Here is a 56,497-nt window from a genome sequence, read left to right as displayed (position 1 = left end):
CTGATGCTGCCGGTGAACCTCATGCGCGCGTGTTCGGAGAGCCTGGGCGCGCTGCGCCGCGTGAAGCCGGACGTCGTGCTCGGCATGGGCGGCTACATCACGTTTCCCGCCGGTTTGATGACGAAGCTCGGCGGCTATCCGCTCGTGCTGCACGAACAGAATTCGATCGCCGGTCTCGCGAACAAGGTGCTCGCGCATCTGGCGAAGCGCGTGCTGGTCGCGTTTCCAAATGCCTTGCCGAACGCCGAATGGACCGGCAATCCGATTCGTGCGGAACTTGCGCGCGCATTGCCACCCAAAGAACGCTACGCCGCTCGCAACGGCAAGCTCAATGTGCTGGTCGTCGGCGGCAGCTTGGGCGCGGCGGCATTGAACGAAACGGTACCGAAAGCGATGGCGCTGCTCGATCCCGCGCTGCGTCCGCGCATCGTGCATCAGGCGGGCGCGAAGCATATCGAAGCACTCGAAGCGAACTATGCCGCAGCGGGCTTGCAGCGTGGCGAAGACCTGCAACTCGTGCCCTTCATCGAGGACATGGCGAGCGCCTACGCCGCCGCCGATCTCGTGATCTGCCGCTCGGGCGCGATGACGGTGTCGGAGATCGCGGCGGTCGGCGTGGCGGCGCTCTTCGTGCCGTTCCCGTTCGCCGTCGACGATCACCAGACGACCAACGCCGCGTTCCTCGAAAAGAACGGCGCGGCGCAACTGATACAGCAACGCGACCTGTCGGCGGAAAAGCTCGCCGGCTGGTTGCGCAGCCAGACGCGTGAGTTGCTCGCCGGCATGGCCGAGCGCTCCCGCGAACTGGCGAAGCCCGACGCGACGGAACGCGTCGCCAGGATATGCGCCGACGTGGCCGGCATGGGCACGGGCGAAAGCGCCGAAGCGCTGAAGGATTTGAAATGAAACACATCGTCAAACACATTCATTTTGTCGGCATCGGCGGCGTGGGGATGAGCGGCATCGCGGAGGTGCTGGTCAACCTCGGCTATCAGGTGAGCGGCTCGGACCTGTCGAAGAACGCGGTGACCGACCGCTTGAGCGCGCTCGGCGCGCGTGTCGCGATCGGGCATGACGCGCAGAACATCGAAGGGGCGAATGCAGTGGTCGTGTCGACCGCCGTGCGCTCCGACAATCCGGAAGTGCTGGCCGCGCGCCATCGCCGCATTCCGATCGTGCCGCGCGCCGTGATGCTCGCGGAACTCATGCGCCTGAAGCAGGGCATCGCGATTGCCGGCACGCACGGCAAGACCACGACGACCTCGCTCGTCGCGAGCGTGCTGGCCGCGGGCGGGCTCGATCCGACCTTCGTGATCGGCGGGCGTCTGAACAGCGCGGGCGCGAACGCGCGGCTCGGCACGGGCGACTTCATCGTCGCGGAAGCGGACGAGTCGGACGCGTCGTTCCTGAATCTCTTTCCGGTGATCGAAGTCATCACGAATATCGACGCCGATCACATGGACACCTACGGCCACGATTTCGCGCGGCTCAAGCAGGCGTTCATCGAATTCACGCACCGGCTGCCGTTCTACGGCATCGCCGTGCTGTGCGTCGACGATCCGAACGTGCGCGAGATCCTGCCGTTCGTGTCGAAGCCGATCATCCGCTACGGCCTCGGCGCCGAGGCGCAAGTGCGCGCGGTGAACGTCGAGGCACGCGAAGGCCTCATGCATTTCACGACGCTGCGCGAAGACGCGCCGCCGCTCGATGTCACGTTGAACCTGCCGGGCACGCACAACGTGCAGAACGCGCTCGCGGCCATCGCCATCGCGACTGAACTCGAGGTGTCCGATGCCGATATCCAGCGAGCGCTCAGTGAATTCAACGGCGTGGGCCGGCGCTTTCAGCGCTACGGCGAAGTGAAGGCGGGGGATGGCGCGTACACGCTGATCGACGACTACGGCCATCACCCGGTCGAGATGGCCGCGACCATCGCGGCGGCGCGCGGCGCGTTCCCGGGCCGGCGCCTGGTGCTTGCGTTCCAGCCGCATCGCTTCACGCGCACCCGCGATTGCTTCGAAGACTTCGTGAAAGTGCTCTCCACCGTCGATGCCCTCGTGCTTACCGAAGTCTATTCGGCGGGCGAAGCGCCGATCGTCGCTGCCGACGGCCGCGCGCTCGCACGCGCAATCCGGGTCGCGGGCAAGGTCGAGCCGGTGTTCGTGGAAACGGTCGACGAAATGCCGGACGCGCTGACGACCATCGCGCGCAACCGCGACGTGGTGATCACGATGGGCGCCGGTTCCATCGGCGGAGTGTGCGGGCGCATCACGCAAGAATCATCGCAAGAACTGAAATGAATAGCGCAATGGGAAATGAAGCGGGAAATGAAGCGAGCAAGAACGTGAACGTGAACGAGATCGATCCGAAAGCATTCGGCAAAGTGGCAGTACTCCTCGGCGGCAATTCGGCCGAGCGCGAGGTATCGCTGAATTCCGGGCGCCTCGTGCTGCAGGGCCTGCGCGATGCGGGCATCGACGCGCATCCGTTCGATCCGGCCGAGCGTCCGCTGTCCGAACTCAAGGACGAAGGCTTCGTGCGCGCGTTCATCGCGCTGCATGGCGGCTATGGCGAGAACGGCCAGTTGCAGGGCGCGCTCGATTTCTACGGCATCCGCTATACGGGCAGCGGCGTACTCGGCTCGGCGCTCGGCATGGACAAACTGCGCACCAAGCTCGTGTGGCAGCAGACCGGCGTGCCGACGCCGCCGTTCGAAACCGTCATGCGTGGCGACGACTACGACGCGCGCTCGTTGGAGATCGTCGCGAAGCTCGGCTTGCCGCTCTTCGTGAAGCCGGCGACGGAAGGATCGAGCGTCGCGGTCATCAAGGTGAAGAGCGCCGATGCATTGGTACCGGCGCTGGTCGAAGCGGCGAAGTTCGACAAGATCGTGATCGTCGAGAAGAGCATCGAAGGCGGCGGTGAATTCACGTGCTGCATCGCGGGCGACCTCGACCTGCCGGTCATCAAGATCGTGCCCGCGGGCGAGTTCTACGACTACCACGCGAAGTACATCGCCAACGACACGCAGTACCTGATTCCGTGCGGCCTCACGCCCGCCGAAGAAACGCGCATGAAGCAACTGACGCAGCGCGCCTTCGACATGCTCGGCTGCACCGACTGGGGCCGCGCCGATTTCATGCTCGATGCGGACGGCAATCCGTATTTCCTCGAAGTGAACACGGCGCCCGGCATGACCGATCACTCGCTGCCGCCGAAGGCGGCGCGCGCGGTCGGGATCAGCTACCAGGATCTCGTCGTGAAGGTGTTGTCGCTGACGCTCAAGAACTGAAGGACTGAAGCCGAAACATGTGGAATAACGCTCGCCAGCTCAACCTCGCCGCCAATGCACTGCACGGGCTGCTCGTGCTCGTGCTTCTGGCCGCCGCGGGTTACTGGGCGATCCAGCGTCCCGAGTTTCGCCTCCGCGAGATCCAGATCGACGGCGACACGTCGCACATCAATTCGCCGACGGTGCGCGCAGGCGTGGTGGGGCGCCTGAAGGGCAACTTCTTCACCGTCGATCTCGATACGGCGCGCACCGCGTTCGAACAGATGCCGTGGGTGCGTCACGCGAGCGTGCGCCGCGTGTGGCCGAACGCGCTCGCCGTGACGCTGGAGGAATTCAAGCCGCTCGGCACGTGGGGCAGCGATCAACTGGTGAGCGTGGACGGCGAACTGTTCACCGCGAACCAGGGCGAACTCGACGACGACCTGCCCGCGTTCGACGGCCCGGAAGGCACGGCGAAGGAAGTGGTGGCGCGCTATCGCGATTTCACGAAGTGGTTCGCGCCGCTCGATGCGCACCCGGACGAAGTGACGCTGTCGCCGCGTTTCGCGTGGACGGTGAAGCTCTCGAACGGCACGCAGATCGAACTCGGACGCGAGCGCAATCAGGACACTTTGTTCGACCGCAGCCGCCGGTTCGTGGCGGCGTGGTCGTCGGTGACGGGGCGGTGGGGGAATGACATCGAATACGCGGATTTGCGCTATCCGAACGGCTTCGCGATACGGGCTGCCGGCATGCGTTTCATCAGCGACACCGACAAAGCCAAGAAGTAACCAGACATCACAGGCAATGAGCACGCTATGAGCAAAGACTACAAAGACCTGCTGGTCGCCCTCGACATCGGAACGTCGAAGGTGGTGGCGATCGTCGCTGAACTGAAGGGCGAAGGCCACTACGAGGTGATCGGACTCGGTCAAAACGACTCGAAGGGATTGAAGAAGGGCGTCGTGGTCAATATCGAGGCCACGGTGCAGTCGATCCAGCGCGCGCTCGAAGAAGCGGAACTGATGGCCGACTGCAAGATCACCAACGTGTTCACCGGGATCGCGGGCAGCCACATCCGCAGCTTCAATTCGAGCGGCATGGTCGCGATCAAGGACAAGGAAGTCACGCAGGCCGACGTCGCACGCGTGATCGAGACGGCCAAGGCGATCAACATCCCGACCGATCAGCAGGTGCTCCACATCCTGACGCAGGAATTCATTATCGACGGCCAGGAAGACGTGCGCGAGCCGATCGGCATGAGCGGCATCCGGCTCGAAGTGAAGGTGCACATCGTGACGGGCGCGGTGAGCGCGGCGCAGAACATCGTCAAGTGCGTGCGCCGCTGCGGGCTCGAAGTGAACGACCTGATCCTGCAGCCGCTCGCTTCGTCGCTGGCAACGCTGACCGAGGACGAGAAGGAACTGGGCGTCGTGCTCGTGGATATCGGCGGCGGCACGACCGACATCGCGATCTTCAGCGAAGGCGCGATCCGCCATACGGCCGTGATCCCGATCGCCGGCGACCAGATCACGAGCGACGTCGCGATGGCGCTGCGCACGCCGACGCCGGACGCGGAAGACATCAAGGTGAGCTACGGCATCGCGAAGCAGGCGCTGGCCGACCCGGACGAAATGATTGAAGTGCCGGGGCTCGGCGAGCGCGGCCCGCGCACGCTGTCGCGGCAGGCGCTGGCGGCGGTGGTCGAGCCGCGCGTCGAAGAGCTGTTCTCGCTCGTGCAGCAGGTCGTGCGCGAGTCGGGCTATGAAGAGTTGCTGAGCAGCGGCGTCGTGCTGACCGGCGGGGCGTCGATGATGCCGGGCATGGTCGAACTCGGCGAGGACATTTTCCTGAAGCCGGTGCGCATTGGCGTGCCGGAATATGCGGGCGGTCTCGCGGATGTCGTGCGCAATCCGCGTTATTCGACGGCAATGGGCTTGCTCGTCGAAGGGCGTTCGCAGCGCATGCGCGGCCGCAAGGTCGCGGTGCAGTCGGGTTCGATGGGACAGGTATTCACGAGGATGAAGGACTGGTTCCTCGGGAATTTCTAGCAAGGGTTTTGACGAGAGTTGCGACGCAAGCCTTCTAAAAAAGGTTACGCAGTAAAGACAATACGCGCTGGTGCCGGCGGCTGGCGCGCGACAGGCGGTTGCCCGATCGCTTGCCGAATAACGCCGCTTTTCATCTTGACGGAGGCAACATGGATTTCGAAATGCTGGAAACGGAAACCAACGGAACGATCATCAAGGTCGTCGGAGTTGGTGGCGCTGGCGGCAATGCCGTGCAGCACATGATCAACCGCGGCGTGCAGGGCGTCGACTTCATCGTGATGAACACCGACGCGCAAGCGCTCGCGCGTTCGCGTGCCAACACGGTGATCCAGCTCGGCAGCACGGGGCTGGGAGCCGGTGCGAAGCCGGATATGGGCAAGGCCGCGGCGGAAGACGCACGCGAGCGCATCGCCGACGCGCTGCGTGGCGCGCACATGGTGTTCATCACCGCCGGCATGGGCGGCGGCACGGGCACGGGCGCGGCACCGGTGGTCGCGCAGATCGCCAAGGAAATGGGCATCCTGACGGTCGGTGTCGTCAGCAAGCCGTTCGAATTTGAAGGCGGCCGCCGCATGCGCGTCGCCGAGGCGGGTTCGCAGCAACTGGAAGATCATGTCGACTCGCTGATCGTCGTGCTCAACGACAAGCTGTTCGAGGTGATGGGCGACGACGCCGAAATGGACAAGTGCTTCCAGTGCGCCGACGACGTCCTGAACAACGCGGTCGCCGGTATCGCGGAAATCATCAACGTCGACGGCCTGGTCAACGTCGACTTCGAAGACGTGAAGACGGTGATGGGCGAACAGGGCAAGGCGATGATGGGCACGGCGACGGTGGCCGGCGTCGATCGCGCGCGTCTGGCCGCCGAGCAGGCTGTCGCAAGCCCGTTGCTGGAAGGCGTCGACCTGTCGGGCGCGCGTGGCGTGCTGGTGAACATCACGTCGAGCCGGTCGCTGCGTCTGTCGGAAACGCGCGAAGTGATGAACACGATCAAGAGCTACGCGGCGGAAGATGCCACGGTGATCTTCGGCGCGGTGTACGACGACGCGATGGGCGATGCGCTGCGCGTGACGGTGGTGGCAACGGGCCTCGGCCGCGCGGCGAAGAACAAGCAGGCCGCCCCGATGACTCTGCTGCGCACCGGCACCGACAACCAGCCGATCTCGCACGGGCAGCCGCATCACGGCAACTACGTGCCGCAGCAATCGCATCCGACGGATTACGGCGCGCTCGACACGCCGGCGGTGTGGCGTTCGTCGCGCGAAACGGCGGCTTCGCACGTGCAGGCGCTGCAGGAAAAGGGCGTCGATACGTACGACATTCCGGCGTTCCTGCGCAAGCAAGCGGACTGAAAAGGCGTTGCACGCTTTTTGCTGAGCTAGTGTGGTGCGGCGCACTGCACGCGCGAAGCAGAACGCGGAGCCTGACGGATCGGCTCTCTGGGGCGACTGTCCAAGGCCGCGTCCTTCACCGGACACCGGGCCGTGGCCAACCGACCTCCACGAAATGGGTGCAAGTTTGTGTAAAAGATGCACCGCTTCGAAGCCGATCGCGTCTCGCTCGTGCGGCATGAGTTGCATCGCGAGGTTGCCAAAGCACTGACGAGCGAAGGACCGAGCATGATCAAAGTGGGTGATACGTTGCCGGATGCGCGCCTCTTCGAGTTTGTCGAAGTGGCGGGCGAGGGCTGCGCCGTGGGACCGAACGGGTTCTCGGCGCGCGAGCGGACGGCGGGCAAGCGCGTGGTGATCTTCGGATTGCCGGGCGCCTTCACGCCGACCTGTTCCGCGAAACACGCACCGGGCTATGTCGAAGCGGCGGAGCGTCTGAACGCCGCCGGTATCGACGAAATCTGGTGCGTGTCCGTCAACGACGCGTTCGTCATGAACGCGTGGGGACGCGATCTTCAAACCTCGGGCAAGGTGAAGATGATCGCCGACGGAGCCGCGCGTTTCACTCAGGCGCTGGGTCTCGAACAGGACTTGTCCGAGCGTGGCATGGGAATCCGTTCCCAGCGCTACGCGATGGTGGTCGACGACGGCGTGGTCAAGACGCTGAATGTCGAAGCGCCCGGCAAGTTTGAAGTCAGCGACGCTGAAAGCATCCTTGCGACGTTGCGCTGAAACGCAGGGCAGTTTGTTGTTTTCGCACTTTGTTGCGCTGAGGCAACGAGCGAAAACGCCCTCGTAATCGGCAGCGACTTTGGGCCGGTGCCCGGAAATGCCTCCATTCCGGTCATCGGCCTGTTCTGCTTCCTCGATTCGCGCTGTGGCGTAACACAGGGAAACAGATAGATACGCTCCCTGTCAGGACGACGCGCAGCGGATGGAGTATAATTCGTGCTATTGAATACATATTCACGATTAATTCTCTTTATAGAGAATTTAAATCGAAGCGGAAAAATCATGTTGAAGCAACGAACCATCAAGACCGTCGTGAAGACCGTCGGCATCGGATTGCATTCCGGCCGGAAGGTCGAGTTGACGCTGAAGCCGGCCCCGGCGGGCACCGGCATTGTTTTCGCGCGTATCGATCTGCCCACGCCGGTCGACATTCCCGCGTCGGCCCTGGCGATCGGCGACACGCGGCTTGCCTCCGTGCTGCAAAAAGACGGCGCGCGCGTTTCCACGATCGAGCATTTGATGTCGGCGTGCGCGGGCCTTGGCATCGATAATCTGTATGTCGATGTAACCGCTGAAGAAATTCCGATCATGGACGGCAGCGCCGCTTCGTTCGTGTTTCTGATTCAATCGGCGGGAATCGAAGAGCAAAACGCCGCGAAAAAATTCATCAAGGTGACGAAACCCGTCGAGATTCGCGATGGCGACAAATTTGCGCGCCTCGATCCGTATTTCGGTTTCAAGCTGAGCTTTACGATCGATTTTCGCCATCCGGCCGTGGATAAAACCGGTCAGGCGCTGGAAGTGGATTTCGCCAATACGTCGTATGTGCGTGAGATCGCGCGTGCGCGCACGTTCGGTTTTGCGCATGAAGTCGAGATGATGCGCGAACTGGGTCTCGCACGCGGCGGCAGCATGGACAACGCGATCGTGCTGGACGAGTACCGCATTCTGAACAACGACGGCTTGCGTTACGACGACGAATTCGTGAAGCACAAGATGCTCGACGCAATCGGCGATTTGTACGTGGTCGGTCATCCGCTGCTCGCGTCGTACACCGCTTACAAAGGCGGTCACGCGCTGAATAACATGCTGTTGCGTGAACTGCTCGCGCACGAAGACGCATTTGAAATCGTTACTTTCGAGGACACGCAAAAAGCACCGCGTGGATTCGCATTCGACACGCAGACGGCGTTTGCTTAAAATCAGTTAAAAGCAGAAGTCATCCGAAGAATGAGCGGCAGCGAAAGCGCCGCTCATTTTTTTTGGTGTGCTTTCGCGTGATGGCGCGCGGCCATTTTGGCAAGCGCCTCTTGGAGCGGCGAAGGTTCGAGCGTTTCCGCGAGTTCCTGCAATGCATCGGCGCCGGCTGCGGACATGCGCGCCTGCTTTTGAGGCGCGGCTTCTTTCATCGATTGCGGACGCACGCGGATCTTCAGCGAATTCACGGCCCAGCCGCGCTGCTGCAGGTCGGCGAGCAGGCGCGGTTCGATGTGGCGCAGACGCGCCGCGAGCGCGTTGTGGCCTGCGAACAGCGTCAGGACGCCCTCTTTGATAAAGCCCGGCTCGACACTCGAGGCCAGGTAATCCGGCAAGAGCGTCGATAGGTCGCGCTGCATCGCCGCCATCTGCTCGACGCCGGCACGCAGCGCGCGAAACGCATCGGTGCGGCCGAGCAAATCGGCGATTGCCTGGGGTTTGCGCGGATCGAATCGCTGCGGCGGCCTTGAATTCGGCGGAAAACGGCTCATTTTTTATCCGGCAAGGGCGCAATGGCGATGCGTCGATTGTACCGCGCGTACCACGCACTTCCGTGTGAAGCCGCCCGGCGCAGGAAGGTTCCAGGCACGTCGACTGTGGCGCGGCGCCGACGCGGACGAGCCCACGCTGACACAAGCTCCGCCGGGCTCGCGTGCTAAAATCCCCGATTAAATTTCACCCATGGACTTAAGCCGCCGAGGTTCTCCGAACTCGGGCGCATATAGCGTGCACCCAGCCGACACCGCGACGCAGACACTGATCCGATGACCACCGGTTTCCTTCAAAAGATTTTTGGCAGTCGCAACCAGCGGCTGGTCAAGCAATATCAAAAGACCGTTGCGGCGATCAATGCGCTCGAACCGACGGTCGAAAAGTACACGGACCAGCAACTGCGCGCGAAGACGGACGAATTTCGTCAGCGCGTCGCGAGCGGCGAATCGCTCGACGTGCTGCTGCCCGAGGCGTTCGCGGTCTGCCGCGAGGCCAGCAAGCGCGTGCTGCATATGCGTCACTTCGACGTCCAGCTGGTCGGCGGCATGGTCCTGCACTACGGCAAGATCGCGGAAATGCGCACGGGCGAGGGCAAGACGCTCGTCGCCACGCTCGCCGCGTATCTGAACGCGCTGTCGGGGCGCGGCGTGCACGTCGTGACGGTGAACGACTACCTCGCGCAGCGCGACGCCGAATGGATGGGCCGGCTGTATAACTTCCTCGGGCTGTCGTGGGGCATCAACCTGTCGCAGATGGAGCACGGCCGGAAGCAGGAAGCCTACTCCGCCGACATCACCTACGGCACGAACAACGAATTCGGCTTCGATTACCTGCGCGACAACATGGTCTACGAGACCGATGCGCGCGTACAGCGTCCGCTCAATTTCGCGATCGTCGACGAAGTGGACTCGATCCTGATCGACGAAGCGCGGACGCCACTCATCATCTCCGGCCAGGCTGAAGATCACACCGACCTCTACGTACGCATGAACGCGCTGCCGCCGCTGCTCGAACAGCAGATCGGCGAAGAGAAGGCGGACGGCACGGGCGTCGAAAAGCCGGGCGACTACACGCTCGACGAAAAGGCGCGTCAGGTTTTCCTGACCGAACAGGGCCACGAGAAGGCGGAGCGCCTGCTCGCCGAGTGGGGCCTGATCGGCGAGGGCGAGAGCCTATACGCCGCGCAAAACATCACGCTGATGCACCACGTGTACGCCGCGTTGCGCGCGCACACGCTGTTCCACCGCGACCAGCATTACGTGGTGCAGGGCGACGAAGTCGTCATCGTCGACGAATTCACCGGCCGGATGATGACCGGCCGCCGCTGGTCGGACGGGCTGCATCAGGCTGTCGAGGCGAAAGAGCACGTCAAGATCCAGAACGAGAACCAGACGCTCGCGTCGATCACGTTCCAGAACTTCTTCCGCATGTATTCGAAGCTGTCCGGCATGACCGGCACGGCCGATACGGAAGCGTACGAATTCAACGAGATCTACGGCCTGGAAACGGTCGTGATCCCGACGAACCGGCCGCCGAAGCGCACCGACAGGCAGGATCAGATCTACAAGACCGCGAAGGAACGCTACGAGGCGGTGATTCGCGATATTCGTGATTGCGTCGAGCGCGGCCAGCCCACGCTCGTCGGCACGACGTCGATCGAGGCGTCCGAATTGCTGTCCGGCCTGCTCAAGCAAGCCGGCGTCAAGCACGAAGTGCTGAACGCGAAGCAGCACGCGCGGGAAGCCGCGATCGTCGCGGAAGCGGGGCGTCCGGGCGTCGTCACGATCGCGACCAACATGGCGGGCCGCGGAACGGACATCGTGCTGGGCGGCAATGTCGAGAAGCAGGCGTCGTTCATCGAAGCCGATCTCTCCATTCCCGAAGACGAGAAGCAGCCGCGTATCCAGAAGCTGCACGACGAGTGGCAGGCGCTGCACGATCAGGTGAAGGCCGCGGGCGGCCTGCACATCATCGGCACGGAACGCCACGAATCGCGCCGGATCGACAACCAGTTGCGCGGCCGTGCAGGCCGTCAGGGCGATCCGGGTTCGTCGCGCTTCTATCTGTCGCTCGACGATCCGCTCCTGCGCATCTTCGCGGGCGACCGCGTGCGCTCCATCATGGATCGCCTCAAGATGCCGGAAGGCGAGCCGATCGAGGCGGGCATCGTCACGCGTTCGATCGAAGGCGCGCAGCGCAAGGTCGAAGCGCGCAACTTCGATATCCGGAAGCAGTTGCTCGAATACGACGACGTCTCGAACGACCAGCGCAAGGTGATCTACCAGCAGCGCAACGAACTGCTCGAAGCCACCGACGTGCAGGAAACGATCGCGGCGATGCGCCACGGCGTGATTACTGAAGTCGTGCGCACGTTCGTGCCGGCGGGCAGTATCGAAGAGCAGTGGGACGCGCCGGAACTCGAGGAAGTGCTGCGCAACGACTGGTCGCTCGATCTCGCGATCCAGGAAATGATCAACGAATCGAATTCGATCGACGCCGACGAGATCCTCGAAGCCGTGCTCGCCGCCGCCGACGAAGCCTACGAGGCGAAAGTCACGCTGGTGGGCCGCGAGTCGTTCAGCGCGTTCGAGCGCTCGATCATGCTGCAGACGCTCGACAGCCGCTGGCGCGAGCATCTCGCCGCGCTCGATCACCTGCGCCAGGGCATCCATTTGCGCGGCTATGCGCAGAAGAACCCGAAGCAGGAATACAAGCGCGAGGCGTTCGAACTGTTCGCCGCGATGCTCGATTCGGTGAAGCAGGAAGTCACGCGCGTCGTGATGAACGTGCAGATCCAGTCGCCGGAGCAACTCGAAGAAGCTGCCGAGCAGTACGAGGAAAAGGGCAGCCATCTCGAGAACGTCGCGTTCACGCATATGGATTTCGCCGAGGCCGCCGCGGCACCCGCCCCGGCCGATGCCACGGCGCAAATGGTCAACCAGGCGATGGCCTACGGCGACGACACCACGGTCGCCACGCGTCCCGCCGACGAAGTGCCGAAGGTCGGCCGCAACGACCCTTGCCCGTGCGGCAGCGGCAAGAAGTACAAGAACTGTCACGGCAAGCTGGTCTAATTTTGCGTGCGGTTCATCATTGAAAACAAGCGACGCAGCGATGCGTCGTTTGTCTTTGCAGGTCCGGTTTTTCCCGGCGCCGTCTGAGCTTTCCCGCAAGCGGCGTCTGTCCATTCATCCCGTGCCGGCGTCGCGTGTTCAACGACAAACGCCGGCATTCGCCACATTCAGCGAGTCGCGAACATGGCCGTCAATTTCCCCTCGATCGATCCCGCAGCGCTTCATCCCGTCGCCGGCGTCACGCTAGGCTGGGCCGAAGCCAACATTCGCAAGCCGAATCGCAAGGATCTGCTCGTCATCCAGCTCGAAGAGGGCGCGACCGTCGCGGGCGTGTTCACGCTGAATCGCTTTTGCGCGGCGCCGGTGACGGTGTGCCGCGAGCATCTCGACGCCGTGCGCGCGGGCGGCAAGGGCATTCGCGCGCTCGTCGTGAATACGGGCAACGCGAATGCGGGCACCGGCGAGCCGGGCATGGCGCATACGCGCGAAACCTGCGCGGAACTCGCGCGGCTCCTCGACCTCGACGCGCGGCAGATCCTGCCGTTCTCGACCGGTGTGATCCTCGAGCCGCTGCCGGTCGATCGTCTCAAGGCGGGCTTGCCCGCCGCGCTGGCGAACCAGAAGGCCGCGCACTGGTACGACGCCGCGCAGACCATCATGACGACGGACACGCTGCCGAAAGCCGTATCGCGGCAGGTGCAGATCGACGGGCACACGGTCACGCTGTCGGGCATCAGCAAGGGCGCCGGGATGATCAGGCCGAACATGGCGACGATGCTCGGTTTCCTCGCATTCGATGCCGCCGTCGCGCAGCCGGTGCTCGATCAACTGGCGAAACACGTCGCCGATCGCTCGTTCAACTGCATCACGATCGACGGCGATACGTCGACGAACGATTCGTTCATCCTCATGGCTTCGGGCAAGTCGAGCCTGCCGGCGGTCACGTCGACGGATTCGCCCGCCTACGCTGCCTTGCGCGATGCCGTGACGGCCGTGGCCCAGGAACTGGCGCAACTGATCGTGCGTGACGGCGAAGGCGCGACCAAATTCATGACGATCACGGTGGAAGGCGGCGCGAACGTGGCGGAATGCCGCCAGATCGCGTATGCGATCGGCCATTCGCCGCTGGTGAAGACGGCGTTCTACGCATCCGATCCGAACCTCGGCCGCATTCTTGCCGCGATCGGCTACGCGGGCGTGACGGACCTCGATGTCGACAAGATCGATCTCTACCTTGACGACGTGCTGGTGGCGAAATCCGGCGGACGGAATCCGGAATACCGCGAGGAAGACGGCCAGCGCGTGATGAAGAAAAGCGAGATCGCGATTCGCGTGCTGCTCGGCCGTGGCGACGCGCAGGCGACCGTCTGGACGTGCGATCTCTCGCACGATTACGTGAGCATCAACGCCGACTACCGCTCGTAAATCGACAGGCCCGTCATGGACAAACTCGAACAATTCTTGACTCGCGCCGAAGCGGTTCTTGCGCGCATTGAAGGCATGTTGCCGCCGGCTTCGCCGCAGATCGACTGGAGCGCGGCCGTTGCGTTTCGCTGGCGCAAGCGTCAAGGGCGCGGTTATCTGCAACCGGTGCCGGCAATTTCCCTGATTTCCTTCGATGACTTGCGGAACATCGATCGCCAGAAAGCGCTGATCGAGCAGAACACGCGCCAATTCGTCGCGAAGTTGCCGGCGAACAACGTCCTGCTGACGGGCGCGCGCGGGACCGGCAAGTCGTCGCTGATCAAGGCGTGCCTGAACGCCTACTCGAAGGACGGCCTGCGGCTGATCGAAGTCGACAAGGACGACCTGCACGATCTCGGCGACATCGTCGACCTGATTTCGGCGCGGCCGGAGCGCTTCATCGTGTTCTGCGACGACCTGTCGTTCGAGGAAGGCGAATCGGGATACAAGGCGCTGAAGGTGGCGCTCGACGGGTCGGTGGCCGCGCAGTCCGACAACGTGGTGATCTACGCGACGTCGAACCGCCGTCACCTGATGCCCGAGTACATGAGCGACAACGAGACCTATAAGCACACGTCCGATGGCGAGATCCACCCGGGCGAAGTGGTCGAGGAGAAGATTTCCCTCTCCGAGCGTTTCGGGCTGTGGGTCAGTTTCTATCCGTTCAAGCAGGACGACTACCTGTCGATCGTCGGGCACTGGCTCAAGCATTTCGGCTGCGAGCCGAGCGAAATCGAAAGCGCACGCGGCGATGCGCTGGTGTGGGCGCTGGAGCGCGGTTCGCGCTCGGGGCGCGTCGCGTGGCAGTTCGCGCGCGACTGGTCGGGACGCAAGGCATGACGGACATCGCCGCGAACGGCCGCAAGGTCACCGAGGTCGCCGTTGGCGTCATGTTGCAACCGGATGGGCGCTATCTGCTCGCGCAGCGGCCCGAAGGAAAGCCGTACGAAGGCTATTGGGAATTTCCGGGCGGCAAGATCGAGGCGGGCGAGAGCGTCGAAGCGGCGCTGGGTCGCGAACTGCACGAGGAACTGGGTATCGACGTCACGGCGTGCGAACGGTGGCGGACGCTCGAACACGACTATCCCCACGCTTACGTGCGGCTTTACTTCTGCAAGGTGACGCACTGGAGCGGAACGCCCGCCGGTCGCGAAGGCCAGGCGCTCGCGTGGCAGCACTTGCCGGTGAACGTCGCGCCGTTGCTGCCCGCGGCCATTCCCGTCCTGGAATGGCTTGCCGCGGAATCCAACTAGACGCGCGTCCGAGCGCGTTCCCGTTCAAGTTCTAATTCAGCCCGCCGCGCGAATCGTCATCGGGCGGCGTTTCCTGGGCGTTGCCTGCGATCTTGTATTTTTCGGCCGCCCACGCGCCGAGATCGATCTGCTTGCAGCGTTCCGAGCAAAACGGGCGAAAGCGGTTTTCCGGGACCCAGCGGACTTCCTTGCCGCAGGTCGGGCATTTGACGACGGTGGTCATACGGTCAGACGTTATCGAGGGTTGCCGGGATTTGAACATGAGGCCACTTGGCCGGATTCAAAGCCGGGTTCAAAGACTGCACAGCGTGAGGTGAAACGGCACGTCGACATCGACGGCACGTGGCCGCAGATCGCCATCCTGCACCGTGAAACGCACCCACAGCATGTACTTGTTCGCGCTCGCCTCGGGAATCACGCGCACTTCCGGCGACACGCGCACCTGCATCAACTGATACGTCCGGCCCGACAGCATCTGCTGATAGCTGCCCTGCATCGCCATCACCTTCGATGCCTGACCCGATTCGCGTGCGAGACGGAGCACGATGGTGGCGGCGTCGCGCAAGGCGAGCATCGGCATGACCCATTTCACGATGTCCTGACGACGATGCTCCGCCGGTAGCTGCTGCCATGCGAAATACGACGGCAGGTCGAATTTGCAGGTGCCGCCGGGAATGATCGTGCGGCTGCGGATACTGGCGAGCCATTCGTTGTCCGCCAGATGCTGGCCGGTCTTGCCCTGCATTTGCGCGAGGCCGGCGAGCGTCTGTTCGATTTCGCCGAGCACGGCTTCGAGTGCGTCCTGTTCGATGCCGGGGTTGCCGCGGAACGGCGCGAGCGTCTGCCGCTGGCGTTCCAGTTCCTTCATCAGATCGGCCTTCAGATCCGTGCGGCCCGCGACTTCGGCGATTTCGAAGAGCGTGGTCAGCGCGACCTGATGCTCTCGCGGGTCTTCCTGGGTCAGAAAAAACGTGAAGCGCTCGAACAGGTCTTCGAGGCGCAGCAGCGTTCGAATTCGCTCGTTGAAGGGATACTCGTAAAGGATCAAGCGCGCTCGCCTCGGCGTTGGTCGGTTGCTTCGTGGACAGAAAGTCAGGGGACATTCTAATGCCGCAGCACTACCCTAGCAAATCGACGCCAAATGGGCTTGTCCGAGCGCATTTTAGTCGCCGTTCGCGGCAGTTCCAATTGTTACGTGTGAACGTTACGAAGCTGCGTTGCTCGCGTCGCCGGCCAGTGACAGATAGCGCGCGTGCAGTGCATCGACGTCCTGCCGCAGCGAATCGAGCGTGGCGCGGTCGTCGTTGACGACAATGTCGTCGGCCGCCGCGAGACGCGCCTCGCGCGTCGCCTGGTGCCCGATGATCGCGAGCACCTGCTCGCGCGAGAAGCCGTTGCGGCGCATGACGCGCCCGATCTGCGTCTCGACCGGGCAATCGACGACGAGCACCCGCTCCACGCGCAACGCCCGGCTCCCGCCTTCCACCAGCAACGGCACGACGACGATGTGATACGCGCCGCGCGCAACGCTCCTCTGGCGCTCGGTTTCCGCGCGGATCAGCGGATGCGTGATCGCTTCGAGCCGTGCCTTGGCGGTGCCATCGGCGAACACGCGTTCGCGCATCTTCGCGCGGTTGAGCGAACCGTCGTCGGCGACGAACTCCGGCCCGAACTGGCTCGCGATCAACGGCATGGCGACGCCGCCCGGCGCGGTGATTCCGTGCGCGATCAGATCGGTGTCGATCACCGGCACGCCGTGCGCGGCGAACAGATCCGCAACTGTCGTCTTGCCGCTGCCGATCCCGCCGGTAAGGCCAATGCTGAGCATGTACGAGTCCTCCGAATTCATCCGAACAATGCGTAAATCGGCGTGCCGAAGAAAAGCGTCAGCGCGCCGCCGATCGCGAGAAACGGGCCGAACGGCAGCGGTTCCTCGAAGCGCATGCGCCCGCGCCAGGTCGCGATGAGCCCGACCAGCGCGCCCGCGATCGCAGACACGAGCACGATTTGCGGCAGCGCCATCCAGCCGAGCCACGCGCCGAGCGCGCCGAGCAGCTTGAAGTCGCCGTAGCCCATTCCTTCGACGCCGCGCACTAACCTGAAGATCCAGTAGACGCACCAGAGAAAGAGGTAGCCCGCGATCGCGCCGACGACCGCGTCGTGCAACGGCACGAAGCCACCGTCGCCGAGATTGACGATCAGGCCGGCCCATAGAAGCGGCAGCGTGAGCGTGTCGGGCAAGTACCGCGTGTCGAAATCGATGATGCCCATCGCGATGAGCACGGCACACAAACCGAACGCCGCGACGGCCAACCAGTCCGGACCGAATGCGTAGAGCGACGCGGCCGCGAAGAACGCGGTGGCAAGTTCGATCAACGGATAACGCGGGCTGACCGACGCGCCGCATTGCGCGCAGCGTCCGCGCAGGAGCACGTAGCTGATGACCGGGATGTTCTCCCACGCGCGCAGCGTGTGACCGCAGTGCGGGCAGGCGCTGCGCGGGAGCGCGAGGTTGTAGCGGCCGGTCTTCGCTTCGCCGTCCGCACCCGTTTCCGTATCCGCGGCCTGGGTCTCCGCGCGCCACGCGCGTTCCAGCATGATCGGCAGCCGGTGCACGACGACCGTCAGGAAGCTGCCGATCACGAGGCCGAAGACGATGAAGAACCCATATTGCGCCGCGACGGGCAGCGTGGCGAACGCCTGCATGAAGCCGCTGGACTGTTGCGCGAGATACGGTTCGAACGGAGGCTGCATGGGCTGTGTCGGGGTGAATTCGGCTGGGATGCTACACCACGTTGCCGAGTTGAATGATGGGAAGATACATCGCGATCACGAGTCCGCCCACGAGAGCGCCGAGAACGACGATCACGACTGGCTCGCAAAGGCTCGCGAACGTGTTGATCTTTTCGTCGACTTGCCGGTCGCCGAGCGTCGCGAGATCCATCAGCATGGCGTCGAGCGAGCCGGATTCCTCGGCGACCGCGATCGGTTGCACGACTTCGGGCGGAAAGCAGCCGAGCGCGCGCATCGCGGCGGCGAGCCGTTCGCCGTGGCGAAGGCGCGTCGCGATTTCGACGGTCGCACGATCGAAGATCCGGTTGCCGGTGGCGTTCGCGAGCGAGTCGAAGGCGTCCGACAGCGGCGTACCTGCCGCCAGCAGCGTGCCGAGCGCCCGACTCCAGCGCGCGACCGCAAGCGAGCGAAGCAACGCGCCGACGAGCGGCAGCTTCAAGGTCGCGCGATCGGCGGCGTTGCGGGCCGCCGGCGAGCGCTTCAACAAGCGCACCGACGCGATGCTCGCGACCGCGCAGGCAATCGCGAACGGCACGCTCCAGCGCGCCACGCCATCCGACAGGGCGAGCACGAAGCGCGTCGGCGCGGGCAGCGCGGCGCCGAAGCCGTCGAAGATCGTCTTGAAGGTCGGCACCACACCAACCAGCAAGCCGGCGGTGATCAGGAGCGACAGCAGCAGCACCATTACCGGATAGGTCAGCGCACCCTTCAACTTGGCGCGCTGCGACGCGGCGCGCTCGCGATCGTCGGCGAGGCGCGCGAGCACGGTCGGCAGCGCGCCCGCCAGTTCGCCGACCGCGACTAGTTGGCAATAAAGCGGCCCGAAGCAGGACGGATGACGCGCGAGCGCGTCGGAGAACGGCACGCCATGCGTGATGTCGCGCGCGACGCTCTGCACGATGCGCGGCAGGCCGCCGCGCGTCGGCGTCTGCGCGATCAGTTCCAGCGACGGCGCGAGCGGCAAGCCCGCGCGCAGCAAGCCCGCGAGCTGGCGTGTGAAAAGCGTGACGTCGGCACCGCTCGCTTTCGGCGGCGGCGCGTGGCCGAGCGCGTCGAGTTCGAGCACGGTCCAGCCTTCGCGCTTGAGCGCGGCGCGGGCCGCCGCGGCATCGGCGGCGACGGTTTTGCCGCGCTTCGCCGCGCCATGCGCATCGACGCCACGCCACTTGAACCGCGTGTCCGTGCCCGGCCCGTTCATTACGCGATCTCCGTCGCTTCGACTGCTTCCGCGACGCTCGTCACGCCTTCGCGCACGCGCTGGAACGCGGCGTCGCGCAGCGCCGGCATGCCTTCGGTCTGCGCCTGGCGTGTGATCGCGTGCGTGGCGGCGCGCGCGACGATCAGTTCGCGCAACGCGTCGGTAACGGGCATCAGTTGATGCACGCCGACGCGTCCGCGATAACCGATGCCGTGACATTTCACGCAACCGCGCGGTTCGAACGGACGGGTGCCGTCGTCCAGCGCAAGTTCGGACGGCACGCGGCACGCCTCGCACAGCTTCCTCACCAGTCGCTGCGCCGTGACGAGCCGCAGCGCCGACGCAAGGTTGTACGGCGCGATGCCGATGTCGATCAGCCGTGCGATGGCGGCGGGCGCGTCGTTCGTGTGCAGTGTCGAGAGCACGAGATGGCCGGTTTGCGCCGCCTTCACGGCGACGTCGGCGGTCTCGGCGTCGCGGATTTCGCCGACCATGATCACGTCCGGGTCCTGACGCATGAACGCGCGCAACGTGACGGCAAACGTGAGCCCGGCCTTGTCGCGCACACTCACCTGGTTGATGCCGGCCAACTGGATTTCGGCCGGGTCTTCGACCGAGCACACGTTGCGCGCCTCGGCGTTGAGCATTTGCAGGAAGCAGTAGAGCGAGAGCGTCTTGCCGCTGCCGGTCGGCCCGGTGACGAGAATGAGCCCATGGGGTGCATGAATCGCGGATTCGACGACTTCCCGCTGCATGGCGTCGAGCCCGAGCGCCGAGAGCGAAAGATCGGCGGGCAACGCGTCGAGACGCCGCAACACGAGCTTCTCGCCGAACAAGGTCGGCAGCGAGTTCACGCGATAGTCCTCCAACTGTCCATTCGCGAGCGGCAATCGCAGTCGGCCGTCCTGCGGCACGCGCCGTTCCGCGATGTCCATCCGCGCCAGCACCTTTACGCGCGTGATGAACGCATCGCGCAGATGAAGCGGCGGCGTTTGCAGGACGTGCAGCGCGCCATCGATGCGCAGGCGGATGCGCCATGCGTGCTCCGCCGGTTCGACGTGGATGTCCGACGCGCCGCGCGCCGCCGCCGCACGCAAGGTTTCAGTGAGGAGCGAGACGGCGGGAGCGTCGTCGGTCGGAGGCGTTTCGGGCGGGCGCGGGGCGAGTCGCGCGAACGCATCGCGGGAAGTGGTTGGCATCGGTGTAGCGGCGTCGGGCCGTCCGTGTTCAGGATGACCCGATCATCGCGCGGCGTCGCGCGCCTTCCAACTCGGCCGAATGGCTAACGCGGCAGGCGGGGCGTCGCGACGGCCGGCCGGAAGATCTTCACCGTGCGGATCGCCTGGTCGTCGCTGCGCATCACTTCGAACTGCACGCCCGCGATCTGCACGGACACGTCGCCATCGGGGATATCTTCGAGCGTTTCGAGGATGAGCCCGTTGAGTGTCTTCGGGCCGTCGGTCGGAAGGTTGAGGTGCAGCCAGCGGTTCAGTTCGCGCAACGGCATGCTGCCCGCCACGATGCATTCACCCTGCTCGTTCCAGCCGCCACGCGACGCCGCACCGCGCGGAATCGTCGTCGTAAATTCGCCGATCAGTTCCTCGATGATGTCTTCCGGCGTCACGAGCCCCTGCAGTTCGCCGTATTCGTCGACGACGATCGCGATGCGGTGACGGCTCTCCTGGAAGTATTGCAACTGCTGGAACACCGGCGTGCCCGTCGGCACGAAGTACGGCTCGGCGAGCAGTTCACGCAGCGTCTCGCGCTCGAGTTCCTGGTTGTGCAGCGCCGACAAGGTCTTGCGCACGTGCAGGATGCCCAGCACGCGATCGATGTCGCCTTGAAAAACGACCAGCTTGTTGTGATAGCAGGTTTCCAGCTGATGCATGATCTGCTCGAACGGCGCGTCGAAATCGAGCGCTTCGATGCGGCGGCGCGGGATCATGACGTCGTCGACGGTGATGTTTTCCAGGTCGAACAGGTTCAGCAGGATGCTGCGGTGCTTGGTCGGCATGAAGCTGCCCGATTCCAGCACGACGGTGCGCAATTCCTCGGTCGACATGCGCTGGTCGCGACCGCCCTTCGTGTTGATGTGCAGCAGGCTCAGCACGGCGTTTGCAAACAGGTTGACGAACCACACGAGCGGCCGCGCGATGCGCATCAGCGGCGCGAGAATGAGGCTCGCCGGCAGCGCGACCTTCTCCGGATACGTCGCGCCGACGATCTTCGGCGCGATTTCCGCGAACACGATGATCAGGAACGCGACGATACCCGTCGCGATCGACAGCACGAGGTTGTCATGGCCGAACGTGCGCAGCGCGATCGACGTGGTCAGGACGGGAATGATCGTATTGATCAGGTTGTTGCCGATCAGGATGACGCTCAGCAACTGGTCGGTCTTGGCGAGAAGCCCCTGCGTGGTGCGTGCGCGCAGCGACCCCTGGTTGGCGAGGTGCTTCAGACGGTGGCGATTGAGCGCCATCATCGATGTTTCGGAAATCGAGAAGAAGCCGGACAGGAAGAGAAGCAGAAAGATGGCGCAAATTTGCGCCCATAAGGGAAGGTTGTCCACGCGACCGATGAAAGAGGGGGAGGGATGGTGAGGAACTATAGCAGACCGGTTGCAAAACCTCGCGACACCGGCCGAACGACCGATGCACGGGGCTTCGGCGGATTTGGGGCGCACCGTTTCAGCGCCGGATTCGTTGAAAAGGGAAGTACGATCGTTCGCCTGTTGTCCGACGAAAGTCAGGATGAAATAAGGCGTGGATTGCGTGGGGCCAGTCCTTAGGATCGCTGTGCATTTGACTCAGACTCTTCTCAGTTCGACGTCGGTTCGGCATAGGTGTCAGCAATGCAACAATATATTGCATAAGTGGCGACGATGCGGTCGAAGCAAGGGACGGCATGGCCCGAAGCCAGGCCGGGCGGACGTTCGAGGGTTGTGCCCCAACCGGTGCGGATGCTGTCGTCAGCTTGGTGTAATGCGCCGCGAATATCAAATGCCGCTACCATCTGCTCCGACATACAGAGGAGTCGCCGCAGTGACAGAAGATGAAATCCGCAAGAATGCCTATGCCATGCCCGTGCACAGCCCCGCGTATCCGCGTCCGCCGTTTCGCTTCATCAATCGCGAATACCTCATCATCTCGTACGAGACCGACATCGACGCCCTGCGCGCGGTCGTGCCCGAGCCGCTGGAAGTAGACAGCGGCCTCGTCCACTACGAGTTCATCCGGATGCCGGATTCGTCGGGGTTCGGCGACTACACGGAAAGCGGCCAGGTCATCTCGGTCATCGACGAAGAAGGGCGCAAGGCGAGCTATACCCACGCGATGTATCTCGACGACGAAGGCCCGATCGCGGGCGGCCGCGAGATCTGGGGCTTTCCGAAGAAGCTCGCGTCACCGCGTCTGTCCGTCGACGGCAAGGACACGCTGCTCGGCACGCTCGACTACGGCACGCAGCGCATCGCGACCGGCACGATGGGCTACAAGTTTCGTCCGCTCGATATCGAAACCGAGCGCCGCAAACTCGCCGATACGCCGAACTACCTTTTGAAGGTGCTTCCGCACGTCGATGGTTCGGCGCGCGTCTGCGAACTCGTGCGCTTCTTCCTGCGCGACGTCACCGTGCTCGGCGCCTGGGAAGGACCCGCCGCGCTCGAACTGCACGCGCATGCGCTGGCGCCGGTCGCGGCCCTGCCGGTCAGGAAGGTGGTGGGCGCGCGGCACGTCGTCGCGAATCTCACGCTCGACGTGGGCGAAGTCGCCTACGACTATCTCGCCCCGGCCGAAGCACTGAAGCTCGCTGTCAATCAATAAACAGTCAAGTCCAGGAACCACACACATGTCGTTGCAAGGAAAAGTCGCGCTCGTCACGGGCGCCGCAAGCGGTATCGGTGAACAATGCGCGCGCAAGCTCGCCGCGCAGGGCGCGGCGGTGGTCATCGCCGATCTGAATCTCGCGAACGCGCAAAAGGTCGCCGACGACATCGTCGCGGGCGGCGGCAAGGCGCTCGCCGTATCGATGGACGTGACGAGCGAAGACGCCGTGAACGCGGGCATCGAAGAAGCGGTCGCGAAGCTCGGCTCGATTGACGTGCTCGTGTCGAATGCGGGCATCCAGATCGTCAACCCGATCGAAGAGTACGCGTTCGCCGACTGGAAGAAGATGCTGGCGATTCACCTCGACGGCGCGTTCCTCACCACCAAGGCCGCCATCAAGCAGATGTACGCGGCGGGCAAGGGCGGCTCGATCATCTACATGGGTTCCGTGCACTCGCACGAGGCCTCGAAGCTGAAGTCGGCTTATGTCACCGCGAAGCATGGCCTGCTCGGGCTTGCGCGCGTGGTCGCGAAGGAAGGTGGCTCGCGCGGCGTGCGGGCGAACGTCGTGTGTCCGGGATTCGTGCGCACGCCGCTCGTCGACAAGCAGATTCCGGAACAGGCGAAGGCGCTCGGCATTACCGAAGCGCAGGTCGTCAAGGACGTGATGCTGAAGGAAACCGTCGACGGCGAATTCACCACTGTCGACGACGTTGCGAACACGGTCGCGTTCCTGGCCGGCTTCGAATCGGCCGCGCTGACGGGGCAATCGATCGTCGTCAGCCACGGCTGGTTCATGCAGTAAGGAGTAGAAGATGCGCCGCAGTCCACGTAACAAACTCGGGCAGTCGAACAGTATCGAACTGCCTTCCTACGATGAAATCGGTCTCGTCCTGCAGGGCGGCGGCGCGTTGGGTTCGTATCAGGCCGGTGTCTATGAGGGGCTCGCGGAAGCGGGCATCGAACCCACGTGGATCTCCGGCATCTCGATCGGCGCGCTCAATACCGCGATCATCGCGGGCAACGCGCCGGAGGATCGCGTCGAGGCATTGCGCGGCTTCTGGAATACGATCTGCCAGCCGGCGGATTTTCTGGGGCACATGGGCGCGCTGATTCCGACGGTGTTCGGGTTTCCGAACATCGGACGCAGGTGGTCGAGCATGTGGTCTGCCACTCGGACCCTGACCGAAGGGCAGAAGGGGTTCTTCGAACCGCGCGTAGCGGTGCCGATGCCGCTGGCCCATTCGGCGAGGAAGCTGCCGAACGAAGTCAGCTTCTACGACACGGCGGCCCTGCGCGCGACGCTCCTGAAGTACGCCAATTTCGACCGCATCAATGACGGTAATGTCCGTGTCTCTGTCGGCGCGGTCAATGTGCGCACCGGCAATCTCGTCTACTTCGACAACACGAAGATGCGCCTCGAACCGGAGCACTTCATGGCCTCGGGCGCGCTGCCGCCGGGGTTTCCGGCTGTCGAGATCGAAGGTGAGTATTACTGGGACGGCGGCCTCGTTTCGAATACGCCGCTGACTGAGATCATCAGCGAATCGCAGCACCGGGACACGCTCGTCTTCCAAGTCGATCTCTGGAGCTCGAAAGGCACGCTGCCGAGCGATTTCCTCGATGTCTCCGAGCGCACGAAGGACATCCAGTACTCGAGCCGCACGCGCGCGATCACGGCCTTCGTATCGCAGAACCAGAAGCACGCGCGGATGATCAAGGAACTGCTCGAGCACATACCGGAGAAGGTGCGGCGCAATCATCCCCTGATCAAGCAGGCGCAGGAAATCGCCGACGGCGGCGCGGTCAATATCGTGCACCTCATCTACAAGGACAAGTTCTTCGAAGGCCACTACAAGGACTACGAGTTCAGCAACGACACCATGGGCGAGCATTGGGCGAGCGGTCTCGAAGACATCCGCCGTTCGTTCGGCCATCCGGAATGGTTCGAAATTCCGAGCCACGATCTTGGCTTCGTCACGCATGACGTGCATCGATACGAGGCGCCGCCGGCATCGGTCGCGGACGAGGCCGGCGGCGTGCCGCGCGAACCGGAGCCGGCGGACGAGGTCGACGCTGGGTGACCGGCTGAGACTCTTGCAGGCGTTGCGGATGGAACGCGCTTTTGGTGGGCGCGTTCCGTCTTTGGTATGCGCAGTTCAGGCGGCGCTGCCGCGCTTCATCATGTCGTCTGAGCGATGCATGCCCGGCAGCGCTTCGATAAAGAAATCGGCCTGCAACGCGGCACCCGGTTGCATGTCGTACTGTGCGAAGTCACGCACGCCCGCTGCCAGCAGCACTTCGTCGTCGAGGAAGAAGTTTCCTGAGCACTCCCGCGCGGGGCGCGTGAGGATGAAGTGAGCGGCATCGGCGACTATCTCCGGCTTGCGACACGCCGCGAGCATCCCCGCACCGCCGATTTCGTTCTGCACGGCAGCCGTCGCGATGGCGGTGCGCGGCCACAACGAATTGACCGCGACACCTCGATCCTTGAACTCGCCCGCGAGCGCAAGCGTGAACAGGCTCATCGTGTATTTCGCAATGGTGTACGCGGGGAAATCCCTGAACCACTTCGCGTCGGTGACGAGCGGCGGCGATAGCGTCAGGATGTGCGGGTTCGCCGCGTCGAGGAGATGGGGCAGGCAGGCTTGGGCGCACACGAAGGTGCCTCGCCCGTTCACGCCGTGCATCAGGTCGTAGCGCTTGACGGGTGTGTCGAGCGTGCCGGTCAACCGGATGGCGCTGGCGTTGTTAATGAGAATATCGATGCCGCCGAATACGCGGACGGCTTCCGCAACCGCGGCTTGCACACGCTCCTCGTCTCGAATATCGACGACGAGCGGAAGCGCCTTGCCACCGGCCGCTTCGATCGCGGCCGCTGCCGTGTGAATCGTGCCTTCGAGACGCGGGTCGGGATCGGCGGTTTTAGCCGCGATTACGATGTTGGCGCCGTCGCGGGCGGCTCTGAGCGCAATCGCAAGGCCGATGCCGCGACTGCCTCCGGATATGAACAAGGTCTTGCCGGCGAGGCTCATGGTCGTCTCCTGGATTTTCGTTGTCAGCATACGCCGAGATTCGGAAACAGGAGACTTCGGAACTGGTGCGGCGCGTTGTGAAGCTACAAGGCGGAACGGCGAGCCCAAAACAAAAAACCGCCCAACGAAGTGGGCGGTTTCGGCCTTGATTCAACAAGGGAAATTCTGGTCGGGGTGAGAGGATTCGAACCTCCGGCCTCTACGTCCCGAACGTAGCGCTCTACCAGGCTAAGCTACACCCCGAATTTTTACTGCTGGACTCTTACAGCGTTTTAGTCTTTTTCAAGACTGTCTCGCTGTCGAGTAAGAACATAATTCTAGCAGGCTTTCTTTGTAAATGGAATCCGGGAACGAAGAAATCGCTTTCGCCGCCGCCTGGGCTTCACCGCGAGCGCATTCGAGCGTGTGGTCGAGGGCGCCCGAACGGGTGATCGCCTCGAAAATCGTGTCGAAGCGATCCGTGCCGCCTTGCTCGATGGCCTCGCGCGCGAGCGCCGCCTGTTCCGCCGTGCCGTGTTCCATCAGATAGATGAGCGGCAGCGTCGGCTTGCCTTCGCGCAGGTCGTCGCCGGCGTTCTTGCCCATCGATTCCGCCGTGCCGGTGTAGTCGAGCCAGTCGTCCATGATCTGGAACGCCGTGCCGATGCGCCGCCCGAACTCGGCCGCCGCCGCCTCGGTCCTCGCGTCCGCTCCTGAAAGCACCGCGCCCAGTTGCGCCGCGGCTTCGAAGAGCTTGGCTGTCTTGTAGCGGATCACCTGCATGTAGCGCGCCTGATCGACATCCGGATCGTGCATGTTCAGAAGCTGCAGCACTTCGCCTTCGGAGATCACGTTGGTCGCGACCGAGAGAATCTCCATCACGCGCATCTTGCCGACGCCGACCATCATCTCGAACGAGCGCGAATACAGAAAGTCGCCGACCAGCACGCTCGCCGCGTTCCCGAACAGCGCGTTGGCCGTCTGGCGGCCGCGGCGCAGATCGGATTCGTCGACGACATCGTCGTGCAGCAGCGTCGCCGTATGGATGAATTCGACGACAGCCGCGAGTTCGTGCCGATGCCCGGTCGTGTCACCGAGCGCACCCGCGACGAGCAGCAGCAACGCGGGCCGCAGCCGCTTGCCGCCGGCTCCGATGATGTACTCCGAGATCTGGTTGATCAGCATCACTTCGGATGCCAGGCGCTGCCGGATGACGCGATTGACCTGCTGCATGTCCTCGGCGATCGGGGCAAGCAGGGTGGCGGCGTTGGGGGATGAAGTGGCGGTGGACGACATGATCGGCAAGTAGGGTAGTGCCGCGAATTATAAGGCGAATCGGCCTGGCGACGGCGTTTCCCCGGCCAATGCGCCGCCGGGCGCCGCCAATTTCGACGGGGCCAGCCGGTTTTGCCGCAATTCGAGACCGGATCTTCGATCCACTGGAAGCGCTGAAGGAGCTTGCACGAAACGATGCACGCCTGCATGAGTCCGGTCGGCCAAGACAGCGAGGCCTTTGACTGCGATCCTAACTCTCTGTATAATCACGCGTTTTCGCGCACGGTGTGCGGAAAAATGAATTCAAGAGTGAGGTTCTCAATGTACGCGGTCATAAAAACCGGTGGCAAGCAGTATAAGGTTGCCGTCGGCGAAAAATTGAAAGTAGAACAGATACCGGCAGACATTGACGCTGAAATCACGCTCGACCAGGTTCTCGCAGTAGGCGAAGGTGAATCGATTCAGTTCGGTGCACCTCTGGTCAGTGGGGCTTCCGTCAAGGCTACCGTCGTGTCCCAGGGTCGTCACAAGAAGGTCACGATCTTCAAGATGCGTCGCCGGAAGCACTACCAAAAGCACGCTGGCCATCGCCAGAACTATACCGAACTGCGTATCGACGCGATCAACGCGTAAGCGGCAAGGAGTAATCACATGGCACACAAAAAAGCAGGCGGGTCTTCCCGCAACGGCCGCGATTCCGAATCGAAGCGCCTCGGCGTGAAGGTTTACGGCGGCCAGGCAATCAACGCGGGCGGCATCATCGTTCGCCAGCGCGGCACGCGCATGCACCCGGGCGAGAACGTCGGCATCGGCAAGGATCACACCTTGTTCGCGCTGACCGACGGCCACGTCAAGTTCACGACAAAGGGCGCAGCGAAGAAGCATCTGGTCAACGTAGTCCCGGCAGCCTGACGCAAGACTGGCACGGGCTTCAGGACCGACAAAAGGCCCCGCGAAGTTCGCGGGGCCTTTTTTATTTGGCGCTCATTCGGCGCCTGGTTCGAAAGGCATTTCAGCTTATATCGTTTGCACGTTGGCCGGCATCGGCCGGTCGCGGCAAAATAGTGAGTCAGGTGGAGTTAGCGCTTTAGCGCTTACTCCACCCCCACACAGAGTGAATCGACTGGAGTTGGCGTGTCGACCGGAGTCGGGGCTTGAGCGCCTGCCCCGGTCCCATGACGCTGAGTCCAGTCCCAGACAGCGGCAAACACGGGACGGAGCAACGCATGAAGTTCATTGACGAAGCGAGAATTGAAGTCATCGCCGGCGACGGAGGGGATGGCAGCGCGTCGATGCGCCGCGAAAAGTTCGTCCCGTTCGGCGGACCGGACGGCGGCGACGGCGGCCGGGGCGGCAGCGTGTACGCGGTCGCGGACCGCAACATCAACACGCTGATCGACTATCGGTACGCGAAGAAGCACCAGGCGCGCAACGGCGAAAACGGCCGCGGCGCGGACTGTTACGGCAAGGGCGGCGACGATATCACGCTGCGCATGCCGGTCGGCACGGTCATCGCGGATATGGAAACGGGCGAATTGATCGCCGACCTGACCGAGCACAACCAGCAAGTGCTGATCGCCAACGGCGGCGCGGGCGGCCTCGGCAACCTGCACTTCAAGTCGAGCACGAATCGCGCGCCGCGTCAGAAGACGGAAGGCAAGCCCGGCGAGCGACGCATGCTCAGGCTCGAACTGAAAGTGCTCGCTGATGTTGGCCTGCTCGGCATGCCGAACGCGGGGAAATCGACGTTCATCTCGTCGGTGTCGAATGCGCGGCCGAAGATCGCCGACTATCCATTTACGACGCTCGCACCGAATCTCGGCGTGGTGCGCGTGGGTCCGAGCAAGAGCTTCGTGATCGCGGATATTCCCGGTTTGATCGAGGGCGCGGCCGAAGGTGCGGGTCTCGGGCATCGGTTCCTGCGTCACCTGCAGCGCACCGGGGTGCTGCTGCACCTCGTCGACCTGGCCCCGTTCGACGAAAACGTCGATCCGGCCGCGGAAGCGAAGGCGATCGTCAACGAATTGCGCAAGTATGACGAAGCGTTGTACGAAAAGCCGCGCTGGCTCGTGCTGAACAAGCTCGACATGGTGCCGGACGACGAGCGCGAGGCGCGTGTCGCCAATTTTCTCGAGCGCTACGAGTGGAACGGCCCGGTGTTCGAAATCTCGGCCCTCACCGGCCAGGGCTGCGAGGCGCTGACCTACGCGATCTTCGATTACATCTCGAAGAACTCGGACGCGTCGCGCGCCGCCGAAGCGGAAGATCTCGCAGCGGACGTTCGGTTCCGCGATGAACCGGCCGCCGCGCCCAAGCCTGTGCAGGAAGAAGAGTAATCACGCAGCTGCGCGCGCCCGCGCGCAGGCGTCGCTAATCCGAGGAGAATGCGCACGATGCGTTCTGTCATCGCCGCTTCGAAGCGTCTGGTTGTGAAAGTAGGATCGAGTCTCGTCACCAACGACGGTCGCGGGCTCGACCACGCCGCCATCGCCCGCTGGGCATCGCAGATCGCGGCGCTGCGAGAGCAGGGCAAGGAAGTCGTGATGGTCAGTTCGGGCGCGATCGCTGAAGGCATTCACCGGCTCGGCTGGACGAAGCGCCCGCGCGAAATCGACGAGTTGCAGGCCGCCGCCGCTGTTGGGCAGATGGGGCTCGCGCAGGTTTATGAAAGCAGCTTCGGCGCACACGGCATCCGCACGGCGCAGATTCTTCTGACACACGCCGATCTGGCGGATCGCGAGCGCTATCTGAACGCTCGCTCGACGCTGCTGACGCTGCTGCGTCTGGGCGCCGTGCCGATCATCAACGAAAACGACACCGTCATCACCGACGAAATCAAGTTCGGCGACAACGACACGCTCGGTGCGCTGGTGGCGAATCTGATCGAAGGCGACGCGCTGATCATTCTCACCGACCAGCGCGGCCTGTTTACTGCCGATCCGCGCAAGGACCCGAGCGCAACGCTCGTCGAACAGGCCGACGCGGGAACGCCCGAACTCGAACAGATGGCGGGCGGCGCGGGATCGAGCCTTGGTCGTGGCGGCATGCTCACCAAGATACTCGCGGCGAAACGCGCTGCGCACAGCGGTGCGAATACCGTGATCGCGAGCGGACGGGAATCGGACGTTCTCACGCGGCTGGCATCGGGCGAGATGATCGGCACGCAACTCATCGCGCGCACGGCGCGGATCGCGGCCCGCAAGCAGTGGATGGCCGATCATCTGCAGGTGCGCGGCCACGTCGTGATCGACGACGGCGCGGTCGAAAAGCTCACCGAAGGCGGCAAGAGCCTGCTGCCGATCGGCGTGATCGACGTGAAGGGCGCGTTTGCCCGCGGCGAGGTGATCGCGTGCGTGAACGCCGGCGGGCAGGAAGTCGCGCGCGGCATCACGAACTACAGCAGCTCGGAGGCGCGGCTGATTCATCGGCGGCCGAGCGCGGAGATTGAAACGGTGCTCGGCTACATGCTCGAGCCTGAACTGATCCACCGCGACAATCTGGTACTGGTATAAGAAAAAGCCCGCTGACTCTGAAAGGTCAGCGGGCTTTTTAACGACGGAAGCGCTACGTCACCGATACTGCAAGCTCTGCGGGCGCTTGTACTGGATTGCGTTGACGATTTCCCTGGCGGAGCCCGTCGGCATCTTGCTCGTGCAGAAGTAATCCTGGTACAGCGCCGCGTGATACGCGTTCAACTCGCCGTTCTCGATGCGCCGGAAGTCGTTGGCGACTGTGCGATCCCACGCGTTTTGTTCGTCGTTGATGCTCGCGTACAGGCGCCACTCGTAGTTATCGCAGCGAATCCCTTCGTAGTTCACGTTTCGCGCGCCCGCCGGGCTCGTGACGACCACCGTATAGCGCACGACGCCATCGGTGCCGACGGAAATCGACGTTTTATCGACCGAAAAAATCAGCGGCGTATTCTGCGAAACGTTGAACGCCAGCAGGTTCGACGCCTGCGGGAGCGGCGGCAGGTTCTCGACCTTGTTTTCGGTCCATTCCGGCTTGCGATCCAGGAGATAGGTGAACGCGCCGTCGTCCTGGTTGGACGGACCCTTGGAACTGGAACAACCGGCGAGCACGGCAAGTGCTGCCGCGGATGCCGCGAATAATGCGATGGCTTTCAATTAGGTCTTCCCGGAAACATCCGCGCGCAACGGTTGGCAAGCGACCCGCGCTGCGCGGAAAAAAGCGGGACACGTTGCCGTGTCGCCGCTTTGAGTCATGCTGAGTGGAAAAGTTTGCAAGAAAGGGCGGTGTCAGTCGCGCAACGGACGCTGCGCGAAAACATGCACTTCCTCGACCGAGCATTCTGCCTCAATCGCGGTGCCGGCCGCGGAAACCGAGGGTGCCTCGATCGTCATCGTCTGGATGACGCGCGGATAGCGCGGTCCATGATGTGCGATACGCTCACTGCGTTCACTTCTCGCGGCGGTCCGCCGCAGGAAGCGCGACAACTCGGTGAGCGCCAGTTGATAAACGTCACGCTTGAACTCGATCACCGCGTCGAGCGGGACCCAATACTCGTTCCAGCGCCAGGCATCGAATTCCGGATGGTCTGTCGCACGCAGGCAGATGTCGCAATCGCGGCCTACCATTCGCAGCAGAAACCAGATCTGTTTCTGGCCACGATAATGGCCGCGCACCTCGCGCTTGATGAACTTGTCCGGCACCTCATAACGCAGCCAGTCGCGGGTACGACCCACGACCTTGACGTGCTCCGGAAGCAAGCCGGTTTCTTCGTGTAACTCCCGATACATCGCTTGCACAGGGGTCTCGCCGTACTTGATGCCCCCTTGCGGAAACTGCCAGGAATGTTCACGCAGCCGCTTGCCCCAAAACACTTCGTTGCGCGCGTTCAAGAGGATGATGCCGACGTTCGGGCGAAAGCCTTCACGATCGAGCATACAACCACCTTCGAATCCTTTAAAATTGCTTTGATTATAAACAGATAACGGGCCTGGCGCACCGGCACGAACCCGAATCCGGGTACACCTTTCGCCGGGCATTCAGGCCAGCGGCAGATTCTTCTTCCCGCTGGCTGTCCCGTCGTTCACTCGTTCTGCACGCCTTCACGCCGCCAGCCGGCACTTCGGCGCGCTTCGCATTTGGAAAATTTCTTCAATGAAAGCATCGCGTTTCTTCATCGTTACCCTGAAAGAAGCCCCCGCCGACGCCGAGATCGTCAGCCACAAGCTGATGATGCGCGCCGGCATGATCCGCCGCGTCGCGGGCGGTATCTACGATTACCTTCCGATCGGCCTGCGCTCGATCCGCAAGGTCGAGGCCATCGTGCGTGAAGAAATGAATCGTGCGGGCGCGCTCGAATTGCTGATGCCGGCCGTGCAGCCGGCCGAGTTGTGGCAGGAGTCGGGCCGCTGGGAGCAGTACGGGCCGGAACTGCTGCGCATGAAGGACCGTCACGAGCGCGAGTTCGTGATCGGGCCGACGCACGAGGAAGTCGTGACCGACATCGCGCGTCGTGAGATCAAGAGCTATCGCCAGTTGCCGGTGAACTTCTACCAGATCCAGACGAAGTTCCGCGACGAGATCCGTCCGCGTTTCGGCGTGATGCGCGGCCGCGAGTTCATCATGAAGGACGCATATTCGTTCGACAAGGACATGGCCGGGCTCGCCGAGTCCTATCGCAAGATGTTCGACGCCTATGTGCGCATCTTCTCGCGCATCGGGCTGGAGTTCCGCGCGGTCGCGGCCGATAACGGCTCGATCGGCGGCAGCGGTTCGCACGAATTCCACGTGATCGCCGATACGGGCGAAGACGCCATCGCATATTGCCCGAGCTCGGACTACGCGGCGAACGTCGAAGCGGCCGACGCGCTGCCGCTCGCAGCCACGCGCGCGGCGCCTGCGGAAGAAATGAAGAAGACCCCGACTCCGGCCAAGGCGAAGTGCGAAGCGGTCGCGGAATATCTGAACATTCCGCTTGAGCGCACGATCAAGTCGATCGTGCTCGCCACAGAGAACGAAGGCGCCGAGCCGACCATCTGGCTGCTGATGCTGCGCGGCGACCATTCGCTCAACGACATCAAGGCGCACAAGCAGCCGGGTCTCGCGGGCTACCGTTTCGCAACCGAGCAGGAAATCATCGAGTGGTTCGGCACGCCGCCGGGCTATCTCGGCCCGGTCGGCACGAAGAAGCCGGTGAAGGTGATCGCGGACAGCACGGTCGCGAACATGAGCGACTTCGTGGTCGGCTCGAACGAAGTCGACTTCCACACGACCGGCGTGAACTGGGGCCGCGACTTGCCGGAACCGGTGGTCGCGGATATCCGCAATGTCGTCGAGGGCGATCCGTCGCCGGACGGCCGAGGCACGCTCGCGATCTGCCGCGGCATCGAAGTCGGCCACGTGTTCCAGCTCGGCACCAAGTATTCGGATTCGATGGGCGCCACTTTTCTCGACGAAAACGGTAAGCCTGCGCCGATGCAGATGGGCTGCTATGGCATCGGCGTGACGCGCGTCCTGGGCGCGGCGATCGAACAGAACTTCGACGAGAAGGGCATCATCTGGCCGGAAGCGATCGCGCCGTTCGAAGTCGTGCTGTGCCCGATGGGCTACGACCGCAGTGACGCCGTGCGCGAGCAGGCCGACAAACTGTACGCGACGCTGCTGGAAGCGGGCATCGACGTGATCCTCGACGATCGCGGCGAGCGCCCGGGCGTGATGTTCGCCGACTGGGAACTGATCGGCGTGCCGCACCGGCTCGTGATCGGCGACCGCGGGCTCAAGGAAGGCAAGCTCGAATACCAGGCGCGTCGCGACACCGAGGCCACGCTGTTGCCGGTGGACGACGCGGCGCGCGTGGTGATCGAGAAGGTGCGTGCGGCCCTGGCGAAGTAACGTGCAATACAACTTCCTGTCGGCGACGGTGCTGCTGATCCTGATCACCGATCCGCTCGGCAACATTCCGATCTTCATCAACGCATTGCGCGGAGTGGCGGCCGAGCGGCGGCGCATCGTGATCCTGCGGGAAATCGCGATTGCGTTCGGCATCCTGCTGCTGTTCATGCTGGTCGGCGACCGTTTCCTGCGCGCGATGAGTCTCACTGATTTGTCGCTGCGGCTTGGCGGCGGGATCGTGCTGTTTCTGATTGCGCTCAGAATGATCTTTCCGCATCCCGACGGCCCGATGGGCGGCGATTCGCGCGGCGGCGAGCCGCTGATCGTGCCACTCGCGATTCCGGCGCTCGCCGGTCCGTCGGCGCTCGCGACGGTGATGCTGCTCACGTCGCAGGCGCCGGGCAAGATGCTGGAATGGATCGGCGCGCTGACGGTCACCATGATCGTCTGCGCGATCGTGCTGACGCTGGCCGAGAAGATTCAGCACTGGCTCGGCGAGCGGGCGGTCACCGCCTTCGAGCGTCTGATGGGATTGGTGCTCGTCGCGATTTCGGTCGAGATGATGCTGGCGGGGATACGCACCTTCGTGCACCAACTATAAAAAAACGGCCAATCGTCGGATTGGCCGTTTTTTCAACTACACGTTCAATATCAGGCGCCTTCAGTCAGCGCACGAATCGTCGGCAGGTTGCGCCAGTAACCTTTCGCATCCATGCCGCAGCCGAACACATAGCGGTCCGGCACTTCGAATCCGCAGAAATCCGGACGCAGCGGCTTGGCCTTCGGAATGATCTTCTCGCACAAGACCGCCGACAGAAACTGTTTCGCGCCCATCAGCATGATGCGGTCGCGGATCGCAGCCATCGTTTCGCCTTCATCGAGGATGTCGTCGAGCACGAGCACCACGCGATCCTTCACCGATTCCGCCGGTGCCACGCGCCATTGCATCTCGCTGCCGCCCTTGATCGCATTGCGATAGCGCGTCAGGTGGATGTAATCGAACTCGAGCGGGAAATCGAGATGCGGCAGCAGCATGCCGGTGAATACCGCCGCGCCGCCCATCACGGAGAGGACGAGCGGGAACTCCTCGCTCGTCGCCGCGCGGATGTCGTGCGCCATGCGCCCGATCGACGCGTTGACCGCAGCCGCCGAAACGATCTCTTCGGAGTGGCTGAAAATGTGGAGAGCTTCTTCGCGATTCATAAGGGAAACGGCGCGGTGGCGTGAATACCTAGTGTGGGAAAAAACGGCGGCGAGCGCCATATGATAAACCCGCGCACGCCGCGGACTGGCGGCGAGGCGCGGGTTTCGAAAAACGCAGATTAACGCATGCCGGGCATCATGCCCTTCATGCCGCGCATCATTTTCTGCAGGTTGCCGCCCTTCAACTTCTTCATCATGCCGCGCATCTGCTCGTACTGGTTCAGCATGCGGTTGACGTCCTGCACGTGCACGCCCGCGCCCGCCGCGATCCGGCGCTTGCGCGCGGCCTTGATCAGCTCGGGTTTCGCGCGCTCCTTGAGCGTCATCGAATTGATGATGCCTTCCATGCGGCGCATCTGCTTCTCGGCGACGCCCATGTCCGCGCCCTGTGCGGCCTGCTGGAATTGGGCCGGCAGCTTGTCCATCAGCGACGACAGGCCGCCCATGTTCTTCATCTGCGAAAGCTGTGCCTTGAAGTCGTTCAGGTCGAAGTCGCCGCCTTTCTTGACCTTGTCGGCGAGCTTTTGCGCTTCCTTCGTATCGACGCCGCGCTGCGCTTCCTCGACGAGCGCGAGGATGTCGCCCATGCCGAGAATCCGGTTCGCCATCCGATCCGGATGGAAGACTTCGAGGCCGTCGAGCTTTTCCGCGACGCCGACGAATTTGATCGGCTTGCCTGTCACGTGGCGCACGGAGAGCGCCGCGCCGCCGCGCGAGTCGCCGTCGAGCTTGGTGAGCACGACGCCGGTGAGCGGGAGTGCGTCGTTGAACGCCTTCGCGGTGTTGACGGCGTCCTGGCCGAGCATCGCATCGACGACGAAGAGCGTTTCAGCCGGCTTGAGCAGCGTATGAAGCTCGGTGATCTCGTTCATCATCGCTTCGTCGATGCCGAGGCGCCCGGCCGTATCGACGATCAGCACGTCGTTGTAGTGGCGCTTCGCCCAGTCGACGGCCGCGAGCGCGATGTCCGCGGGCTTCTGGTTCGGCTCGGACGGGAAGAAGTCCGCGCCGACCTGCTCGGTCACCGTCTTCAACTGCTGGATGGCGGCGGGGCGGTAGACGTCGACGGAAACCGTCAGCACCTTCTTCTTGTACTTCTCGCGCAGGAGCTTGGCGAGCTTGCCGGTGGTCGTGGTCTTGCCGGCGCCTTGCAGGCCGGCCATCAGGATCACGGCGGGCGGCGTGACGGCGAGATTCAGCTCGACCGCCTTGCCTTCGTAGTCGCCGCCGATCACCGCCGTCAGTTCGCGCTGCACGACGCCGACCAGCGCTTGGCCCGGCGACAGGCTGGACATCACTTCTTCGCCGAGCGCCTTTTCCTTCACCTTCGCGATGAATTCGCGCACGACCGGCAGCGCGACGTCGGCCTCGAGCAACGCCAGGCGCACTTCGCGCAGCATTTCCTGCGTGTTAGCCTCGGTGAGCCGGGCCTCGCCGCGCAGCGTCTTGACGACGCGCGCCATCCGTTGAGTCAGATTGTCGAGCATGGGATCGGTAGAGAGTGCGGCCTCGCCGTGGCGCCCGCTCTCGCCCTTGACGGCGGGAGGGGAAGACGTCGTGAGTTCGGGGCCTAGTGTAAACTTCGGACATGGATATTGTACTGTATGCCCTCACTGCGCTTCTCTACGGCGGACTTGCCGTAGCGGGCTGGCGCGCGCATCGCCACACGGCCCTCGGGCCCGCGCTGGCGGGCGTTCCCGCGGGCGCGCCGGTGCCGAGCGCGCGGGCGTCGAAGGCGTCAGGCATGAGCGGAATCGGGCGCGCTCTATTATTTATAGCGCTCCTCGTGCATGGCGTCCTGCTGCATACCACCATCTTCCCGCAAAACGCGATGGTGTTCGGCTTTGCCTTCGCGCTCTCGGCCATGTTCTGGCTCGGCGCGGGCATCTACTGGATCGAAAGCTTTTTCTTTCCGCTCGACGGCTTGCGGCTTCTGGTGCTGCCGCTCGCGTGCGTCGCGTCGTTGATGCCGCTGCTGTTCGGCGGCGTGCGCGTGCTGCCGTATTCGGCAGCGCCCATGTTCAAGCTGCACTTCCTGATCGCCAACATCGCGTACGGTCTGTTCGCGATCGCCGCGCTCCACGCGATCCTGATGCTGATGGTCGAAAGGCGGCTGCAGGGCATGCGCGGGCTGGCCGCGCGTCATACGTCGAATAGCTGGCTTACCAGTTGGCTCGATACCCTGCCGCCGCTGCTCACGCTCGAAAAACTGCTGTTCCGGCTGATCGCGGCGGGCTTCGTCCTGCTCACGCTCACGCTCGTGTCGGGGATCGCCTTCAACGAACAACTCGTCGATCGCGCGATCAAGCTCGATCACAAGACGGTGTTCGCGTTTCTCTCGTGGCTCATGTTCGGCGCGCTGCTGACTGCGCGCCGCGTTTCCGGCTGGCGCGGGCGTGCCGCGTTGCGCTGGGTGCTCGCTTCGTTCGTCGCGCTGCTGCTCGCTTATGTCGGCAGCCGCTTCGTATTCGAAGTGCTGCTGCACCGTGCCGTCGTCTGAGCCGGGCAGCCTACTTATATTAGTAACGCCATGCGACAACTTCTTCTCTTGATCTTTTTGTTCTTCGCGAGCCAGTGGCTGTTCCGCAAGCTGCGCCGCGCGAATGCGCGTGCCCAAGCCGGCGCGCAACCGGGCAGCGGTGCTGGCGCCGGCACGGCTGGCGGCACGTACCGGCGCAGCGGCAACGGTGCCGGCAGTTCGCCGCAACTGACCGATCCGCTCGTGCGTTGCGTCGAGTGCGGCGTGCATACGCCGAGCAGCGAATCGCTGGTCGTGGCCGGCCAACGGTTCTGTTGCTCCGACCACGCGCATCGCCACGCGGCTCGCCCGTCCGGCCGCGACGCGCGATGACGCAACCCGAGCGCGCCGGAGCGCCCGCTTCGGTCGACGCCGACGGCTGGCTATCCACCGCGACGCGCTTGCCGTCGCCGAACTTCGAGGCGCGGCCGGGCGCGATCGAGCCGACGCTCATCGTCGTGCACAACATCAGCCTGCCGCCCGACGACTTCGGCGGCGACGCCATCCGGGACTTCTTCCAGAACCGCCTCGACCACGACGCCCATCCGTACTTCGAGCAACTGCGCGGCGTGCGCGTGTCCGCGCATTTCGTGGTTCGTCGCGATGGCGCGATCGAGCAGTACGTCTCGTGCAACGAGCGCGCGTGGCACGCGGGCGTGTCGAGCTTTCGCGGACGCGAGCGCTGCAACGACTTCTCGATCGGCATCGAACTGGAAGGCAGCGATCGCTTCCCGTTCGAGCACGCGCAATACGACGCGCTGCATGTGCTCGTCGATGCGCTGACCACGCGCTATCCGATCGATGCGCTCGCCGGCCATTCCGATATCGCGCCCGGCCGCAAGACCGATCCCGGTCCTCACTTCGACTGGCGGCGTCTGCAACGCGCGAGCGGTCTCGCGCCTTGCTTCTTCCCCTACCTCGACCCCGCGTAAAGTCATTCTCGTTGCATCGCAGCACGGGAAACGCCCGAGGCCTTGCCGTGCTTTGCGAAAGCAAAAGTCAATCCCTCCCAGGTATTCGACAGGCAAATAAATCTTTTTGAGAGTGCGCTGAAGTTCACTATACTTGGTGCCCAGAGACGTAAAACGCACTACATCTTGTGTTGTTGAGGCGGCGCCCGCTCCCAGAGCCGGCGCCGTTGGCTTTCCGGCGTGAAGGAAGTTGGCTGGCCCGGGGCGGTGCGGTTCGCCACGAACCGCATCGAGTGCCAGCGAGAAAGACCGTGAAGAAGGCAGGCAAGTGAAGGCAGTTTGCGTCGACCGAAGCCACCCGCGCGAGCGCGGGGCAAGACGGCCGGGTCCGCGCAGTAAACGCATTCGCGGCGGGCCGTTTTCACATTCCATCATCCGCGTGAGGTGTCTCCGTGAGACACCTCACGCGGCATAAGTCATAAATCCGCGGACGACGTTCCGCACCATTCGAACACCAGGAGTTTTGCACATGCAAACCACCGACAACGCCACGACCTCCTACGAAGGCGTATCCGCACGGCAGGCGGGCAGCCAGCAGCCGGGCGCGCAGGCGCTCGCGCCGACCACGACGCTCGCCGACTACAAGGTCATCCGTCGTAACGGGACCGTGGTGTCGTTCGAGCCGTCGAAGATCGCGATCGCCGTGACGAAGGCGTTCCTCGCGGTGAACGGCGGGCAGGGCGCAGCTTCCGCGCGCGTGCGCGAGCTGGTCGAGCAACTGACGCAGAGCGTCGTGCGCGCGCTCGTGCGCAGCCGTCCGAACGGCGGCACGTTCCATATCGAAGACATCCAGGATCAGGTCGAGCTCGCGCTGATGCGCGGCGGCGAGCACAACGTCGCGCGTGCCTACGTGCTGTATCGCGAGAAGCGCACGCAGGAGCGCGCACACGCGCCGGAAGTGAAGGCGAACGCGCTCGGCATCAACGTGATCGATGGCGGCGTCTCCCGTCCGCTCGACCTCGACGCGCTGAAGGCGCGCATCGTCGAGGCGTGCGCGAACCTGGGCGATGTGGTCAACGCCGATCCGATCGTCGCGGAAACGGTGAAGAACCTGTACGACGGCGTGCCGATGAGCCAGGTCTACGACTCGGCCATCCTCGCGGCCCGCACGATGATCGAGAAGGACCCGGCGTACAGCCAGGTCACGGCGCGCATCCTGCTGCACACGATCCGCCGCGAGATCCTGGAAGACGAAGTCCCGCAAGGCGCCATGGGCGAGCGCTACGCCGAGTACTTCCCGCTCTTCATCAAGCAAGGCGTGGAAGCTGAACTGCTCGACGAAAAGCTCCAGCAATTCGACCTGAAGCGTCTCGGCGCCGCGCTCGACGCGGACCGCGACCTGCAATTCGGCTATCTCGGCCTGCAGACGCTGTATGACCGCTACTTCCTGCACACGGAAGGCGGCAAGCGCATCGAATTGCCGCAGGCGTTCTTCATGCGTGTCGCGATGGGCCTCGCGCTGAACGAAATCGACCGCGAAGCGCGAGCGATCGAGTTCTACAACGTGCTGTCGAGCTTCGACTTCATGTCGTCGACGCCGACGCTGTTCAATTCCGGCACGCGCCGCTCGCAACTGTCGTCGTGCTACCTGACGACGGTTGCCGACGACCTCGACGGCATCTACGAAGCGCTGAAGGAAAACGCGCTGCTGTCGAAGTTCGCGGGCGGCCTCGGCAACGACTGGACGCGCGTTCGCGCGCTCGGCTCGCATATCAAGGGCACGAACGGCAAGTCGCAGGGCGTGGTGCCGTTCCTGAAGGTGGTGAACGACACGGCCGTCGCGGTGAACCAGGGCGGCAAGCGCAAGGGTGCGGTGTGCGCGTATCTGGAAACGTGGCACCTGGACATCGAAGAGTTCCTGGAACTGCGCAAGAACACCGGCGACGACCGCCGACGCACTCACGACATGAACACGGCGAACTGGATTCCCGACCTGTTCATGAAGCGCGTGCACGAAGGCGGCGACTGGACGCTCTTCTCGCCGGCGACCTGCCCGGACCTGCACGACCTGTTCGGCGCGGCGTTCGAGAAGGCTTACACGGCTTACGAAGAGAAGGCGGCGCGCGGCGAGATCAAGCTGTTCAAGAAGATTCCGGCGGCGCAACTGTGGCGCAAGATGCTCGGCATGCTGTTCGAAACCGGCCATCCGTGGATCACGTTCAAGGACCCGTGCAACATCCGTTCGCCGCAGCAGCACGTGGGCGTCGTCCACTCGTCGAACCTGTGCACGGAAATCACGCTGAACACGAGCGACACCGAGATCGCCGTCTGCAACCTGGGTTCGGTGAACCTCGTCGCGCACCTGTCGAAGCAGGCCGACGGCACGCTGGCGCTCGATCACGACAAGTTGAAGCGCACCATCAAGGTCGCGATGCGCATGCTCGACAACGTGATCGACATCAATTACTACGCCGTCGCCAAGGCGCGTAACTCGAACCTGAAGCATCGTCCGGTCGGCATGGGCATCATGGGCTTCCAGGACTGCCTGCACTTGCTGCGCACGCCGTACGCGTCGGACGAAGCGGTCAAGTTCGCCGATACGTCGATGGAAGCGGTCTGCTACTACGCGTACTACGCGTCGACGGAACTGGCGGAAGAGCGCGGCCGCTACTCGAGCTACCGCGGCTCGCTGTGGGATCGCGGCATCCTCCCGAAGGATTCGCTGAAGCTCCTGGCCGAAGAGCGCGGCGGCTACGTCGAAGTCGACGACAGCGAAACGATGGACTGGGCAGCGCTGCGTTCGCGCATCGCGGCGCACGGCATGCGCAACTCCAACTGCGTCGCGATCGCGCCGACGGCGACGATCTCGAACATCATCGGCGTCTCGGCGTGCATCGAGCCGACGTTCCAGAACCTGTACGTGAAGTCGAACCTGTCGGGCGAGTTCACGGTCGTGAACGACTACCTGGTGCGTGACCTGAAGACGCGCGGCCTGTGGGACGAAGTGATGGTCTCCGACCTGAAGTACTTCGACGGCACGCTTTCGCGCATCGACCGCATCCCGGCCGACCTGCGCGCGATCTACGCCACGGCGTTCGAACTGGATGCGAAGTGGGTCGTGGAAGCGGCGGCGCGCCGTCAGAAGTGGATCGATCAGGCGCAGTCGCTGAACATCTACATGGCGGGCGCGTCGGGCAAGAAGCTCGACGAGGTCTACAAGCTCGCGTGGCTGCGCGGCCTGAAGACGACCTACTACCTCCGCACGATGTCGGCGACGAGCGTCGAGAAGTCGACCGTCGCGCACGGCGCGCTGAATGCGGTGCCGTCGGGGGAGTCGGGCGGCGGCGCGAGCGGCATGTCGGGTGCGGGCTTCGGCTCGACGGGTGCAGGCGGTGCGTCGGCGGGTGGCTTCAACGCCGCAGCAGCGACGGCTCCGGCCGTAGCGGCAGCGCCCGAAGCCGACGGGCCGGTGTGCATGATGCGTCCGGGCGATCCGGGGTTCGATGAGTGCGAGGCTTGCCAGTAATAGCTATGAGGCGCGGTAGTCGGACGTTTCCTCGGTAAGTCCGCTTCGTCCGCAACCACGCTGTGGTTTTTGGCCGGCAGAACGTTTCCAGGTTTGCCCTGCACTTCGGGGCGAATCGGACGCTTTCTGCCGGCCTTTTGCGTTTTGTCGGCCCAAGACTGATCCAGTACACGCGACGCGGCGATGACGTGAAAGCGAAAGCCAAAACGCTTCGTTCAGATGCGAGCCGTCAAGGACAGGCCGAGGAACGCGGTCCGAGCCTTGAATCCCGAAGGTTTGACAAGCGGCAGGCCAAGTGAAGCGTCGTATCCGAACGTTTTATACGTGCCTCGCAATCCGAGAGCGGTTCCGGCAAGCGTCTGGCCGGTCAGTTCCCCAGCCGAAGGACCGCTCACACGTCCAGTGTCCAGCGCCACATAGGCTTCGCTGCCGGCGAACGCCCCCGTCGCGATTTCGTTGCGCCATACCCAGCCGCTTTCTGCCGAGAGAACCGAGTTGCCATCGAAGCCACGGACGGTGTAGCGTCCTCCGAGTTGCAGGTATTCGGTCGATGGAATCGGCATGGGCGACCACTGCACCGACAGTGTGCCGCGATAGCCGAAGCGTCGCTCGCCGGCTTCGAACGGGACGTCGATCGACGTGTTCGTGCCAAGAATCCAGTATCGGCCGTTCCAGTTCGCATGGCCGTAGACATGGCCGGGGTCGCGGCTCACACCCGCGAGACTTCCCCGCACTCCCGCGCCCGCTCTCACCGATGCCCAGGCGAGTTCCTGCTGATGGGCAAAGTTGGCTTCATAACCCGTGATGTCGTGGTTCTGCGTGGCAATCGGCGCATCGCCGACGGTATTGATCTCCTGACGGCGCACGATCTTGAACTGCAGCGCGCCTTTTGCGTCTTGCGAACGGTAAGGCGCGAAGCCGATACCGAAGTCGAAGCGCCGTGTGCGGCTGCGGTACGGATAATCCGGGCCGACGTCCGCGATGGTTTGCTTCGACGACCATTCACTCGCGCCGATCGACAAGGACGCGTAGCCGAGCGGCACGTTCCACGCGGCGCTTTTGGCATTCGACGCGACCTCGTGGTTGTTGAGTTCGGCGTCGTTGTTCAAGCCCACGATCAACTGGTCATAAAGATGCAGCGGTGAATCGATCGCGACGGTTGCGCCGACCTGATTGCGTCCGGTTGCCGCGACGCCCTGATTGTCGGCATTCAAAACCACATGCCAGCGCTTCGATTCCTCGGGATGAACGATCACGATGTCGGTCGCGCCCAGCCTCGCGCCGGGAAGGAGATCGAAGTTCACGCCGCTTTGTCCCGGAAGGCGAAGCATGTTTTCCATCGCCTGATCCAGGTCGCGCACATTGAGCGCGTCTCCGGGTCCGGTCGGAAACGCGGCGGGCTGCCAGCCGATGCCGCCGCCTTCGTCGCGGATCTTGCCGATCGTCCCCGGGACGATTTGCACGACGAGATGGCCGTCCTGAAATTCGTCCTTCGGGATGTTGAGGCGCGTCGTGATGAAGCCGCGTGCGATGAGTTCGCGTGAGAGCCAGTCCTGAAGAACGCGAAGACCCTGCTCGCCGATGCATTCGCCTTCGATGCGGGCGAGCGTGGTCAGCCAGGGAAATGGGAGTGCGCCTCGCCAATCGACGTCACGGACGACCATGCACGACATTTCCAGCGGTAATGCCAGCGAGGGGGGATCGTCGCTGGTCGATGCGGAGAGCGCGCTCGGTCGCGGGACGGCGGCATCCAGTACCGCGTCGAGCCGTTGTTCCTGGCTCGGCTGGTAGTTCGTGAGGGACGGGATATCGACCGGCGCTCGTTGCGCCCGCGCCTCGCTGTGCGGCAGCGTTGACCAAACGAGGAGAGCTGCCGTGAGCGAGCGGTGCTTGTTGATCGAAATGGCGGGAAAGGCGCGGAAAAGCATGGTGTTGCGAGGCCGGAAGAGTTGAAAGTAGGCGTGCCGGCTTGAGGGGGAAGCGATGGCGGCGAAGCGGAACGTGCGTGTTCAATCTCCCACAACGTGGCCGCTAGCTCTTGTCCTTCCACGCCATCAAAAGAACGGACGCGGGGCCGAACGCGACGTTCGGCCCCGCTAAATCTGGCACGCCGCCGACCCACGCCGAAGGCGAGTCGCAGCGCTGTTTGATCAGCGCATCGACACGTTGCCTGGCTTGAGCTTTGTCACGACGCCGTCCACCGGGTTTGCGAATTTGGCGGAACTGACGTATTCGATCGTGCCGTCGTTGTTCGATGTGTAGCCGTTGACCTTGATTGTCGAACCGGAGCGGAGCAGGCCGCCGTGTTCGTTGTACAGCCTGCCGTCGATCGCGATGGACTGTGCGGAGATCTCGCCGAGGATATTGTTGACGAGCCCTGCGGCGTTCAGCTTTCCCGCGGAGTGGATCACGCCACGGTCGTTGCTGACCGCACCCACGAACGACGCCGAGCCCACATCAATTCGGCCGAGGGTGTTTTCAGTACTGCCGGAAACACTCATCTTGCCGGTGGTCTTGAGGGTGCCGGTGCTGTTGTCGAGGTTTTCGACCGAGAGCGTGCGCGCGAGGATATTGCCTTCATTTCTGGTCCCGCCTGAGACTGAAAGGCCGCGCGCCGAAGATACCGTCCCGGTCTTCCCGATAACTGTCAGGCTGCCGGTCGAGAACGATGCGCCACCCGAACCCGCCTGGATCAGGCCATTCACGTTGATTCGTCCGCTATCGATGCCCCACTCGGGCATCGACCTCGCTGAGACAGGAGTGCCGGCGCCGTTGTTGTCGTTCACGCCCACGCCATCCCGCGAGCCGACGAGACGGATCGAATTCGCGTACATGCTGCCGAGTTTCGAGACGTCGATGGCGACGGTGCGCGGCGCCGAGCCTTCTGCCGTCAGGCCGGCTTCCACGGCCGACTGCGTTGCGCCGGACGCCAGGCTATGACGCGTGACGCCACCGACACCCACGACCTTGGCGCCGTCGGCGTGCAGTGCAGCGTTCACCACGATACTGCGCGCGATCAGATCTAGTTGGTCGATACGCGTCGCGTCGAGGCCCTTGCCTTGGATTTCGATGCGGCCTCTTGTGGTGTCGATATTCGTGATGTTGCCCAGTGAGTCGAACGTCGCCTTGCCGGTTGTCAGCGTGGTTCGCGGCGCGTTGATGAAACCACCGCCGTTCACGGTGATGCCGTTCGGGTTCGCGACGATGAGATGCGCCGATTTGCCGGCGATCTCGGTCGTTCCGTTGAGCATCGTGGGATTCGCGCCGATGACTTCGTTGAGGATCACCTTCGCTGGTTTCGCGCCGAGTTGCGAGTTGCCTGCGATCACGCCGCCGAGTTGCGTCTGTACAGCCGTGCGGCTGTTGTTGAGTACGAGGCCGGCTGCGCCGACGTTGTAGTCGGTGAACTTGTTGTGCGAAAGGCCGGCCGCGTTCGGCGCGACGATGTTGACGACCGGCGTGCCATTGGCCGTGATAGCGATACTGGGGCGATTGGCTTTGCCGCCCGCAGCGGATAGCGCCTGTGCGTCTGCAGCCGATGCGTAAAGAGCGATGGCAGGAACGGCGCTCAGTAGTAGCGCCGTAACGAGGTTCGCGTGACGGGCCGGCAGGCGGGCGGTTTCACAGTGTTTGCTTTGGCGTGTCATTGATCTTCCTATCGTTAAAGAGTGCATTAGACGTTTGGTCATGGGCAACGCAAGGGCGTGCCATACGCGTGACGTGTCGACTGTTTCGAAGCTGTGAATTTGCGCAGCCGAATACCTATATCGCGCCGCCCCGGTGGCTTGGTCGGCCCGACAATCGGCACGTCTGCCGCGGAGTGGGTGGATGTAATCAAAATTCGTTAATGAACGAGCGTGAAGGGACGCTTTTGCGCAAAGCTGTACATTTGGAACGAATACATGTGAATGTCGCCGCCCGAGTAACTCAGGTCTTGCTGCCGCGAGAACCAGTTGAGATTGCCGCCGTATCGGCCGTCGGACATTGTGTAAATGTTCTGCCCGCTGTCGGGGGAATAAACGTATAAATATGGACCATCTTGATTTGATCCGGAGTGGACTACGCTTACCTTCCCGGTTTCGATGTTGTAAATACGGGGTCCCATCGAGTCGATATGCGTTCCTATAAGAATGTCTTCCATGTTCAAAACCTGCATATCGAACACATCCAATCCCGCAGGTAACGGAGGCAACTTGAAGTAAGTTCCATCTGCGAGATTGAGCGCGGCCATACGTGGTGTGCTGTCGCCCGTGATTTCGTGAGCCACGAAATATATTTTCTTTTCGTCCATGGAAAGACCGAGGTTCAGCCCGTTCTTTCCCGCAGGTCCGACGGCATAAGTTCGAATTACCTTACGGTCAGGCACGCTGATTTTGGCGATGCTCTGAGCGGAGGAGTCGCTTGTAGCTGTGAGGACGTATATCGCGTCGTTCTGAACTCGAGGTGTGGCGAGAAGCTTTGCGTTGCTCAAGGGAATGTCGCCAAGAACCGCATTACTCGATGCGTCAAACAGACGTACGCCAGTCTGGTTCTGGTCATTCACCCAGAGCACATATAACGTCTTGCTGTCGGGCGACACTTTTAAATCGACGATTTCCTCATTGATTGCGGTCGACTTGATTATCTTGTTCGTCGTCGTGTCGATAGTGTGGACGTGAGCGCCGGGCCGGTTCCACGGTTGGTTCACATAGAAGACAAACTTGTCGTCGGGACTGGATACAATATGCGTGATAACACGCGTCACGCCATCGTCCACCATTGGATCGGCGGGGATTTGCGCTACCGACGTGGCATTTTCCATCTCAAAGACAGCTATCCACTGTGGCGTTTGCGAAGCCTTCACGACATACATCAGGCGAGGTTTTTTGCCGTAAAAATGCTGGACCATCTTTATGTCAGTGGCGCTTAGAATTCCGTCGCCCATCCAGACCCCTGGCGCATTGCAGTAGCTCATGACGGATTCCATATCGAAGTCGCCAAAGGATATATCGCCGTCCTTACCCTGCGGCGCGTCGGCGCAATTCTCCGGTTTGTCCGGGCGATTTTGCTCATGAGAAAAACCTAATCCGTGCCCAAACTCATGCACGGCGGTAATTCGAATACACCGCTCGGGATCGCGATAGCAATCTTGCATAAACGATCCGGGATCGAAATTCAGGCGCATCGCGTTTGCCCAATTATTATTTTCGTACCCGATATTGTTATAATAATAACCTGGTACACCGTTTGTGAGCGCGATGCGAATGCCATAGAAATTAGGATACTCCGAGCACTTGCCCCACCCCGTGAACGAGACATTTGAATTTGCGACCCAAGTATCCTCCACCGCTTTCTTAACGATACCTCGTTGCCATTCGGTTCTTGACATAAAACTATCATCGAATTCCCAACAGACGCCGATCGGTGTAGCTGGCCAGATTCCCGCCGTCAGTGCATAACCGCGACTATCCCCAACCGCAGCCTTCGCCGTATTTTTTAACTGCGCAGACTTTCCACTCGCCGCAACGCCGGCATCAGGGCCATCACCGCCGCTACAACTAACTAAAGTGAAAGTGGATAAGAAAAAAGCAAGAGCGACTAAGAACCGCCTTATCATGCGAATGCTCCCTCAGATTATTCTAGATTTGATATTTACCAAACGCCTGCACAGCGCTCGCTAAACAAATCGAAGATTAATCTTTACCGTCGAGGAGCTTTCAATTTTGCGTTTAAATATGACAACCGTCGAATTGGCTTAGAGGTATCGCGCGGGACGCCTTCCGCCTTCGCGACGAGAAACGTCTTTCCCCGGCCGACGGTGAACTTTGAAAACCGCGAGAAATTGTTTGGACTATCTTCGTTAGAAGCTACTCGCGCAAACACAAGCCACCTTCACCCTCGCGTCCCCCGCGAAATCTCCGACCCCGCCTCCCGCGACAACCTCGCCGTCACCGGAATCGAAAGAAACGAGAACGCGCCCACGACAACAAACGCCGGCCAGAAATCCGGCCAGACGATCGTCGCGTGACCTTGCACGCTCTGCGAGATATCGAGCGTGATCCCCGCGATGGTCACACCGAGCCCCAGCGACACCTGCTGGATGAAACTCGCGAGGCTCGTCGCCCGGCCGACATCGCGGGTTTCGATTTCCGCATACGCGAGCGAATTCAGGCTCGTGAATTGCAACGCAGGGAAGAAGCCGCCGAGCAGCACGACGGTCCAGATCACCCACGTCGGCGTGCCCGGGAAGAACATGCCGCACGCTGCGATCGCGAGGCCGGAAAGCGCCGCGTTGACCATCAGCGTGTGCCGGAAGCCGAAGCGATGCAGCACGCGCGACGCGAGCGAGCGCATGAACATGCCGCCGAACGCCGACGCGCACGTGATCGAACCGGACTTGAACGCCGTCATGTGCAGCCCTTCCTGCAACGCGAGCGGCAGCAGGAACGGCACCGCGCCGAGTCCGATGCGAAAGAGCGATCCGCCGAGCACGCTCGCCTGAAAGGTCGGCACGCGAAAGAAGCGCAGGTCGAGGAGCGGGCGTTCGGTGCGTCGCGAGTGCAGCCAGTAGAGCACGACCATCACCGCGCCGCCCGCGCACATCGCGCCGGCGACGCTGTTCGGCATGAGCTCGCCGCCGACCAGCGAGAGACCGAGCAAGAGCAGCGTGCCGCCGCTTGCCGAGAGAAAGAAGCCGAACCAGTCGAGCCGCCCCGGATGTTCCTCGCGCGAGTTCGCGATATAGCGGTTCGTCAGATAGATGCCCGCGATGCCGATCGGGATGTTGATGAAGAAGATCAGGCGCCAGTGCAGGTAGGTCGTGATGAAGCCGCCGAGCAGCGGCCCGACGGCGGGGCCGAGCATCGCCGGGACGCTCAGGTAGTTCATCGCGCGGATGAACTCGGAGCGGCGCACCGAGCGGAAGATGATGATGCGCCCGACCGGCACCATCATCGCGCCGCCGACGCCCTGCACGAAGCGCGCGACCGTAAACGTAGCGAGTGAGCCGGATGCCGCGCACAGCAGCGACCCGACGACGAACACGCCGATGGCGGTGCGAAAGACGGTGCGGGCGCCGAAGCGGTCGGCGACCCAGCCGCAGATCGGGATGAACACGCCGAGGCCGAGCACGTAGCTCGTGACCGCGATCTTCAGCGTGACGGGGTCGCGGCCGAAGGCGCGGGCCATCTCGGGAATGGCGGTGACGATGACGTTCGCATCGACGCTTTCCATGAACATCGCGCACGCGACGATGAGAGGGGCGACGAAGGCTTTGATGGCGAGCGGCATGGAGAATCGATGGACATCGCGGCAGGCGGGAGCGGCGATTATGGCATCGATGTGGAGCAACCGCTGAGGGATGGGCCACAGTACGCGACACCGAATCGGCGATACTGCGCCGCTCACCGACAACGAGGATCGAACGACATGGACCCGGAAGATTTGCAGCGCCTCGTCACGCAGACGATGCCCTATGGAAAGTTCAAGGGAAGGCTTCTCGCGGACCTCCCCGGCAACTACCTCGCGTGGTTCGCGCGTGAGGGTTTTCCGCAAGGGCAACTCGGTCGGCTGCTCGCGCTCATGCACGAGATCGACCACAACAATCTGCGCTCGCTGCTCGAGCCGTTGAGGGCGCGGTAGCTCGCTTCGAGGCGCTCGCAGCGCTTGACACGGTGCCGGAAGCGCGGATTAGCGGGCTTGGCGTGGCCCACTATAGCTTGTGGTCAACGTCCTCCGACGCCACAACATTTAGTGGAATTTCAAGACCGCGGATGCTAAACTCCGGCAACGCATCAGCGCCATGCGAAGGTCCTTCAGGCCGCATCGAACGGCGCTTCCGGCAGATCGATGCGGACGCTTCAGGCAGCGTCGGCCGATTCGAAACGCGTGATCGTCGCGTGCTCGCCGAGCGTGGAAGCGAAGCTCGAACGACGAAGCGAAGCGCAGCAAATCGCCAGTCACTCGCATCGTCACCGATGCGCTTTCGATGCCTCTCGTCGCACGCTTCGACGCAACGCCGCAAGACCGCAAAGCAGAAGCATGAACCGCGAAGCAAGCTCGATGAAGAGCCCTTCGAACGAGCAAGCAAACAAGCAGCAACACACATCGCGAGAGGCTTCACACACGATGCGTTGAGCAAAGTGTTGTATGCAAGTAGCAACGCGAACGCAAAACAGGAATTTTCATGAGCAAGCTCTTTTATCGCTCATGAAAAGATGGTACAAACCGATCTAAATTGATGGTGAGAATTTATGCTCAACTGGGATGACGAGACCACTGCCGTAGCTCCGTCGAGCGCTTCGCAACACAACGTGTTGCGCAACGCCGCGGGTACGGTTGCCGGCATGCAAGAAGCATCGCGTGCCACTCATCAGGTTGCTCAACATACTTCGTCCGCAAGCAACATCTTCTCGAACGACTTCGTCGCTCCCGCAGCGGCCTCCGCCGGCGCCATCGCGGCCGCGAGCGAAGCGCGCGTGAACGTCGCCGACAAGCGCATCATCAACGGCAAGACCGACGTCAACCAGCTCGTGCCGTTCAAGTACAAATGGGCGTGGGAAAAGTATCTGGCGGGCTGCGCCAACCACTGGATGCCGCAGGAAGTGAACATGTCGCGAGACATCGCCCTGTGGAAGGACCCCAACGGCCTGTCGGATGACGAGCGCCGCATCGTGAAGCGCAATCTCGGCTTCTTCGTCACGGCCGACTCGCTCGCCGCAAACAACATCGTGCTCGGCACGTATCGCCACATCACCGCGCCGGAGTGCCGCCAGTTCCTGCTGCGCCAGGCCTTCGAAGAGGCGATCCACACGCACGCGTACCAGTACATCGTCGAGTCGCTCGGTCTCGACGAGAGCGAAATCTTCAACGCGTATCACGAGGTCGACTCGATCCGCGCGAAGGACGAGTTCCTGATTCCGTTCATCCAGACGCTCACCGATCCCGCCTTCACCACCGGCACGCTCGAAGCGGACCAGAAATTGCTGAAGTCGTTGATCGTGTTCGCTTGCGTGATGGAAGGCCTGTTCTTCTACGTCGGCTTTACGCAGATTCTGGCGCTGGGTCGCCAGAACAAGATGACGGGCGCAGCGGAGCAGTACCAGTACATCCTGCGCGACGAGTCGATGCACTGCAACTTCGGCATCGACCTGATCAACCAGATCAAGCTGGAAGAACCGCAACTGTGGACGCCGGAGTTCCGCGCAGAGATTCGCGAGATTTTCAAGCAGGCAGTCGAACTCGAATATCGCTACGCTGAAGACACCATGCCGCGCGGGGTGCTCGGCCTGAACGCGTCGATGTTCAAGAGCTACCTGCGCTTCATCTGCAATCGTCGTTGCCAGCAGATCGGCCTCGACCCGCTCTACCCGAACGAGGAAAACCCGTTCCCGTGGATGAGCGAGATGATCGACTTGAAGAAGGAACGCAACTTCTTCGAGACACGCGTGATTGATTACCAAACGGGCGGCGCGCTGACCTGGGAATAACAACGAGCCAGGACGTGTTGCAGACGGAAATCGATGGGATGCAGGTGCCGCCGCGACCAACGCGAGCATCTGCAGTCAAGGTTTAGGAGAACGGTCGCCTGATGCAAAGTGCGCCTTGTGGCTTAGCGGCCCAAAAAGATGACAGGCGTTTTGCGAACCCTTCAGTGGGACGGGCAAACTTCCCCCCGGAAAACGCCGGCGGCCTCGCCGCCGGTTCGATCAAGCGATTGCCGGCACCGGTTTTTGGTGTCGACTCAATTTGGCGCGCGGTGCCTCGGGGCACGGCGCGCCTTGCCGTATTCATTAGCGTAAGCGGGCTCCATCAGCGTACGCCGATGAATAATCCGCTTCGTAGCGTGCGCCGTGAGACGTGCATGCGGGAAGCGGGTTTTGACGAAGGGTGTTGTTTGAACTGACTCTCATCCGAAACCTGAAGGAGAAAATGATGGCACTTGCCAAGAAAAAACCCGCTGCCAAGAAGGCTGCAGCAAAACCGGCCGTGAAGAAGACGGCCGCCAAGAAGGCAACCGCGGCAAAGAAGGCCGCTCCGGCGAAGAAGGTAGCCGCGAAGAAGGCAGCACCGGCGAAGAAGGCCGCTGCGAAGAAAGTCGCAGTGAAGAAGGTGGCAGCCAAGAAGGCACCGGCGAAGAAAGCGGCCGCGAAGAAAGTAGCCGCGAAGAAGGCGCCGGCGAAAAAGGCCGCGGCGAAGAAAGTTGCCGCCAAGAAGGTAGCCGCGAAGAAGGCGCCGGCGAAGAAGGCTGCTGCGAAGAAGGCGCCCGCCAAGAAGGCCGCGGCGAAGAAAGCCGCGCCTGCCAAAAAGGCTGCTGCCAAAAAGGCCCCCGCCAAGAAGGCTGCCGCGAAAAAGGCGCCTGCTGCCAAGAAGGCTGCCCCTGCTGCCAAGAAAGCGCCCGCTGCGAAAAAGGCTGCGGCACCCGCTGCCACCAAAAGTGCTGCTCCGCCCGCTGCCAAGAAAACTTCCGCCCCGGCCACGAAAAAGGCTGCGGTCAAGAAGGCTGTCCCCGCGAAGAAGAGCACCGCTGCAGCTCCGGCAACCACCGCGACGACTCCGGCAGCTCCAGCTCCGGCTTCGGCGGTCAAGACGGCGCTGAACCCGGCTGCTGCATGGCCGTTTCCGACGGGCAGCCGTCCGTAAGTTCGCGCGCAAGCGCCAGGAGCCAAGCACCGAGCGCAGTACTTCGACACACTCGATGTGTCTCGCGACCGGGTAGTGCTACCCGGTCAAAACCCGCCGCTGGCCGATGTCAGCGGCGGGTTTTTCATGAGCGTCGCGTGCGGGCGAAAAAAAGCGCATGCCTCCTTCGATGCATGCGCTTGAGGCGGACGTCGATCGACATCCGCGCGTTTTCGTTCGCTCAGTGCGTGACGCGCGTCACGCCGCCGCTCGACAGCAGGCGAACGCGTTCGCCCGCCTGGAACACTTCTCCGGTCGACGTTTGGGTGATGGCGCGCATGTCGCCGTTATCGAGCCGCACGGTGATCTCGAGGCCGTTCTTCACCGCAGCGGTGTTCTCCACCGCGTTGCCTGCCACCGCGCCCACGAGACCGCCGACGATCCCGGTCAGGATCGACCCCGTTCCGCCGCCGATCGTGCTGCCGGCCACCGCGCCGAGCGCGCCGCCGCCGATCGCGCCCAGGCCGCTCGGCTGGCCGTTGTTCGAGCTGATCTTCACGCCGCGCACGCTTTCGACCGTGGCCATGCGTACCGTCTCTTCGCGCTGCGCCTGCGATGCCGTATAGACGTCCGGCGAACTGCTGTTATAGGCGCAGCCCGACATCGCCACTGAGCTGACGAGCGCTGCTGTCAGCACGATACGACTGATGTTTCTCATTCCCTTGCTCCACTCATTACGACAGGCTGCTTCCGAATGCCTGCTTGAAACGTTCTTCGATTTCGGTGCGCGTCGGCGCGTAAGTCTGCGGCCCCTGATGCTCGATTTTCAGCGAACCCATCAGGCTGGCAAGACGACCGGTCTTCTCCCAGCCAAGCTTGTTTTCGATTCCATACAGCAAGCCGCCCCGGAACGCGTCGCCGCAACCGGTCGGATCGACGACCTGTCGCGCCTTCACGACCGGAATTTCCTCGATGCCCTGCTCATGATGAATCTGCGCGCCTTGTTCACCGCGCGTCACGACCAGCGCCTTGACGCGGCCCGCGATGTCCTCGGTCGACCAACCGGTCTTGTTGCTCAACAACTTGGCTTCGTAATCGTTGACCGCCACGTAGGAGGCAAGTTCAATCATGTGACGAAGCTCCACACCTTCGAGAATCGGCAGGCCCTGACCTGGATCGAACACGAACGGCACGCCCGCCGAAGCGAACTGCTCCGCGTGCTGGCGCATGCCGTCGGCGCCGTCGGGCGCGACGATGCCGAGCGTGATGCCGCTCGTCTGGTCCGCGCGGTTCAGGTGCGATTCCATCATCGCGCCCGGGTGGAACGCGGTGATCTGGTTGTTCCCGAGGTCGGTCGTGATGAAGCACTGTGCCGAATGCTGGTCGGGCAGCACGCGCACGTATTCCTTCGACAAACCGAGTGCATCGAGACGATCGAGATAGAGCTGCGCGTCGGCTTCGCCGAGTGTCGCCATGATCTTCGCGTCGCCGCCGAGCAGCTTCAGCGCGTACGCGATGTTGCCCGCGCAGCCGCCGAAGTTGCGGCGCATCGTCGGCACCAGGAAGCTGATGTTCAGCATGTGTACCTGGTCCGGCAGGATGTGGTCGCCGAAGCGGCCCTGGAAAGTCATGATGTTGTCGTAGGCGAGCGAGCCGCAGATGAGCGTAGCCAAGGCAAACGTCCTTTGAATCGAGTCGGTGAGAAGGAATTGCGCATTCATCACGCGGCGGCGCGAAGGCCCGGTCACCGCCTGATGAATGCGCGGGCCGCGAGCGGCCCGCGTTGCGTGTGTTTACTTCAGTGCAGCGAGCGCCGCGTCATAGTTCGGCTCGTCCTTGATCTCGGACACGAGCTCGGAATACAGCACCTTGTCGTTCGCGTCGATCACGACGACGGCGCGCGCCGTCAGGCCCTTCAGCGGCCCGCTCGTCACGTCGACGCCGTAGGCCTTCGCGAAGTCAGTGCCGCGGAACGTCGATGCCGTCACGACGTTCTCCAGACCTTCCGTCACGCAGAAGCGCTTGGCCGCGAACGGCAGGTCGCCGGAAACGACCACGACCGCCGTGTTGTCGAGCTTGCCGGCGGCTTCGTTGAATTTGCGCGTCGACGTGGCGCAGGTCGGCGTGTCGAGGCTCGGTACGATGTTCAGCACCTTGCGCTTGCCGGCGAAGTTGGCGAGCTTCAGATCGCCGAGATCGGCGCCGACGAGCGTGAACTCGGGCGCCTGCTGTCCTGCCGAGGGGAACGTGCCGGCAACGTCGATCGGGTTGCCGCCGAGGGTGACTTGACTCATGTTGCGCTCCTGGATTGCGTCAGATGTTCAAAGGATAAGCGCGCGTCCGGGCCGGACGCGCGCAGGGGAGAAAAACGATGCATGTGGCGAGGCCGTGAACGTGTCGCGGACGTCACGGATAGAAAACCTGCACGCGATAGTTCGCAGCGACGACGTCGCCCGTGTCGAGGCGCACGATCACGGGTTGCGTGCTGCGCGGCGCGAGGCCGTTCGCGAATATCGTATGCGGGCGGGCGTAATCCTGCGGCCAAAGCACGCGGCGGATCGCGACGTTGTTCTTGTCGTCGAGCAGCGTGAGTTCGAGCGCCGGATACGCGAGCGCGACATCGTACCGGTTGCGCAGCGACAGCCTGAGTTCGAGCTTGTGCGCTCCATCGACTTGCCGGAGACCCGAGTTCTCGATCTGCAGGCCGTCGATGTCGCGCGGCGGCGTGACGTTGCAGCCGAGCGTCTCGCATGCGCTGGCGTAAAGCGACTGCGCATGCGGGAAGTAGACGATCACCGTTTCGCGTTGCCACCACGCCAGTTGCAGCAGGAGCGTGATCGCGAGCAGCGCAGCGATGACGCGCCCGGCGATCTTCAGGACCGCGGGCGATGGCAGCGGGCTACGCGTCCCGGACAGGGGCGGGAACGGTTCAGCCTCGCCGTTGGGGCGGGGCGGGTATCCAGGGGCGCCGAAGCGCGGTTCGGGATCGGATGGCCACGCGCCGCTTGCCGCCGACGCGGGCAGGGCGGATTGCGTCGATGTGCGGGGCGGCGTGGGCGGCACGTTCGGCGCGCGCTGCGTCGGACCGACGAATGGTTCGTTGCGAGCGTCGCCGGGAGGTTCGGTGTGCGTGTCTCCGAATTGCGTGGCTTCTGTTTCCGCTTCTGCGTTGGGCGTATGGTCGGCGAGAGGACCGGTGCGCGCACGCACGAAGCGCTTGCGGCTCGCTTCCTCGGAAGGGCCGACGAACGGCTCGACGCGCATCCCGGCGGGCGTCGCCGTTGAGGTATCCAGCGATGGCTCGACGCGCGTCTCCATCGGAGCGGCGGTTTCCGCATGTGCCGCGGGTTCGGCTGGCGTGTCGTTTCGGGTTGCGTCGTCAGCAACGCGATCGGCGAACGGCGTGAAGACGGTTTCCTCGTCGGCTGCGGGGGCGATTTCGACGAAGGACTTCGTGTGCGGTTTGCCGAAGGATTCGAACGCGGATTCGGTGGGAGCGGCGGTTTCGTGAGTCTTTGTGAGCGACTCGGCTTGCGTCGGTGTGCCGAAGGCGTCCTTCGTGCCTTCGTTCGAAAATGATCGCGGGAATGGGGCGTCGGTTTCGGCTTCGGTCGAGTGCATTTCGGGCGCGTCGGTCTCGGTCGATTGAGCCTTGGTGACGGGCGCTTCCGCTTCGGTCGAGCGCGTCTCGGCGAGGGGCGCGTCGGTCGCGGTCGAGTGCGTCTTGGCGATGGGCGTGTCGGCTTCGGTCGAGTGCGTCTTGGCGATGGGCGTCTCGGCTTCGGTC

52 protein-coding genes and 1 tRNA gene (1 of these 53 cut by a window edge) are annotated in these 56,497 nt (G+C 63.1%); 29 read left to right on the top strand and 24 right to left on the bottom strand.

What is annotated here, in order from left to right; genetic code table 11:
* The 8 genes from murG to lpxC all read left to right on the top strand — a co-directional run.
* Positions 1-906, top strand: partial view of an undecaprenyldiphospho-muramoylpentapeptide beta-N-acetylglucosaminyltransferase gene (gene murG, locus AWB68_RS15480; RefSeq protein ID WP_087645224.1) — the 3' portion only. It extends 231 nt beyond the left edge of the window; the window shows 906 of its 1,137 coding nt (coding positions 232-1,137); its start codon lies off the left edge, out of view; the stop codon is at positions 904-906.
* Positions 903-2,300 carry a UDP-N-acetylmuramate--L-alanine ligase gene (gene murC / locus AWB68_RS15475; protein WP_087645223.1) on the top strand — a complete coding sequence of 466 codons (1,398 nt, stop codon included), beginning with the start codon at positions 903-905 and terminating at the stop codon, positions 2,298-2,300. The genes murG and murC overlap by 4 nt, the downstream gene beginning before the upstream one ends.
* Before the next feature lie 50 nt (positions 2,301-2,350).
* The gene (locus tag AWB68_RS15470) at positions 2,351-3,292 is read left to right on the top strand and encodes a D-alanine--D-alanine ligase (protein ID WP_087645246.1); all 942 of its coding nucleotides are present in this window, start codon (positions 2,351-2,353) and stop codon (positions 3,290-3,292) included.
* Between the two features lie 17 nt (positions 3,293-3,309).
* Positions 3,310-4,062: a cell division protein FtsQ/DivIB gene (locus tag AWB68_RS15465; RefSeq protein WP_087645222.1), complete on the top strand. Its 753-nt coding sequence runs from the start codon at positions 3,310-3,312 to the stop codon at positions 4,060-4,062.
* Between the two features lie 27 nt (positions 4,063-4,089).
* Positions 4,090-5,322, top strand: a complete 1,233-nt coding sequence (gene ftsA / locus AWB68_RS15460; protein ID WP_087645221.1) for a cell division protein FtsA — start codon at positions 4,090-4,092, stop codon at positions 5,320-5,322.
* 149 nt (positions 5,323-5,471) lie between these two features.
* Positions 5,472-6,674, top strand: coding sequence for a cell division protein FtsZ (gene ftsZ, locus AWB68_RS15455; RefSeq protein ID WP_087645220.1), 1,203 nt, complete (start codon positions 5,472-5,474; stop codon positions 6,672-6,674).
* A gap of 267 nt (positions 6,675-6,941) precedes the next feature.
* Entirely contained in the window at positions 6,942-7,445 is a 504-nt protein-coding gene (locus AWB68_RS15450) for a peroxiredoxin (RefSeq protein WP_087645245.1), read from the top strand.
* A gap of 282 nt (positions 7,446-7,727) precedes the next feature.
* Complete coding sequence (gene lpxC, locus AWB68_RS15445) at positions 7,728-8,645, top strand: UDP-3-O-acyl-N-acetylglucosamine deacetylase (RefSeq protein ID WP_087645219.1); 918 nt, start codon at positions 7,728-7,730, stop codon at positions 8,643-8,645.
* A 53-nt stretch (positions 8,646-8,698) separates the two neighbouring features.
* On the opposite strand, the gene AWB68_RS15440 is transcribed toward lpxC, so the two are convergent.
* A complete protein-coding gene (locus tag AWB68_RS15440) occupies positions 8,699-9,193 on the bottom strand; it encodes a DciA family protein (protein WP_087645218.1) in 495 nt (164 codons plus the stop codon).
* 273 nt (positions 9,194-9,466) lie between these two features.
* Here AWB68_RS15440 and secA point away from each other — a divergent pair, with 273 nt between their 5' ends.
* The 4 genes from secA (at position 9,467) to AWB68_RS15420 (ending at position 14,985) form a co-directional block, all read left to right on the top strand.
* Positions 9,467-12,268 carry a preprotein translocase subunit SecA gene (gene secA / locus AWB68_RS15435; protein ID WP_087645217.1) on the top strand — a complete coding sequence of 934 codons (2,802 nt, stop codon included), beginning with the start codon at positions 9,467-9,469 and terminating at the stop codon, positions 12,266-12,268.
* Positions 12,269-12,451: 183 nt separating this feature from the next.
* Positions 12,452-13,693 carry a bifunctional glutamate N-acetyltransferase/amino-acid acetyltransferase ArgJ gene (argJ, locus tag AWB68_RS15430; RefSeq protein ID WP_087645216.1) on the top strand — a complete coding sequence of 414 codons (1,242 nt, stop codon included), beginning with the start codon at positions 12,452-12,454 and terminating at the stop codon, positions 13,691-13,693.
* A 15-nt stretch (positions 13,694-13,708) separates the two neighbouring features.
* Positions 13,709-14,572 carry an ATP-binding protein gene (locus tag AWB68_RS15425; protein ID WP_087645215.1) on the top strand — a complete coding sequence of 288 codons (864 nt, stop codon included), beginning with the start codon at positions 13,709-13,711 and terminating at the stop codon, positions 14,570-14,572.
* The gene (locus AWB68_RS15420; protein WP_087645214.1) at positions 14,569-14,985 is read left to right on the top strand and encodes an NUDIX domain-containing protein; all 417 of its coding nucleotides are present in this window, start codon (positions 14,569-14,571) and stop codon (positions 14,983-14,985) included. The genes AWB68_RS15425 and AWB68_RS15420 overlap by 4 nt, the downstream gene beginning before the upstream one ends.
* A 31-nt stretch (positions 14,986-15,016) precedes the next feature.
* Here the strand turns inward: AWB68_RS15420 and yacG are convergent, their stop codons facing one another.
* The 8 genes from yacG to AWB68_RS48870 form a co-directional block, all read right to left on the bottom strand.
* Positions 15,017-15,208 carry a DNA gyrase inhibitor YacG gene (gene yacG, locus AWB68_RS15415; protein ID WP_087645213.1) on the bottom strand — a complete coding sequence of 64 codons (192 nt, stop codon included), beginning with the start codon at positions 15,206-15,208 and terminating at the stop codon, positions 15,017-15,019.
* 69 nt (positions 15,209-15,277) lie between these two features.
* Entirely contained in the window at positions 15,278-16,033 is a 756-nt protein-coding gene (zapD, locus tag AWB68_RS15410; RefSeq protein WP_087645212.1) for a cell division protein ZapD, read from the bottom strand.
* 156 nt (positions 16,034-16,189) lie between these two features.
* Positions 16,190-16,813, bottom strand: a complete 624-nt coding sequence (coaE, locus tag AWB68_RS15405) for a dephospho-CoA kinase (protein WP_087645244.1) — start codon at positions 16,811-16,813, stop codon at positions 16,190-16,192.
* 17 nt (positions 16,814-16,830) lie between these two features.
* Positions 16,831-17,739, bottom strand: coding sequence for a prepilin peptidase (locus AWB68_RS15400; protein WP_087645211.1), 909 nt, complete (start codon positions 17,737-17,739; stop codon positions 16,831-16,833).
* A 31-nt stretch (positions 17,740-17,770) separates the two neighbouring features.
* Complete coding sequence (locus tag AWB68_RS15395; RefSeq protein WP_087645210.1) at positions 17,771-18,976, bottom strand: type II secretion system F family protein; 1,206 nt, start codon at positions 18,974-18,976, stop codon at positions 17,771-17,773.
* Positions 18,976-20,175: a GspE/PulE family protein gene (locus AWB68_RS15390; RefSeq protein ID WP_087645209.1), complete on the bottom strand. Its 1,200-nt coding sequence runs from the start codon at positions 20,173-20,175 to the stop codon at positions 18,976-18,978. The genes AWB68_RS15395 and AWB68_RS15390 overlap by 1 nt, the downstream gene beginning before the upstream one ends.
* Positions 20,176-20,258: 83 nt before the next feature.
* Entirely contained in the window at positions 20,259-21,548 is a 1,290-nt protein-coding gene (locus AWB68_RS15385) for an HlyC/CorC family transporter (RefSeq protein WP_087645208.1), read from the bottom strand.
* Positions 21,549-21,796: 248 nt separating this feature from the next.
* The gene (locus AWB68_RS48870) at positions 21,797-22,003 is read right to left on the bottom strand and encodes a hypothetical protein (protein WP_200828705.1); all 207 of its coding nucleotides are present in this window, start codon (positions 22,001-22,003) and stop codon (positions 21,797-21,799) included.
* A 17-nt stretch (positions 22,004-22,020) separates the two neighbouring features.
* Between AWB68_RS48870 and AWB68_RS15380 the strand changes: the two genes are divergently transcribed.
* The 3 genes from AWB68_RS15380 to AWB68_RS15370 are packed head-to-tail and all read left to right on the top strand — an operon-like array spanning position 22,021 to position 24,887.
* The gene (locus AWB68_RS15380; protein ID WP_200828704.1) at positions 22,021-22,800 is read left to right on the top strand and encodes an acetoacetate decarboxylase; all 780 of its coding nucleotides are present in this window, start codon (positions 22,021-22,023) and stop codon (positions 22,798-22,800) included.
* A 25-nt stretch (positions 22,801-22,825) separates the two neighbouring features.
* A complete protein-coding gene (locus tag AWB68_RS15375; protein ID WP_087645207.1) occupies positions 22,826-23,608 on the top strand; it encodes a 3-hydroxybutyrate dehydrogenase in 783 nt (260 codons plus the stop codon).
* 10 nt (positions 23,609-23,618) lie between these two features.
* On the top strand, positions 23,619-24,887 hold the full coding sequence (locus AWB68_RS15370) for a DUF3734 domain-containing protein (protein WP_087645206.1): 1,269 nt from the start codon (positions 23,619-23,621) through the stop codon (positions 24,885-24,887).
* Between the two features lie 75 nt (positions 24,888-24,962).
* Here AWB68_RS15370 and AWB68_RS15365 read toward each other — a convergent pair whose 3' ends face one another.
* The 3 genes from AWB68_RS15365 to AWB68_RS15355 form a co-directional block, all read right to left on the bottom strand.
* Complete coding sequence (locus tag AWB68_RS15365) at positions 24,963-25,838, bottom strand: SDR family oxidoreductase (protein ID WP_087645205.1); 876 nt, start codon at positions 25,836-25,838, stop codon at positions 24,963-24,965.
* Between the two features lie 166 nt (positions 25,839-26,004).
* Positions 26,005-26,081, bottom strand: a tRNA-Pro gene (locus AWB68_RS15360).
* A 39-nt stretch (positions 26,082-26,120) separates the two neighbouring features.
* The gene (locus tag AWB68_RS15355) at positions 26,121-27,113 is read right to left on the bottom strand and encodes a polyprenyl synthetase family protein (RefSeq protein ID WP_087645204.1); all 993 of its coding nucleotides are present in this window, start codon (positions 27,111-27,113) and stop codon (positions 26,121-26,123) included.
* A gap of 300 nt (positions 27,114-27,413) precedes the next feature.
* On the opposite strand from AWB68_RS15355, the gene rplU reads away from it, so the two are divergent.
* The 4 genes from rplU (at position 27,414) to proB (ending at position 30,604) form a co-directional block, all read left to right on the top strand.
* Positions 27,414-27,725, top strand: a complete 312-nt coding sequence (rplU, locus tag AWB68_RS15350; protein ID WP_087645242.1) for a 50S ribosomal protein L21 — start codon at positions 27,414-27,416, stop codon at positions 27,723-27,725.
* Between the two features lie 18 nt (positions 27,726-27,743).
* Positions 27,744-28,004, top strand: coding sequence for a 50S ribosomal protein L27 (rpmA, locus tag AWB68_RS15345; protein WP_087645203.1), 261 nt, complete (start codon positions 27,744-27,746; stop codon positions 28,002-28,004).
* A gap of 314 nt (positions 28,005-28,318) precedes the next feature.
* Positions 28,319-29,428, top strand: a complete 1,110-nt coding sequence (gene obgE / locus AWB68_RS15340; RefSeq protein WP_087645202.1) for an Obg family GTPase CgtA — start codon at positions 28,319-28,321, stop codon at positions 29,426-29,428.
* A 57-nt stretch (positions 29,429-29,485) separates the two neighbouring features.
* On the top strand, positions 29,486-30,604 hold the full coding sequence (gene proB, locus AWB68_RS15335; protein WP_087645241.1) for a glutamate 5-kinase: 1,119 nt from the start codon (positions 29,486-29,488) through the stop codon (positions 30,602-30,604).
* A gap of 57 nt (positions 30,605-30,661) precedes the next feature.
* Here proB and AWB68_RS15330 read toward each other — a convergent pair whose 3' ends face one another.
* Both AWB68_RS15330 and AWB68_RS15325 read right to left on the bottom strand, forming a co-directional pair.
* The gene (locus AWB68_RS15330) at positions 30,662-31,219 is read right to left on the bottom strand and encodes a CNP1-like family protein (RefSeq protein ID WP_087645201.1); all 558 of its coding nucleotides are present in this window, start codon (positions 31,217-31,219) and stop codon (positions 30,662-30,664) included.
* Between the two features lie 132 nt (positions 31,220-31,351).
* The gene (locus AWB68_RS15325) at positions 31,352-31,999 is read right to left on the bottom strand and encodes an RNA pyrophosphohydrolase (protein ID WP_087645200.1); all 648 of its coding nucleotides are present in this window, start codon (positions 31,997-31,999) and stop codon (positions 31,352-31,354) included.
* Between the two features lie 217 nt (positions 32,000-32,216).
* Here AWB68_RS15325 and AWB68_RS15315 point away from each other — a divergent pair, with 217 nt between their 5' ends.
* Together AWB68_RS15315 and AWB68_RS15310 are read left to right on the top strand one after the other, a co-directional pair.
* Positions 32,217-33,953: a proline--tRNA ligase gene (locus AWB68_RS15315; protein WP_087645199.1), complete on the top strand. Its 1,737-nt coding sequence runs from the start codon at positions 32,217-32,219 to the stop codon at positions 33,951-33,953.
* A gap of 1 nt (position 33,954) precedes the next feature.
* Positions 33,955-34,554: a MarC family protein gene (locus AWB68_RS15310; protein ID WP_087645198.1), complete on the top strand. Its 600-nt coding sequence runs from the start codon at positions 33,955-33,957 to the stop codon at positions 34,552-34,554.
* A gap of 50 nt (positions 34,555-34,604) precedes the next feature.
* Here AWB68_RS15310 and AWB68_RS15305 read toward each other — a convergent pair whose 3' ends face one another.
* Together AWB68_RS15305 and ffh are read right to left on the bottom strand one after the other, a co-directional pair.
* Positions 34,605-35,156, bottom strand: coding sequence for a hypoxanthine-guanine phosphoribosyltransferase (locus AWB68_RS15305; protein ID WP_087645197.1), 552 nt, complete (start codon positions 35,154-35,156; stop codon positions 34,605-34,607).
* A gap of 119 nt (positions 35,157-35,275) precedes the next feature.
* Positions 35,276-36,643: a signal recognition particle protein gene (gene ffh, locus AWB68_RS15300; RefSeq protein ID WP_087645196.1), complete on the bottom strand. Its 1,368-nt coding sequence runs from the start codon at positions 36,641-36,643 to the stop codon at positions 35,276-35,278.
* A gap of 101 nt (positions 36,644-36,744) precedes the next feature.
* Here ffh and AWB68_RS15295 point away from each other — a divergent pair, with 101 nt between their 5' ends.
* The 4 genes from AWB68_RS15295 to AWB68_RS15280 all read left to right on the top strand — a co-directional run bounded on the left by AWB68_RS15295 (position 36,745) and on the right by AWB68_RS15280 (position 42,111).
* Complete coding sequence (locus AWB68_RS15295) at positions 36,745-37,656, top strand: cytochrome C assembly family protein (RefSeq protein WP_087645195.1); 912 nt, start codon at positions 36,745-36,747, stop codon at positions 37,654-37,656.
* Between the two features lie 30 nt (positions 37,657-37,686).
* Entirely contained in the window at positions 37,687-38,007 is a 321-nt protein-coding gene (locus tag AWB68_RS15290; protein WP_087645194.1) for a PP0621 family protein, read from the top strand.
* Positions 38,004-38,606: a 1,6-anhydro-N-acetylmuramyl-L-alanine amidase AmpD gene (ampD, locus tag AWB68_RS15285; protein WP_087645193.1), complete on the top strand. Its 603-nt coding sequence runs from the start codon at positions 38,004-38,006 to the stop codon at positions 38,604-38,606. The genes AWB68_RS15290 and ampD overlap by 4 nt, the downstream gene beginning before the upstream one ends.
* A 508-nt stretch (positions 38,607-39,114) precedes the next feature.
* Entirely contained in the window at positions 39,115-42,111 is a 2,997-nt protein-coding gene (locus AWB68_RS15280; protein ID WP_087645192.1) for a ribonucleoside-diphosphate reductase subunit alpha, read from the top strand.
* Between the two features lie 215 nt (positions 42,112-42,326).
* On the opposite strand, the gene AWB68_RS15275 is transcribed toward AWB68_RS15280, so the two are convergent.
* From AWB68_RS15275 to AWB68_RS15260, 4 genes are all read right to left on the bottom strand, one after another.
* Entirely contained in the window at positions 42,327-44,039 is a 1,713-nt protein-coding gene (locus tag AWB68_RS15275) for a ShlB/FhaC/HecB family hemolysin secretion/activation protein (RefSeq protein WP_087645191.1), read from the bottom strand.
* 222 nt (positions 44,040-44,261) lie between these two features.
* Positions 44,262-45,758, bottom strand: coding sequence for a filamentous hemagglutinin N-terminal domain-containing protein (locus tag AWB68_RS15270; RefSeq protein ID WP_160110019.1), 1,497 nt, complete (start codon positions 45,756-45,758; stop codon positions 44,262-44,264).
* A gap of 197 nt (positions 45,759-45,955) precedes the next feature.
* On the bottom strand, positions 45,956-47,707 hold the full coding sequence (locus AWB68_RS15265; RefSeq protein WP_125482943.1) for a hypothetical protein: 1,752 nt from the start codon (positions 47,705-47,707) through the stop codon (positions 45,956-45,958).
* A gap of 275 nt (positions 47,708-47,982) precedes the next feature.
* Positions 47,983-49,380 (bottom strand): MFS transporter, encoded by a 1,398-nt coding sequence (locus tag AWB68_RS15260; RefSeq protein ID WP_087645188.1) that lies wholly within the window; start codon positions 49,378-49,380, stop codon positions 47,983-47,985.
* A gap of 138 nt (positions 49,381-49,518) precedes the next feature.
* On the opposite strand from AWB68_RS15260, the gene AWB68_RS15255 reads away from it, so the two are divergent.
* The 4 genes from AWB68_RS15255 (at position 49,519) to AWB68_RS15235 (ending at position 52,731) form a co-directional block, all read left to right on the top strand.
* Positions 49,519-49,731, top strand: coding sequence for a DUF3820 family protein (locus AWB68_RS15255; protein ID WP_087645187.1), 213 nt, complete (start codon positions 49,519-49,521; stop codon positions 49,729-49,731).
* 611 nt (positions 49,732-50,342) lie between these two features.
* A complete protein-coding gene (locus tag AWB68_RS15245; RefSeq protein WP_087645185.1) occupies positions 50,343-51,578 on the top strand; it encodes a ribonucleotide-diphosphate reductase subunit beta in 1,236 nt (411 codons plus the stop codon).
* 101 nt (positions 51,579-51,679) lie between these two features.
* On the top strand, positions 51,680-51,994 hold the full coding sequence (locus AWB68_RS49445) for a hypothetical protein (protein WP_087645184.1): 315 nt from the start codon (positions 51,680-51,682) through the stop codon (positions 51,992-51,994).
* A gap of 29 nt (positions 51,995-52,023) precedes the next feature.
* Positions 52,024-52,731 carry a histone H1-like repetitive region-containing protein gene (locus tag AWB68_RS15235; RefSeq protein ID WP_087645183.1) on the top strand — a complete coding sequence of 236 codons (708 nt, stop codon included), beginning with the start codon at positions 52,024-52,026 and terminating at the stop codon, positions 52,729-52,731.
* Positions 52,732-52,951: 220 nt separating this feature from the next.
* On the opposite strand, the gene AWB68_RS15230 is transcribed toward AWB68_RS15235, so the two are convergent.
* The 4 genes from AWB68_RS15230 to AWB68_RS15215 all read right to left on the bottom strand — a co-directional run.
* Positions 52,952-53,428 carry an outer membrane lipoprotein gene (locus tag AWB68_RS15230; protein WP_087645182.1) on the bottom strand — a complete coding sequence of 159 codons (477 nt, stop codon included), beginning with the start codon at positions 53,426-53,428 and terminating at the stop codon, positions 52,952-52,954.
* Between the two features lie 16 nt (positions 53,429-53,444).
* Complete coding sequence (locus AWB68_RS15225; RefSeq protein WP_087645240.1) at positions 53,445-54,383, bottom strand: carbohydrate kinase family protein; 939 nt, start codon at positions 54,381-54,383, stop codon at positions 53,445-53,447.
* Positions 54,384-54,503: 120 nt separating this feature from the next.
* Entirely contained in the window at positions 54,504-55,004 is a 501-nt protein-coding gene (tpx, locus tag AWB68_RS15220; RefSeq protein WP_087645181.1) for a thiol peroxidase, read from the bottom strand.
* A 112-nt stretch (positions 55,005-55,116) separates the two neighbouring features.
* Positions 55,117-56,497 (bottom strand): DUF3426 domain-containing protein (locus tag AWB68_RS15215; protein ID WP_327382596.1); only part of this gene is annotated, 1,381 nt, incomplete at its 5' end.

This window comes from Caballeronia choica (genome assembly GCF_001544535.1).
Lineage (GTDB): Bacteria > Pseudomonadota > Gammaproteobacteria > Burkholderiales > Burkholderiaceae > Caballeronia > Caballeronia choica.
The sequence above is the reverse complement of the archived record's forward strand: the minus strand, read 5'-3'. Positions and strand labels throughout refer to the sequence as shown.

What these genes read in the sequence shown, in the direction of transcription:
- murC (WP_087645223.1), top strand. Translation starts at nt 903, where the DNA reads ATGAAACACATCGTCAAACACATTCATTTTGTCGGCATCGGCGGCGTG.
- AWB68_RS15465 (WP_087645222.1), top strand. Translation starts at nt 3,310, where the DNA reads ATGTGGAATAACGCTCGCCAGCTCAACCTCGCCGCCAATGCACTGCAC.
- ftsA (WP_087645221.1), top strand. Translation starts at nt 4,090, where the DNA reads ATGAGCAAAGACTACAAAGACCTGCTGGTCGCCCTCGACATCGGAACG.
- ftsZ (WP_087645220.1), top strand. Translation starts at nt 5,472, where the DNA reads ATGGATTTCGAAATGCTGGAAACGGAAACCAACGGAACGATCATCAAG.
- AWB68_RS15450 (WP_087645245.1), top strand. Translation starts at nt 6,942, where the DNA reads ATGATCAAAGTGGGTGATACGTTGCCGGATGCGCGCCTCTTCGAGTTT.
- lpxC (WP_087645219.1), top strand. Translation starts at nt 7,728, where the DNA reads ATGTTGAAGCAACGAACCATCAAGACCGTCGTGAAGACCGTCGGCATC.
- AWB68_RS15440 (WP_087645218.1), bottom strand. Translation starts at nt 9,193, where the DNA reads ATGAGCCGTTTTCCGCCGAATTCAAGGCCGCCGCAGCGATTCGATCCG.
- secA (WP_087645217.1), top strand. Translation starts at nt 9,467, where the DNA reads ATGACCACCGGTTTCCTTCAAAAGATTTTTGGCAGTCGCAACCAGCGG.
- argJ (WP_087645216.1), top strand. Translation starts at nt 12,452, where the DNA reads ATGGCCGTCAATTTCCCCTCGATCGATCCCGCAGCGCTTCATCCCGTC.
- AWB68_RS15425 (WP_087645215.1), top strand. Translation starts at nt 13,709, where the DNA reads ATGGACAAACTCGAACAATTCTTGACTCGCGCCGAAGCGGTTCTTGCG.
- AWB68_RS15420 (WP_087645214.1), top strand. Translation starts at nt 14,569, where the DNA reads ATGACGGACATCGCCGCGAACGGCCGCAAGGTCACCGAGGTCGCCGTT.
- yacG (WP_087645213.1), bottom strand. Translation starts at nt 15,208, where the DNA reads ATGACCACCGTCGTCAAATGCCCGACCTGCGGCAAGGAAGTCCGCTGG.
- coaE (WP_087645244.1), bottom strand. Translation starts at nt 16,813, where the DNA reads ATGCTCAGCATTGGCCTTACCGGCGGGATCGGCAGCGGCAAGACGACA.
- AWB68_RS15400 (WP_087645211.1), bottom strand. Translation starts at nt 17,739, where the DNA reads ATGCAGCCTCCGTTCGAACCGTATCTCGCGCAACAGTCCAGCGGCTTC.
- AWB68_RS15395 (WP_087645210.1), bottom strand. Translation starts at nt 18,976, where the DNA reads ATGAACGGGCCGGGCACGGACACGCGGTTCAAGTGGCGTGGCGTCGAT.
- AWB68_RS15390 (WP_087645209.1), bottom strand. Translation starts at nt 20,175, where the DNA reads ATGCCAACCACTTCCCGCGATGCGTTCGCGCGACTCGCCCCGCGCCCG.
- AWB68_RS48870 (WP_200828705.1), bottom strand. Translation starts at nt 22,003, where the DNA reads ATGTCGGAGCAGATGGTAGCGGCATTTGATATTCGCGGCGCATTACAC.
- AWB68_RS15375 (WP_087645207.1), top strand. Translation starts at nt 22,826, where the DNA reads ATGTCGTTGCAAGGAAAAGTCGCGCTCGTCACGGGCGCCGCAAGCGGT.
- AWB68_RS15370 (WP_087645206.1), top strand. Translation starts at nt 23,619, where the DNA reads ATGCGCCGCAGTCCACGTAACAAACTCGGGCAGTCGAACAGTATCGAA.
- AWB68_RS15365 (WP_087645205.1), bottom strand. Translation starts at nt 25,838, where the DNA reads ATGAGCCTCGCCGGCAAGACCTTGTTCATATCCGGAGGCAGTCGCGGC.
- AWB68_RS15355 (WP_087645204.1), bottom strand. Translation starts at nt 27,113, where the DNA reads ATGTCGTCCACCGCCACTTCATCCCCCAACGCCGCCACCCTGCTTGCC.
- rplU (WP_087645242.1), top strand. Translation starts at nt 27,414, where the DNA reads ATGTACGCGGTCATAAAAACCGGTGGCAAGCAGTATAAGGTTGCCGTC.
- rpmA (WP_087645203.1), top strand. Translation starts at nt 27,744, where the DNA reads ATGGCACACAAAAAAGCAGGCGGGTCTTCCCGCAACGGCCGCGATTCC.
- obgE (WP_087645202.1), top strand. Translation starts at nt 28,319, where the DNA reads ATGAAGTTCATTGACGAAGCGAGAATTGAAGTCATCGCCGGCGACGGA.
- proB (WP_087645241.1), top strand. Translation starts at nt 29,486, where the DNA reads ATGCGTTCTGTCATCGCCGCTTCGAAGCGTCTGGTTGTGAAAGTAGGA.
- AWB68_RS15325 (WP_087645200.1), bottom strand. Translation starts at nt 31,999, where the DNA reads ATGCTCGATCGTGAAGGCTTTCGCCCGAACGTCGGCATCATCCTCTTG.
- AWB68_RS15315 (WP_087645199.1), top strand. Translation starts at nt 32,217, where the DNA reads ATGAAAGCATCGCGTTTCTTCATCGTTACCCTGAAAGAAGCCCCCGCC.
- AWB68_RS15305 (WP_087645197.1), bottom strand. Translation starts at nt 35,156, where the DNA reads ATGAATCGCGAAGAAGCTCTCCACATTTTCAGCCACTCCGAAGAGATC.
- ffh (WP_087645196.1), bottom strand. Translation starts at nt 36,643, where the DNA reads ATGCTCGACAATCTGACTCAACGGATGGCGCGCGTCGTCAAGACGCTG.
- AWB68_RS15295 (WP_087645195.1), top strand. Translation starts at nt 36,745, where the DNA reads ATGGATATTGTACTGTATGCCCTCACTGCGCTTCTCTACGGCGGACTT.
- AWB68_RS15290 (WP_087645194.1), top strand. Translation starts at nt 37,687, where the DNA reads ATGCGACAACTTCTTCTCTTGATCTTTTTGTTCTTCGCGAGCCAGTGG.
- ampD (WP_087645193.1), top strand. Translation starts at nt 38,004, where the DNA reads ATGACGCAACCCGAGCGCGCCGGAGCGCCCGCTTCGGTCGACGCCGAC.
- AWB68_RS15280 (WP_087645192.1), top strand. Translation starts at nt 39,115, where the DNA reads ATGCAAACCACCGACAACGCCACGACCTCCTACGAAGGCGTATCCGCA.
- AWB68_RS15275 (WP_087645191.1), bottom strand. Translation starts at nt 44,039, where the DNA reads ATGCTTTTCCGCGCCTTTCCCGCCATTTCGATCAACAAGCACCGCTCG.
- AWB68_RS15270 (WP_160110019.1), bottom strand. Translation starts at nt 45,758, where the DNA reads ATGACACGCCAAAGCAAACACTGTGAAACCGCCCGCCTGCCGGCCCGT.
- AWB68_RS15265 (WP_125482943.1), bottom strand. Translation starts at nt 47,707, where the DNA reads ATGATAAGGCGGTTCTTAGTCGCTCTTGCTTTTTTCTTATCCACTTTC.
- AWB68_RS15260 (WP_087645188.1), bottom strand. Translation starts at nt 49,380, where the DNA reads ATGCCGCTCGCCATCAAAGCCTTCGTCGCCCCTCTCATCGTCGCGTGC.
- AWB68_RS15255 (WP_087645187.1), top strand. Translation starts at nt 49,519, where the DNA reads ATGGACCCGGAAGATTTGCAGCGCCTCGTCACGCAGACGATGCCCTAT.
- AWB68_RS15245 (WP_087645185.1), top strand. Translation starts at nt 50,343, where the DNA reads ATGCTCAACTGGGATGACGAGACCACTGCCGTAGCTCCGTCGAGCGCT.
- AWB68_RS49445 (WP_087645184.1), top strand. Translation starts at nt 51,680, where the DNA reads ATGCAAAGTGCGCCTTGTGGCTTAGCGGCCCAAAAAGATGACAGGCGT.
- AWB68_RS15235 (WP_087645183.1), top strand. Translation starts at nt 52,024, where the DNA reads ATGGCACTTGCCAAGAAAAAACCCGCTGCCAAGAAGGCTGCAGCAAAA.
- AWB68_RS15230 (WP_087645182.1), bottom strand. Translation starts at nt 53,428, where the DNA reads ATGAGAAACATCAGTCGTATCGTGCTGACAGCAGCGCTCGTCAGCTCA.
- tpx (WP_087645181.1), bottom strand. Translation starts at nt 55,004, where the DNA reads ATGAGTCAAGTCACCCTCGGCGGCAACCCGATCGACGTTGCCGGCACG.